This is a genomic window from Streptomyces sp. 35G-GA-8 (assembly GCF_023534745.1).
In the GTDB taxonomy this organism is placed as follows: Bacteria; Actinomycetota; Actinomycetes; order Streptomycetales; family Streptomycetaceae; genus Streptomyces.
In genome coordinates, this window is record NZ_JAMHJQ010000003.1 from 516,210 (window position 1) to 572,507 (window position 56,298).

The 56,298-nt window shown below is 70.8% G+C and carries 52 protein-coding genes, 1 tRNA gene and 1 pseudogene (2 of these 54 running past the window's edge); 17 read left to right on the plus strand and 37 right to left on the minus strand.

Annotated features, from left to right (window positions below; translation table 11 throughout):
• Positions 1-852 carry the 5' portion of a helix-turn-helix transcriptional regulator gene (locus tag M1203_RS08520; RefSeq protein WP_249948923.1) on the minus strand. 42 nt of this gene lie to the left of the window's left edge, so only the first 852 of its 894 coding nucleotides appear in the window; it begins with the start codon at positions 850-852; the stop codon falls past the left edge of the window.
• 124 nt (positions 853-976) lie between these two features.
• Here M1203_RS08520 and M1203_RS08525 point away from each other — a divergent pair, with 124 nt between their 5' ends.
• The 4 genes from M1203_RS08525 to M1203_RS08540 all read left to right on the plus strand — a co-directional run bounded on the left by M1203_RS08525 (position 977) and on the right by M1203_RS08540 (position 3,381).
• The gene (locus tag M1203_RS08525; protein ID WP_249948924.1) at positions 977-1,255 is read left to right on the plus strand and encodes a hypothetical protein; all 279 of its coding nucleotides are present in this window, start codon (positions 977-979) and stop codon (positions 1,253-1,255) included.
• Between the two features lie 47 nt (positions 1,256-1,302).
• On the plus strand, positions 1,303-2,049 hold the full coding sequence (locus M1203_RS08530) for a glucose 1-dehydrogenase (RefSeq protein WP_249948925.1): 747 nt from the start codon (positions 1,303-1,305) through the stop codon (positions 2,047-2,049).
• A gap of 87 nt (positions 2,050-2,136) precedes the next feature.
• A complete protein-coding gene (locus M1203_RS08535; protein WP_249948926.1) occupies positions 2,137-2,901 on the plus strand; it encodes an SDR family NAD(P)-dependent oxidoreductase in 765 nt (254 codons plus the stop codon).
• A gap of 114 nt (positions 2,902-3,015) precedes the next feature.
• Positions 3,016-3,381: an iron chaperone gene (locus M1203_RS08540; RefSeq protein WP_249948927.1), complete on the plus strand. Its 366-nt coding sequence runs from the start codon at positions 3,016-3,018 to the stop codon at positions 3,379-3,381.
• Here the strand turns inward: M1203_RS08540 and M1203_RS08545 are convergent.
• The 5 genes from M1203_RS08545 to M1203_RS08565 all read right to left on the minus strand — a co-directional run bounded on the left by M1203_RS08545 (position 3,350) and on the right by M1203_RS08565 (position 8,288).
• Positions 3,350-4,186 carry an ABC transporter ATP-binding protein gene (locus M1203_RS08545; protein WP_249948928.1) on the minus strand — a complete coding sequence of 279 codons (837 nt, stop codon included), beginning with the start codon at positions 4,184-4,186 and terminating at the stop codon, positions 3,350-3,352. The genes M1203_RS08540 and M1203_RS08545 overlap by 32 nt on opposite strands.
• Positions 4,183-5,235: an iron chelate uptake ABC transporter family permease subunit gene (locus M1203_RS08550; protein WP_249948929.1), complete on the minus strand. Its 1,053-nt coding sequence runs from the start codon at positions 5,233-5,235 to the stop codon at positions 4,183-4,185. Before M1203_RS08550 ends, M1203_RS08545 begins: the two co-directional genes overlap by 4 nt.
• Positions 5,232-6,275 carry an iron ABC transporter permease gene (locus M1203_RS08555; protein ID WP_249948930.1) on the minus strand — a complete coding sequence of 348 codons (1,044 nt, stop codon included), beginning with the start codon at positions 6,273-6,275 and terminating at the stop codon, positions 5,232-5,234. Before M1203_RS08555 ends, M1203_RS08550 begins: the two co-directional genes overlap by 4 nt.
• The gene (locus M1203_RS08560) at positions 6,272-7,303 is read right to left on the minus strand and encodes an iron-siderophore ABC transporter substrate-binding protein (protein ID WP_249948931.1); all 1,032 of its coding nucleotides are present in this window, start codon (positions 7,301-7,303) and stop codon (positions 6,272-6,274) included. Before M1203_RS08560 ends, M1203_RS08555 begins: the two co-directional genes overlap by 4 nt.
• Before the next feature lie 211 nt (positions 7,304-7,514).
• Complete coding sequence (locus M1203_RS08565) at positions 7,515-8,288, minus strand: AraC family transcriptional regulator (protein ID WP_249948932.1); 774 nt, start codon at positions 8,286-8,288, stop codon at positions 7,515-7,517.
• A 162-nt stretch (positions 8,289-8,450) separates the two neighbouring features.
• On the opposite strand from M1203_RS08565, the gene M1203_RS08570 reads away from it, so the two are divergent.
• From M1203_RS08570 to M1203_RS08580, 3 genes and pseudogenes are all read left to right on the plus strand, one after another.
• Positions 8,451-9,020 (plus strand): TetR/AcrR family transcriptional regulator, encoded by a 570-nt coding sequence (locus tag M1203_RS08570; protein ID WP_249948933.1) that lies wholly within the window; start codon positions 8,451-8,453, stop codon positions 9,018-9,020.
• A gap of 94 nt (positions 9,021-9,114) precedes the next feature.
• A complete protein-coding gene (locus M1203_RS08575; RefSeq protein ID WP_249948934.1) occupies positions 9,115-10,362 on the plus strand; it encodes a GDSL-type esterase/lipase family protein in 1,248 nt (415 codons plus the stop codon).
• Between the two features lie 92 nt (positions 10,363-10,454).
• Positions 10,455-10,541: pseudogene (locus tag M1203_RS08580) on the plus strand.
• Positions 10,542-10,637: 96 nt separating this feature from the next.
• On the opposite strand, the gene M1203_RS08585 reads toward M1203_RS08580, so the two are convergent.
• A complete protein-coding gene (locus M1203_RS08585; RefSeq protein WP_249948935.1) occupies positions 10,638-11,027 on the minus strand; it encodes a hypothetical protein in 390 nt (129 codons plus the stop codon).
• Between the two features lie 74 nt (positions 11,028-11,101).
• Here M1203_RS08585 and M1203_RS08590 point away from each other — a divergent pair, with 74 nt between their 5' ends.
• On the plus strand, positions 11,102-11,932 hold the full coding sequence (locus M1203_RS08590) for an AraC family transcriptional regulator (RefSeq protein ID WP_249948936.1): 831 nt from the start codon (positions 11,102-11,104) through the stop codon (positions 11,930-11,932).
• Between the two features lie 26 nt (positions 11,933-11,958).
• Here M1203_RS08590 and M1203_RS08595 read toward each other — a convergent pair whose 3' ends face one another.
• From M1203_RS08595 to M1203_RS08630, 8 genes are all read right to left on the minus strand, one after another.
• Positions 11,959-13,329: an FAD-binding oxidoreductase gene (locus M1203_RS08595; protein ID WP_249948937.1), complete on the minus strand. Its 1,371-nt coding sequence runs from the start codon at positions 13,327-13,329 to the stop codon at positions 11,959-11,961.
• Positions 13,326-13,868 carry a flavin reductase family protein gene (locus M1203_RS08600; protein ID WP_249948938.1) on the minus strand — a complete coding sequence of 181 codons (543 nt, stop codon included), beginning with the start codon at positions 13,866-13,868 and terminating at the stop codon, positions 13,326-13,328. Before M1203_RS08600 ends, M1203_RS08595 begins: the two co-directional genes overlap by 4 nt.
• 160 nt (positions 13,869-14,028) lie before the next feature.
• Positions 14,029-14,547, minus strand: a complete 519-nt coding sequence (locus tag M1203_RS08605; protein WP_249948939.1) for an SRPBCC family protein — start codon at positions 14,545-14,547, stop codon at positions 14,029-14,031.
• Positions 14,547-16,889 (minus strand): MMPL family transporter, encoded by a 2,343-nt coding sequence (locus M1203_RS08610; protein WP_249948940.1) that lies wholly within the window; start codon positions 16,887-16,889, stop codon positions 14,547-14,549. Before M1203_RS08610 ends, M1203_RS08605 begins: the two co-directional genes overlap by 1 nt.
• A gap of 140 nt (positions 16,890-17,029) precedes the next feature.
• On the minus strand, positions 17,030-18,049 hold the full coding sequence (locus tag M1203_RS08615) for a hypothetical protein (protein ID WP_249948941.1): 1,020 nt from the start codon (positions 18,047-18,049) through the stop codon (positions 17,030-17,032).
• Positions 18,050-18,147: 98 nt separating this feature from the next.
• Positions 18,148-19,584, minus strand: a complete 1,437-nt coding sequence (locus M1203_RS08620; protein WP_249948942.1) for a cytochrome P450 — start codon at positions 19,582-19,584, stop codon at positions 18,148-18,150.
• A gap of 17 nt (positions 19,585-19,601) precedes the next feature.
• Complete coding sequence (locus M1203_RS08625) at positions 19,602-20,282, minus strand: methyltransferase domain-containing protein (RefSeq protein WP_249948943.1); 681 nt, start codon at positions 20,280-20,282, stop codon at positions 19,602-19,604.
• 211 nt (positions 20,283-20,493) lie between these two features.
• Positions 20,494-20,592: transfer RNA gene (locus M1203_RS08630), tRNA-OTHER, on the minus strand.
• A 187-nt stretch (positions 20,593-20,779) separates the two neighbouring features.
• Between M1203_RS08630 and M1203_RS08635 the strand changes: the two genes are divergently transcribed.
• The gene (locus M1203_RS08635) at positions 20,780-21,529 is read left to right on the plus strand and encodes a GDSL-type esterase/lipase family protein (RefSeq protein ID WP_249948944.1); all 750 of its coding nucleotides are present in this window, start codon (positions 20,780-20,782) and stop codon (positions 21,527-21,529) included.
• Here the strand turns inward: M1203_RS08635 and M1203_RS08640 are convergent.
• From M1203_RS08640 to M1203_RS08670, 7 genes are all read right to left on the minus strand, one after another.
• Positions 21,516-22,772, minus strand: a complete 1,257-nt coding sequence (locus tag M1203_RS08640) for a beta-ketoacyl synthase (RefSeq protein WP_249948945.1) — start codon at positions 22,770-22,772, stop codon at positions 21,516-21,518. The two genes, M1203_RS08635 and M1203_RS08640, sit on opposite strands and share 14 nt — an antisense overlap.
• Positions 22,772-23,011: an acyl carrier protein gene (locus M1203_RS08645; protein ID WP_030349575.1), complete on the minus strand. Its 240-nt coding sequence runs from the start codon at positions 23,009-23,011 to the stop codon at positions 22,772-22,774. Before M1203_RS08645 ends, M1203_RS08640 begins: the two co-directional genes overlap by 1 nt.
• Positions 23,012-23,075: 64 nt before the next feature.
• Positions 23,076-23,591 (minus strand): hypothetical protein, encoded by a 516-nt coding sequence (locus M1203_RS08650; RefSeq protein ID WP_249948946.1) that lies wholly within the window; start codon positions 23,589-23,591, stop codon positions 23,076-23,078.
• Positions 23,591-24,106: a type II toxin-antitoxin system RatA family toxin gene (locus M1203_RS08655; RefSeq protein WP_249948947.1), complete on the minus strand. Its 516-nt coding sequence runs from the start codon at positions 24,104-24,106 to the stop codon at positions 23,591-23,593. Before M1203_RS08655 ends, M1203_RS08650 begins: the two co-directional genes overlap by 1 nt.
• A complete protein-coding gene (locus M1203_RS08660) occupies positions 24,099-25,439 on the minus strand; it encodes an aspartate aminotransferase family protein (RefSeq protein WP_249949079.1) in 1,341 nt (446 codons plus the stop codon). Before M1203_RS08660 ends, M1203_RS08655 begins: the two co-directional genes overlap by 8 nt.
• A gap of 21 nt (positions 25,440-25,460) precedes the next feature.
• A complete protein-coding gene (locus M1203_RS08665) occupies positions 25,461-26,600 on the minus strand; it encodes an acyl-CoA dehydrogenase family protein (protein WP_249948948.1) in 1,140 nt (379 codons plus the stop codon).
• A 105-nt stretch (positions 26,601-26,705) separates the two neighbouring features.
• Complete coding sequence (locus M1203_RS08670; protein ID WP_283958320.1) at positions 26,706-28,415, minus strand: aldehyde dehydrogenase family protein; 1,710 nt, start codon at positions 28,413-28,415, stop codon at positions 26,706-26,708.
• A 185-nt stretch (positions 28,416-28,600) separates the two neighbouring features.
• Between M1203_RS08670 and M1203_RS08675 the strand changes: the two genes are divergently transcribed.
• On the plus strand, positions 28,601-29,608 hold the full coding sequence (locus M1203_RS08675) for a bifunctional lysylphosphatidylglycerol flippase/synthetase MprF (RefSeq protein ID WP_249948950.1): 1,008 nt from the start codon (positions 28,601-28,603) through the stop codon (positions 29,606-29,608).
• Here M1203_RS08675 and M1203_RS08680 read toward each other — a convergent pair.
• Entirely contained in the window at positions 29,592-30,434 is an 843-nt protein-coding gene (locus tag M1203_RS08680) for an AfsR/SARP family transcriptional regulator (protein WP_249948951.1), read from the minus strand. The genes M1203_RS08675 and M1203_RS08680 overlap by 17 nt on opposite strands.
• A gap of 521 nt (positions 30,435-30,955) precedes the next feature.
• Here M1203_RS08680 and M1203_RS08685 point away from each other — a divergent pair.
• A complete protein-coding gene (locus M1203_RS08685) occupies positions 30,956-31,330 on the plus strand; it encodes a hypothetical protein (protein ID WP_249948952.1) in 375 nt (124 codons plus the stop codon).
• A 161-nt stretch (positions 31,331-31,491) separates the two neighbouring features.
• Positions 31,492-33,030, plus strand: coding sequence for a polyprenol phosphomannose-dependent alpha 1,6 mannosyltransferase MptB (mptB, locus tag M1203_RS08690; protein ID WP_249948953.1), 1,539 nt, complete (start codon positions 31,492-31,494; stop codon positions 33,028-33,030).
• Positions 33,031-33,055: 25 nt separating this feature from the next.
• On the opposite strand, the gene M1203_RS08695 is transcribed toward mptB, so the two are convergent.
• Positions 33,056-35,383, minus strand: a complete 2,328-nt coding sequence (locus M1203_RS08695) for an FUSC family protein (RefSeq protein ID WP_374402453.1) — start codon at positions 35,381-35,383, stop codon at positions 33,056-33,058.
• 178 nt (positions 35,384-35,561) lie between these two features.
• Entirely contained in the window at positions 35,562-36,848 is a 1,287-nt protein-coding gene (locus M1203_RS08700; RefSeq protein WP_249948954.1) for a geranylgeranyl reductase family protein, read from the minus strand.
• 215 nt (positions 36,849-37,063) lie between these two features.
• Here M1203_RS08700 and M1203_RS08705 point away from each other — a divergent pair, with 215 nt between their 5' ends.
• A complete protein-coding gene (locus M1203_RS08705) occupies positions 37,064-37,522 on the plus strand; it encodes a VOC family protein (RefSeq protein ID WP_249948955.1) in 459 nt (152 codons plus the stop codon).
• 84 nt (positions 37,523-37,606) lie between these two features.
• Here M1203_RS08705 and M1203_RS08710 read toward each other — a convergent pair whose 3' ends face one another.
• The 10 genes from M1203_RS08710 to M1203_RS08755 form a co-directional block, all read right to left on the minus strand.
• Positions 37,607-38,647, minus strand: a complete 1,041-nt coding sequence (locus M1203_RS08710) for a glycosyltransferase (protein ID WP_249948956.1) — start codon at positions 38,645-38,647, stop codon at positions 37,607-37,609.
• A 116-nt stretch (positions 38,648-38,763) separates the two neighbouring features.
• A complete protein-coding gene (locus M1203_RS08715) occupies positions 38,764-39,702 on the minus strand; it encodes a hypothetical protein (RefSeq protein WP_249948957.1) in 939 nt (312 codons plus the stop codon).
• Entirely contained in the window at positions 39,699-42,389 is a 2,691-nt protein-coding gene (locus M1203_RS08720; RefSeq protein WP_249948958.1) for a PEP/pyruvate-binding domain-containing protein, read from the minus strand. The genes M1203_RS08715 and M1203_RS08720 overlap by 4 nt, the downstream gene beginning before the upstream one ends.
• Positions 42,386-43,399 (minus strand): NAD-dependent epimerase/dehydratase family protein, encoded by a 1,014-nt coding sequence (locus M1203_RS08725; protein WP_249948959.1) that lies wholly within the window; start codon positions 43,397-43,399, stop codon positions 42,386-42,388. Before M1203_RS08725 ends, M1203_RS08720 begins: the two co-directional genes overlap by 4 nt.
• The gene (locus tag M1203_RS08730) at positions 43,396-44,043 is read right to left on the minus strand and encodes an isoprenylcysteine carboxylmethyltransferase family protein (RefSeq protein WP_249948960.1); all 648 of its coding nucleotides are present in this window, start codon (positions 44,041-44,043) and stop codon (positions 43,396-43,398) included. The genes M1203_RS08725 and M1203_RS08730 overlap by 4 nt, the downstream gene beginning before the upstream one ends.
• Entirely contained in the window at positions 44,040-44,969 is a 930-nt protein-coding gene (locus M1203_RS08735) for an AfsA-related hotdog domain-containing protein (protein WP_249948961.1), read from the minus strand. Before M1203_RS08735 ends, M1203_RS08730 begins: the two co-directional genes overlap by 4 nt.
• 112 nt (positions 44,970-45,081) lie before the next feature.
• A complete protein-coding gene (locus M1203_RS08740) occupies positions 45,082-46,308 on the minus strand; it encodes a cytochrome P450 (RefSeq protein WP_249948962.1) in 1,227 nt (408 codons plus the stop codon).
• Between the two features lie 263 nt (positions 46,309-46,571).
• Positions 46,572-47,882, minus strand: a complete 1,311-nt coding sequence (locus M1203_RS08745) for a HAMP domain-containing sensor histidine kinase (RefSeq protein ID WP_308404852.1) — start codon at positions 47,880-47,882, stop codon at positions 46,572-46,574.
• A gap of 2 nt (positions 47,883-47,884) precedes the next feature.
• Positions 47,885-48,655: a two-component system response regulator CseB gene (gene cseB, locus M1203_RS08750; RefSeq protein ID WP_249948963.1), complete on the minus strand. Its 771-nt coding sequence runs from the start codon at positions 48,653-48,655 to the stop codon at positions 47,885-47,887.
• Positions 48,652-48,972 carry a hypothetical protein gene (locus tag M1203_RS08755; RefSeq protein WP_249948964.1) on the minus strand — a complete coding sequence of 107 codons (321 nt, stop codon included), beginning with the start codon at positions 48,970-48,972 and terminating at the stop codon, positions 48,652-48,654. The genes cseB and M1203_RS08755 overlap by 4 nt, the downstream gene beginning before the upstream one ends.
• Positions 48,973-49,277: 305 nt before the next feature.
• On the opposite strand from M1203_RS08755, the gene M1203_RS08760 reads away from it, so the two are divergent.
• On the plus strand, positions 49,278-49,859 hold the full coding sequence (locus M1203_RS08760) for a superoxide dismutase family protein (RefSeq protein ID WP_249948965.1): 582 nt from the start codon (positions 49,278-49,280) through the stop codon (positions 49,857-49,859).
• 121 nt (positions 49,860-49,980) lie between these two features.
• On the opposite strand, the gene M1203_RS08765 is transcribed toward M1203_RS08760, so the two are convergent.
• Entirely contained in the window at positions 49,981-51,414 is a 1,434-nt protein-coding gene (locus tag M1203_RS08765; RefSeq protein ID WP_249948966.1) for a M20/M25/M40 family metallo-hydrolase, read from the minus strand.
• 202 nt (positions 51,415-51,616) lie between these two features.
• On the opposite strand from M1203_RS08765, the gene M1203_RS08770 reads away from it, so the two are divergent.
• Together M1203_RS08770 and M1203_RS08775 are read left to right on the plus strand one after the other, a co-directional pair.
• Positions 51,617-52,819 carry a cytochrome P450 gene (locus M1203_RS08770; RefSeq protein WP_249948967.1) on the plus strand — a complete coding sequence of 401 codons (1,203 nt, stop codon included), beginning with the start codon at positions 51,617-51,619 and terminating at the stop codon, positions 52,817-52,819.
• Between the two features lie 49 nt (positions 52,820-52,868).
• On the plus strand, positions 52,869-53,135 hold the full coding sequence (locus tag M1203_RS08775; RefSeq protein WP_249948968.1) for a hypothetical protein: 267 nt from the start codon (positions 52,869-52,871) through the stop codon (positions 53,133-53,135).
• Between the two features lie 26 nt (positions 53,136-53,161).
• Here M1203_RS08775 and M1203_RS08780 read toward each other — a convergent pair whose 3' ends face one another.
• A complete protein-coding gene (locus tag M1203_RS08780; RefSeq protein ID WP_249948969.1) occupies positions 53,162-54,559 on the minus strand; it encodes a cytochrome P450 in 1,398 nt (465 codons plus the stop codon).
• Between the two features lie 387 nt (positions 54,560-54,946).
• Between M1203_RS08780 and M1203_RS08785 the strand changes: the two genes are divergently transcribed.
• Positions 54,947-56,298, plus strand: partial view of a CHAT domain-containing protein gene (locus M1203_RS08785; RefSeq protein WP_249948970.1) — the beginning only. It continues 2,512 nt past the right edge of the window; 1,352 of the gene's 3,864 nt are visible here — the first part of the coding sequence; its start codon is at positions 54,947-54,949; its stop codon lies beyond the right edge, outside the window.

Sequence of the window (56,298 nt, forward strand, 5' to 3'; positions counted from 1 at the left end):
CCCGGCCGCCCACCGCAGGAGGAAGCCCAGAGCCTCGTGGGAGGGCGAGTCGGGCGGCGCGGTGTAGGCGACGAGGAACTGGTCGGGGTGGGTGTCGACGGTGAACTGCTGGACGTCCAGGGTGATGCTGCCGACGACCGGATGGACATAGGTCTTGGTGAGCTGTCGCGGCCCCCGTACCTGGTGGCCGGCCCACCAGGTACGGAAGTCCGGGTCCCGGACGCTCAGTTCGCCGACGAGGGCGGCCAGCGCGGGGTCGTGCGGGGTACGGCCGGCCTCCATCCTCAGGACGGCGACGCACTCGCGGGCGGCGCGGGGCCAGTCCGCGTACAGGGCCCGGAAGGGGGCGTCGAGGAAGGTCAGCCGGATCAGGTTGCGCTCGGCGGGCGGCAGTGCGCCGAAGTCGGTCAGGAGCGCCGTGGCCCCCTGGTTCCAGGCCAGTATGTCCATGCCGCGGTGGAGCACCATGGCGGGGACGTCGTGCATGGTCCCCAGCAACTGCCTGAGTCGGGGCGCGACCTCGGAGCGCCCCGACTGCCGCTCCGGAGCGGCGGGGGCGACATCGGCCAGGGTGAAGAGATAGTCGCGCTCGTCCGAAGCGAGGTCGAGCGCGTCGGCCAGGGCGCCCAGGACCGGACGCGAGACCCGGCGGGTACGCCCCTGCTCAAGGCGGACGATGTAGTCGACGCTGACATGTGCGAGCTGGGCCAGCTCCTCCCTGCGGAGACCCGGAACGCGCCGCAGTCGGCCGTCGTCCGGGAAACCCGCCCGCCGCGGATCGGATTCCGCGCGGCGGGCGCGCAGGAAGTCGCCCAGCTTGTTCTCGGCGGAGGAAGCTCCCTGGTCTGCCATGTCTCCAGTGTCGTCATGTTCGGGGCGGTGTGCCTGGTACTGGACGGCATAGGCAGCATCCGGGGGGAAGACCCGATCACCGCCGCCCTGCTCGCCTCGCGGGAGGAGGTGCTCTGCGCGCCGGATGTTACTCTCCGGAATCGTCCTGGTACTGCTCGGCGGTATCGCGATGGCCGTGCGCCGGCTGTCCAAGGATCCCGTACTCGACCGCGGGCACGGCTGTTTTCGGCGGATCGCCGACCGGATCGACCTGCCGGGCATCCTCGGCGTCGCCGTGTCGGTGAGCGCGCCGGTCCGCCCGACCCGGGCCGCGCCGTGGTTCCGTCCCCCCTCCCGTACCGCGCGCGGAAAGCGCTCGGCGTGCACTTTCCGCGCTGTCTTGCGTAGATGGACGCAGGCGTGAGCCCTGCGCCCCACCTTCCGTCAATCGGCTACGGGGAGAAGGAAAAAGTGAGCGAGCGCGTAGTGCTGGTCACGGGAGCGCTGGCGGGCATCGGACGGGCGACGGCGCTCGCCTTCGCCCGCGACGGTGCGTCCGTCCTCGTCTCCGGGCGGCGCGACGAAGAAGGTACGGCGCTGGCCGCCGAACTCCGGGAGTGGGGTGGCAGAGCCGAGTACATCCGGGCCGACGTCAGGGTCGAGGACGATGTCCGCTCCCTGGTCGAGGGGGCCGTCAAGACCTTCGGCAGGCTCGACGCGGCCGTCAACAACGCGGGCTACACCGGCAGCACGGGCCCTCTGGCCACCCAGACGGCCGAGGCGTACGACACCGTTTTCCACACCAACGTCCGGGGCTTGCTGTTCTGCCTGAAGCACGAGCTGCGCGTGATGATCGAGCAGGGCCACGGCAGCATCGTCAACCTCTCCTCCACCTTCGGCGAGCGGGGCGGCAAAGGCGCCGGTCTGTACGTGGCCAGCAAGCACGCGGTGAACGGGCTCACCCGGTCCGCGGCCCTTGAGGTCGCCGCCGAAGGCATCCGCGTCAACGCGGTCGCCCCCGGTCCCGTGGCCACCGGCGGCCTGGACACGTTCACCGGCGGGGAGGAGGCCAGCGCGGCCCTGGCCGCGAGTGTTCCGATGGGGCGCCTCGCCCATGTCGACGAGATCGCCGACGTCATCCTGTTCCTCACCTCCCACGCGGCCAGGTTCATCACGGGCCAGATCGTCGCCGTCAACGGTGGCAAGACGGCCCTGTGACGCACGCATGGACCTCGATCCGGTCGGACAATGGTCAATAGCGAACAAAAGGGATGTTCACGTCGAGGCGATACGGGAGGAGCGGTCATGAGCGAGCGTATGGAAGTCGACGCCCACCCTCAGGTCGCGCTGGTGACGGGAGCGACCTCCGGCATCGGCAAAGCGGTCGCGCTCAGGCTGGCGGAGGACGGCTTCAATGTCGTGCTGCACGGCCGTGACCAGGCGCGCGGGGCAGCGGCGGTCGAAGCGATCGAGAAGGCCGGCGCCGGCGCGCGGGCCGGCGGTCACGGTGGCCACGGGCGGTTCGTCGCGGCCGATCTGAGCGTCGCGGCCGATGTCGAGCGACTCGCCGCCGAGGCCGGCCGAGTCGATGTGCTGGTGAACAACGCCGGTTTCGGCTGGTTCGGCGCCACGGCGGACCTCCCCCCTGACACGTTCGACGCGCTGTTCGCGACCAATGTACGAGCCGCGTACTACCTGGTGGCGGCGGTGGCGCCCGGCATGGTGGAGCGCGGCAGCGGCAACATCATCAACCTCGGCAGCATGGCCGGGCAGATCGGACTGGACGGCAGCGCCGCCTACAGCGCGACGAAAGCCGCGCTCGCGGCACTCACCCGTGCGTGGGCAGTGGAATTCAGCCCCAGTGGCGTACGCGTCAACACCATCGCCCCCGGCCCGGTGGTGACGGCGGCGGTACCCGAGATCGTCGAGCGACTGGGCAGAACGACCCTGCTGAACCGGCCGGCGCAGGCCGACGAGATCGCCGACGTCATCGCCTTCCTGGTGTCCCCCGAGGCCGGCTACATCACCGGCGCCATGATCCCGGTGGACGGCGGGCGCGGCGCGGTCTAGGGCCGCGCCCCCCGCCCGGACCCCGTCCGACAGGTCCCCACGGGTTCCCGCCGCCGGGCCGCAAGCCAGGGGGCGGGGAGGCCGGGACGCGTCGGCTCGCCATAGGCTCACCGCATGGTGCGGAGCAGAGCGGAAGACGTCGACGGGTATCTGACCGAGGTGCCGGAGGAGCGCAGGGAGACCCTGGCCAGGCTGCGGCAGCTGTGCCGGGCCGAGCTCGGGGGGTTCGACGAGGTCATGGCGTACGGCATGCCCGCGTACGAGCGGGACGGCGCGGCCGAGATCGCCTTCGCCAGCCAGAAGCAGTACATCTCCTTCTACCTCATGCGCGGCGATGTCCGGGAGGCGTTCGAGGAGCGGTTGGCGGGACAGGACATGGGCAAGGGCTGTCTGCGCTTCCGTAAACCGGAGCAGGTCGACTTCGACCTGGTACGCGACCTGCTGAGGGCTACCGCGGCCGCCCCGGGCCGGATCTGCTGACCGGCGGCCCGGTGTGGTGCCGGCCGATCGGGAGCATCAGGGGGCTGCCCGAGACAGGGTCCTCGATGATGTGGCAGTCGAGACCGAACGCGACGCGGACGTTCTCCTCCGTCAGTACCTCGGCCGGGGAACCGGCCGCGTGGAGCCGTCCGTTCGCGAGGGCGATGAGATGGTCCGCGTAGCGGGCGGCGAGGTTGAGATCGTGCAGGACCATGACGATGGTGGTGCCGCGCGTGTGGTTCAGGTCGGTCAGCAGGTCGAGCACCTCGATCTGATGGCTCGCGTCGAGGAACGTGGTCGGCTCGTCGAGCAGCAGCAGGTCGGTCTGCTGCGCGAGGGCCATCGCGATCCACACGCGCTGGCGCTGGCCCCCGGACAGCTCGTCCACGGACCGGTCGGCGAGCGTCACCGTCCGCGTGGCTTCCAGCGCCGATGCCACGGCGTCGTCGTCCTTCTCGTTCCAGCGGGAGAAGACACCCTGGTGCGGATGGCGCCCCCGGCCGACGAGGTCGGCGACGGTGATGCCCTCGGGGGCGACCGGTGACTGCGGCAACAGCCCGAGAGTGCGCGCCAGTTCCTTCGCGGGCAGCCGGTGGACCTCTTTGCCGTCCAGTACGACGCGGCCCTCGCGGGGTGCGAGCAGACGGGACATCGAGCGCAGAAGCGTCGACTTTCCACAGGCGTTCGCGCCGACGATCGCCGTGATCCCGCCGGGCGGGACGACGAGGTCGAGGGATTCGATGACGGTGCGCTCGCCGTAGCCGAGGGTGAGGCGCTCCGCCGACAGCGAGTGGGTCGTGGTCACAGCGAGCCTCCGGCCCGGTTGGTACGGATGATCAGATAGATGAGATAGGGCGCGCCGAGAACGCCGGTGACCACGCCGACCGGATAGCGGGAGTCGAAGGCGAACTGGCCGGTGAAGTCGGCGGTGAGCACGAGGAGGGAGCCGACGAGTCCGGCGGGTATCAGCAGGGAACCGCCCGGCCCGGCGATCCTGGCCGCGAGGGGACCGGAGAGGAACGCCACGAACGCGATGGGCCCGGCAGCCGCCGTCGCGAAGGCGATCAGGCCGACGGCGGCGATGATCACCGTGACGCGGGTGCGTTCCACACGCACCCCGAGGGCGGAGGCGGTGTCGTCGCCGAGCCGCATCGCGGAGAGGTCGCGCGACTGTGACAGCAGTACGGGACAGAGCACGGCCAGGGCCGCGAGGGTGGGGACGGTTTGTTCCCACGTCGTCCCGTTGAGACTGCCGGTCAGCCAGCGTGTCGCCTCTTGGAGGTCCCACTCCGCGGCCTGGGACAGGACGTAGGAGATGACGCTGTCGAGCATCGCGGAGATCCCGATGCCGATCAGGATGAGCCGAGTCCCGACGACTCCGTCCCTGAATGCCAGGGCGTACACCAGCATCGCCACGGCGAGAGCGGCGACGATCGCGAGGGCCGACACCGCGGTCTCACCGAGCGACAGTGTGACGATCGCGATGGCCGCCGCGGCGCTCGCGCCGGAGCTGATACCGATGATGTCGGGGCTGGCGAGCGGGTTGCGGAGCATGGTCTGGAAGGTGACACCGGCCAGACCGAAGCTGAACCCCGCGGTCACGGCGAGGACCGCCCGCGGCAGCCGCAAGCGCCCGACGGTGAAGGACGCCCCGGGCACCTGCTCGCCGAGGATCACCCGGACCACGTCGCCGGGCGGGTAGAACGTCTGCCCGGCCATCAGGGTCACGGCGAACACGCCGACGACCAGGACGGCCAGCACCAGGACCACGCGGCGTCGCCGGGACACCCGGCGTCTCCGGCCCCGGGCGAGGTCGTCGCGGGTCGGCGGCCGGGTGAGGACATGGGCGCTCACAGGGCACGCACCTTCTGTCGGCGGACGATGTAGATGAAGAACGGGGCGCCGATCAGAGCCGTCACGATCCCCACGTCGATCTCCGCGGGGCGGGCCACCACCCGGCCGACCACATCGGCGGCGGTGAGCAGCGCAGCGCCCAGCAGCACCGAGTAAGGCAGCAGCCAGCGGTGGTCCACGCCGACCAGCAGACGACAGGTGTGCGGGACGACGAGACCGACGAATCCGATCGGCCCGGCCACCGCGGTCGACGCGCCGCACAGCACGACGGCGCCGAGTGCGGCCACGGCCCGTGCCACGGCGACGCGTTCGCCGAGTCCGGCCGCGAGCTCGTCGCCCAGCGCGAGCGAGTTCAGCGCGCGTGCCGACAGCAGGCAGATGGCGAAACCCACGACAAGGAAGGGCAGCACCTGCCCGATCCGGTCGAAGGACGCTCCGCCCACGCCGCCGATCTGCCAGAGCCTGAAGCTTCCGGCGATGTCGTTGCGAGGCAGGATGACGGCGCTGACGAGTGAGGCGAACGCGGCCGATGTGGCGGCGCCGGCGAGCGCGAGTTTGAGGGGCGTGGCACCCCCGCGCCCGATCGTCCCGACCGTGTACACGAACACGGCCGAGAGCGCGGCACCTCCCATCGCGACCCAGACATAGCCGGTCGGCGAGGTGAGCCCGAAGAACGCGACCCCCGTGACAACGGCGAGCGACGCCCCCATGTTCACCCCCAGGATGCCCGGGTCGGCGAGCGGGTTGCGGGTCACGCCCTGCATGACGCCGCCGGCCAGGCCGAGCGCCGCACCGATCACGGCCGCGAGCACCGTACGGGGTATCCGCTTGGTGGCAGCGGCCTGCTCCAGGGTCGCGTCCGCGCCCCCGAGCGCCGCCCGGACATCGGACCAGGCCACATCCCGTGAGCCCAGGGCGATGGAAGCCACCATGATCGCGGCCAGCGCCACAACCGCGGCAAGGAACCACAGCGTCCGGACGCGCGCCGGACGCCGCACCACGGCGGCGTCCGGCAGGCGTCGGGTGCCGGCCGTCGTCACTTGACCTTGTCCGCGGCCTCCGCGAGCGCCGCGACGTAGTCGTCGAGCACCCACGAGATCGACAGAGGTGTCGGGTTCGCCGCGGTTCCCAAGGGGGAGCTGCCGGGCAGGAGATATGTCGAGTCGCGCTCGACGGCGGGGATCTTCGACAGCAGGGGGTCCTTCTTGAGCGTCTTGATCAGATCGCCCTTCTCATCGCCGTAGCCGGTGATGATGTCGACGTCGTCGAACACGTCGATCTGTTCGGCGCTCTGCGTCAGGGCGAACTTGTCCGTGCCCTCGGAGGCTTTCGCGATGCTGCCCGGGATCTTCAGCCCGAGGTCCTCGAAGAAGAGCGTCCGTGTGTCGTGGGCCGTGTAGAAGCCGACCTTGCTGACGTCGTTGGGGTCGACATGCGTCATGAACATCGCCGACTTCCCCTTGAGCTGGGGGTACTTCGCGACGGTCTTCTTGATGTCCCCCTCAAGGTCGGTGATCAGTTTCTCGCCCTCGTCGGCGAGCCCGATCGCCTTGCTGTTCGTCCGGATGATCTCGCGCCACGGCGTCGCCCAGGCGGCGTCCGGATACGCCACCACGGGGGCGATGTCGCTCAATGTCTCGTAGTCCTGCTCGGTCAGGCCCGAGTAGGCGGCCAGGATCACATCCGGCTTCGTGTCGGCCACGGCCTCGAAGTCGATCCCGTCGGTCTCGTTGAACAGCACGGGCGTATCGGCGTGGAGTTCGTCGAGCCGCTTCTCGACCCAGGGCAGGACCCCGTCGCCGTCGTCATCGCCGAAGTTCGCCGCCGCCATGCCGACGGGTACGACGCCGAGCGCCAGCGGCACCTCGTGATTGGCCCAGTTCACCGTGGCGACGCGCTTCGGCTTCGACGGGATGGTCGTCGTGCCGAGGGCGTGCTCGACCGTCAGGGGGAACGCGCCCGAAGGGCTCTTCTCGTCCCCGTCCTCGGCGGCGGGCGGACCACCGCAGGCGGCGAGTCCCAGCAGGGTGGCCGCCACGGTGAGCAGGCGCAGGCGATGTGAACGCATCGATTCTTACTCCACTTCCGGATACCAGGGGTGCCGGTCCTCGCACGTCTGGGGCCCGGGATGCCGTCGTGGAGTGGTGCACCGTACGCAAGCCAGTTAGGTAAGGCTTGCCTTCGCACTCTAGAAGAGGTCGCCCTGTGTCGCAATCGACCATATGAGACACCTGTTGTAGCGATCGGGACACGCGCCCGGTGTCCCTGGCGCCGGACGCTCAGCGCGCCCGGAAGACTCCCGGGGTGAGCCCGGTCGTGCGCCGGAAGGCCGCGCCGAACGCGCTCGCCGACCGGTAGCCCACCTGCTCCGCGACGGCCTCGACGTCCCAGCCCCGGGTGAGCAGCGCGACCGCGTACTGTGCGCGTACGGCCGCCACCCAGCGCGCGAAGCTCATGCCCGTCTCGGCGTTGAACGCCCGGGTGATCGTGCGGGGACTCACGCCGAGCGCGGACGCCCAGTCCGTGAGCGTCCGCGGGTCACCCGGATCCTCGCGCACCGCCTCGGCGATCGGGCGCAGCAGGGCGGACGTGGGTACGTGCAGGAGCAGTTCGCGCGGCGACGGTGCGAGCACGTCGAGCACCAGCACCTCGGTCGCCGCCCGCGAGTGGTCGGGGAGGGCAGGATCACCGAGTCGTTCCAGCAGCAGCCGCAGGAGTGGAGTGATCTCGACGGCCACGGGTGTGTCGGAGATCGAGGAGATGGTGCCGGAGCCGAAGAAGCTCGCGCGGAACCAGGTGCCGGCGACCGCCGAGCCGGAGTGTGGTGTGCCCGCCGGCATCCACAACCCCAGCGTGGGGGTGACCGTCCAGGCCCGCGCGCCGACCACGGCCGTGGACGCGCCACGCTCGTTCCAGAGCAACTCGTGGAAGGGGTGGGAGTGTTCGTCCCAGACGGTGTCGTGTTCGACGACCTCGTCGTACCCCTGGATGACGAAGGCCGCCTCCACCGAGCCGGCCGCGAGGACCGGCAGCGATCTGGTCACCCTGGTCATGCGCGCACCTCGCCCGGACGGCGACGGACGGCACGGGGGATGAATCGCATTCCCTCACCCTAAACGGCGGTCGGATACGCGATGGCGCCCTAGTGGCCAATGCCATTTGCCTAGGAGTCCTAGGTAGATGCATAATCGATTCAGGCTCATGGAAGGATGGCCATGGTGAGAGCTGGGCTGACAGCGGAACGCCTCGCACAGGCGGGGGCGGAACTGGCCGACCAGGTCGGTTTCGAGAAAGTGACCGTTTCGGCGCTCGCCCGGCGGTTCGGTGTCAAGGACGCGAGTCTGTACTCGCACCTGAAGAACTCCCAGGACCTCAAGACCCGGATCGCTCTGCTGGCCCTGGCGGAACTCGCCGACCGGGTCGCCGCCGCACTGGCGGGACGGGCGGGCAAGGACGCTCTGGCGGCCTTCGCGAACGCCTACCGCGACTACGCCCGGGAGCATCCCGGCCGCTATGAAGCGGCGCGGCTCAGGCTCGACCCGGAGACGGCCGCCGCCAGCGCCGGCGGCAGGCACGCGCAGATGACGCGGGCGATCCTGCGCGGCTACGACCTGACGGAGCCGGACCAGACCCACGCGGTCCGGCTGCTGGGCAGTGTCTTCCACGGCTACGTCAGCCTGGAGACGGCCGGAGGCTTCAGCCACAGCGCCCCGGACTCGGAGGAATCCTGGTCACGGGTACTGGACGCGCTCGACGCCCTGCTCCGGAACTGGCCCGCACCATGAACCCGGCCGTCACGGCAACCACCGTCACGGCATCCACCGGCCGCGGACGCACTCCTCGGACACCCTTCGGACCATCGGATCAACAGGCGGAGAAATGACCACCGAACACAACGGGATCACCCCGTCCATCACCCCGTCCATCACCACGCCCATCACCGCGGACATCCTGCGCGGTGCCCTCGACCTGGAACACACCGCGCACGGCGTCCTGCCGCACCGGCTGCCCGCGCGGGCCCGCGCCCAGTACTCCGACGCACAGCTCGCCATGGTCGAGTCCCAGCCCTCCGGCGTCCGGCTGGCCTTCCGTACCGGCGCCACCGTCATAGAACTCGACGTGCTGCCCACCAAGCGGGTCTACGTGGGCGCCCCGCCCCGCCCCGACGGTGCCTACGACCTGCTGGTCGACGCACGCCCGGCCGGCCGGGCCAGTGTGACCGGCGGCAACACCCTGACCATCGACATGAGCACGGGGAGCGCCGAGCACCGGCCGGGCCCCGTCGGCACGCTCCGCTTCGCCGACCTGTCCGACGGCGTCAAGGACATCGAGATCTGGTTGCCGCACAACGAGACCACCGAACTCGTCGCCCTGCGCACCGACGCTCCGGTCGAGCCCGCACCGGACCGGGGCCGCAAGGTATGGCTGCACCACGGCAGTTCGATCAGCCACGGCTCCGACGCCGCGAGCCCCACCACCACATGGCCGGCGCTGGCCTCCTCCCTCGGCGGTGTGGAGCTGATCAATCTGGGTCTGGGCGGCAGCGCCCTGCTGGACCCGTTCACCGCCCGCGCCCTGCGGGACACCCCGGCCGACTTCATCAGCGTCAAGATCGGTATCAACCTGGTCAACGCCGACCTGATGCGCCTGCGCGCCTTCACACCCGCCGTCCACGGCTTCCTCGACACCATCCGAGAAGGCCACCCCACCGCACCGCTGCTGGTCGTCTCGGCCATCCTGTGCCCCATTCATGAGGACACCCCGGGACCCAGCGCGCCGGACTTCAGCGCCCTCAGCGAGGGGAAGCTCCGGTTCCGTGCCACGGGCGACCCCGAGGAACGGGCGGCCGGGAAGCTGACGCTCAAGGTCATCCGGGACGAACTGGCCCGCATCGTGGAGCAGCGGGCGGCCGAGGACCCGAACCTGCACTACCTGGACGGCCGTGACCTCTACGGCGAGGCCGACGCCGCCGAGTCGCCGCTGCCCGACCAGCTCCACCCGGACGCCGCCACCCACCACCTCATCGGTGAGCGCTTCGCCCGGCTGGTCTTCGCGTCCCCCGGACCCTTCGCGTCCCCCGGGCCGTTCGCGTCCCCCGGGCCGTTCGCGGACCGCGGCGGCGCATGAGGCATCTCAGGATCATGTCAGCGAAATCTCAGGCGGGTTCGGCAGAATCATCAGCACCGAAGGGAACGGGGGAGACCCCGCCCCGGAGGTGGGGAGAGGTACCCGAAGCGGCCCAACGGGGTTCTGGGGAAATCCGGACCGGGTGAAAGCCCTCGCAGGTTCGAATCCTGCCCTCTCCGCACAACGACGGCCCGGCCGCCGCCCGATGAGGGCGGCGGCCGGGCCGCTGGCATGGGGGAGGCGAGGCGCGGACGCGCACCTCGCCTCCCCCGCGTTCAGGCGTTCTTGCGCCAGACCAGGACGGCTGTCACCGCCAGCAGCGCGATCGCCGCGATATCGATCCGTGCCACGCGCATCGTCGCGTCGTTGAGCGCCGGCGTGGAGTACGCGAGCAGGAGGAACGACCCCATGCTGACGGCGCCGCCGACGAGGGCGGGCACCCGCATCGACGGGATGAACGCCGCGCAGAGCAGGGCGATTCCGACGAGTCCGAGCAACACCGCGCGATGCCGCAGAAGCACCGTCAGATCAGCGGAGTCGGGTCCGTCGATCGACACCCCGTAGGCCGTCGCTATCTGGGACGGCGCCAGTGCCACGACTCCGGGCAGGAGGTTCACCGCACCGACGACGACGAAGAGCGCGGTGGTGAGTCGGTCGGTCCACATGTGATGTCCGTTCAACAAGAGGAACAAGAGGAACAAGAGGAAGGAATGATCGGGGTGTTGGTTAGCATGCCCGCATGCGACCGGCGCTGCTTTCAGAAACGTGCCGTGACCAGGCCGCGTTGTGGTTGTGGCCGGGGCACGCGCTGTATGTCGGACCGTCCTTCGAGCTGGACGTCCACTCCGGTGCGGTGAGCTGTCTGGCGGTGGGTCTCGACGGGGAGTTCACGGTCCGGCTGGAGCACGGCCCGGCCCAGGTGGTCCGTACGGCACTGGTGGCGGCGCGCGTGCGGCACCGGATCGTGGCCGACGGGGGCCGGATGGCCTTCTGCTATCTGGACCCGGCGTCCGCGCGGGAGCGGGCGTGCCGCCGGCTGATGAGCGGTGGCGCCGAGCCGGCCCGGGACCACGAGCACGAGCGCGAACTGGCGTCGACGGCCGCGCTGCTGGACCGGGACGCGCCGCTGTCGGCCGTCCGGCAGTGGCTGGATCTCGCCGGCCGGGACGGCCTCTCCGGCCGCCGGGACCCACGCGTCCAGCGGGCGACCCGCCGGCTCGCCGAGAGGTCCGGACAGCGGCTGCCGGCGGCCGAACTCGCGGCGGAGGCGGGTCTGTCCGTCTCGGCCTTCCTTCGGCTGTTCCGGGCCGAGACGGGCACGACGTTCCGTCGGTACCGGATGTGGACGCGCATGGTGAGGGTGGCGACTCTGCTGGACACCTGGCCCGATCTGAGCACGGCGGCCGTCGAGTCGGGTTTCGCCAGTCCGTCGCATTTCAGCAGTGCGTTCCACGCGATGTTCGGCCTGCGGCCCAGCAGTCTGTTCTCCCCTCGCCTGACGATCACGGTCGCCGGATGGTCCGCCGACGGCATCGGGCAGCCGGACCGAGCACCGAGCGCCGTCGGGTAGACCCGCCCGGTGCGGGAGACCCGGCCTCATGGTGTGCGGCGGGCTTCCCGGTCCATGCTCCGGAGATAGGCCCGGAGAAGTCCTCTGGCCGGGCGCGCGGTGAGCGGGACCCGTGGGGCCCGGTCACGGTGCCAGGGGTAGTGGGCGGGGCCCCGGGACGCCGAGGGGTCCTCGACAAGGGACTCCGCGACATGGGATCCATGGGCCACCGACATGGCCAGACCATGACCGCAGCAGCCACCGATGTACCAGACGTCCGGGTGGCCGCCGACGCGGCCGACCACCGGCAGATCGTCGATGGTCATGCCTATCTGCCCCGACCAGCGGTGGCTGACCGGGACATCGGCGAGGCCCGGGTGCAGCCGGCGCAGCCGCTCCTCCAGCCAGGTCCAGGTGGCGGTGCGCAGCGCGGCGGCGCGGTCGGCACGCAGCCCCGGCAGATGGACGGCCCCGCCGCCGCCCACCACCAGGCGGCCGTCGTGGGTGAGACGGAAGTACGGCGCCAGGGACATGCTGTCGACGAGGGCCGTTCCGGTGCGGCCCCCCAGCGCTTCGTGGGCCTCGGGGCCCAGCGGGGCGGTGGCGATGGCGTGCACCTGAAGGGGCAGGACCGTGCCGACGGGCAGCCCGAGATGTCCTGCCGCCGCGTTGACGGCGAGAACGGCCTTGCGGGCCCGCAGCGTACCGCTGGGAAAGAGCAGTTCGGTGGGCGTGTCACCACTGCCGGGATGTATGCCGCGCAGGGGACTGTCGTCGTGGAACCGGACCCCCTTCGCGGCGCAGGCCGCCGCCAGCGCACCGCTCAGGGCGGCCGGATCGAGGGTGGCGGCGGAGCGGTGGAGCAGCCCCGCGTGGTACGGGACGTCCAGGCGCTCGCGGATGTCGGCGGCCGACAACACCGGGACATCCAGGCCGAGCTCCTGATACGCCCGCGCCTGCCGGGCGAGCGACGCCAGGCCGGACGCGGTACGGGTCGCCACGATCTGCTCGCCCGCGCGCATCCCGCACGGCGTGCCCAACTCCTCGGTCAGCGCGATCACTCGCTCGACCGCGGTGACGGACGCCAGATACATGCGCCGCGCCATCGAAGGGCCGTAGCGGCGGGCGGCCCGGTCGATGGCCGGACCGACCCGGGGCCCGAGGAGGCCGGTGCCCCGGCCGCTGGCCCCGGCCGCCGGATGCCGGGCGTCCACGACGACGACATCCAGCGAGGGATCGCGTTCCATCAGGTGGTAGGCGGTGGACAGGCCGGCCAGCCCGGCTCCGACCACGGCGACGTCGGCGGTGAGCCCGCCGGTCACCCGTGCGGCGGGTGCGCGGCCGGTGGCCCGGCCGGGGGAGTCTCCGGGGGAGGTGTCGGGTGCCCAGCAGGGCTCCTCCCGTACCGGGGCCGTCATCGCTTCCCCCCTTCCGCCAGGGTGTGGAAGGCGCGGTCGTGCCAGATCAGGGGCCGCCCGCCGGCCGTGTGCAGGGCGGCCACCCGCCCGACGACGAGGCAGTGGTCGCCGTACGCGCGTACCTCCTCGGTCCGGCAGACCGACCAGGCGAAGGTGTCGGCGAGCACAGGTGCGCCGAGCACCTCCTCGTACGATTCGGCGGCGAACCGCTCGGCGGGGGTGGCGGTGGAGAACAGCCGTGCCCGGCCGCTCTGTTCCTCGTGCAGCAGATGCACCGCGAAGGCGGAACCGGGCCTGATCGCGGCGAGCGTACGCGAGGTGTGGGACAGGCAGACGAGCAGCAGCGGAGGGTCGGCCGAGAGAGAGGTGACCGTCGAGACGGTCGTTCCCACCGGCCCGTCGTCCGAGGGCGCCGTGACCACGGCGATACCGGAGGCGAGGCCGGCGTAGAAGTCCAGGCAGAGTTGGGCGGCGGGAACGGACGTCTGATCCACTTCCGGCCCGCCGGTACGCGCACCGGCTATGACGGGCTGCATCATGGGGCTCCTTCCTGTCCGGTTTCTTGTCTTCTGTTCCGGCGACCCGGAGGCGGGAGGGCATGGCGAAGCCGACAGCCCGCGGAACCGCGCCCCACAGGTGGGCGGCGCTACTTCGCAACAGGGCCTCTGCGCGGCAGGACCTTGTGCGCCGGGAGGGGCACTAGGTCCTGTCCGACTCCAGGGCGTCCCGCAGCGCGACGAGCGTGGTGCGCATGGTGGCCCGGTTGCGGGCTCTGCGGCGTACGACACCGGTCACCAGCGGGGTGACGGCCGTGAGCAGCATGCCAAACGGGCCGGAGCGGCGGTCCCGCCACTCCTCCCGCACCTCGCATCCTTCGGGCAACGGCGTGAAGCGGTACGTCCAGCCCGCCACCGCGATACCGAGGAAGCTCACATGGAAGGCGAAGGCACGGCCGGGATCGGCCTGGACCACCCGGCACAGAGTGGGCCACGGCAGCCAGCGGGCGCGGTTGCGCCCGATGAAGCGCATGCCCGTCCTGGCCGGGCCGCCCCGTCCGATGATCCACGCGCCACGGCACTCCGGGCTCCACTCACCCATCCGCGCCACATCGCTGACCGCCGCGTAGGCGGTCTCCGGCGGTACGCGGATGACGATGCTCTCGGATATCCGTGAGGGGGAGTCGGACTCCGGTGGTATCGAGGCGGTCTGGTCGGTCACTACGGGGCCGTCCCTTTCATGCTGACCGTACTTTCGGCTTGTACGGGTACGGGTGTGTCGTCGGTGGTGCCCTGACCGGCGAAGGCGGGCCCCGGGGTGTGCGAACGGCCCGGCAGCCACCAGTTCCAGCGGCTCATCAGCCGCATGGACGCCGGGACGATCAGGAGCCGGATGACGGTCGCGTCGAGCGCGATCGCCAGGGCCATGCCCAGGCCCAGCTGCTGCATCGGCAGGATGCCGGTGAACGCGAACGCCGCGAAGACCGCGACCATGAGGACCGCCGCGCCGGAGATCAGCGGCATCGTGGCGGACATGCCTCGCGCCACGCTGCCGATGTCGTCCCCGGTGGCGAGGTAGTCCTCGCGGACCCGGCTGAGCAGGAAGACCTCGTAGTCCGTGCTGAGGCTGAACAGCAGGGTGACCAGCAGTACGGGGACGAAGTTGGTGAGATGGCCGTCCACGTCGAAGCCGAACAGCCCGCTTCCCAGCCCGTCCTGGAAGACCAGGACCAGCACCCCGTAGGTGGCGCCCACGGAGAGCAGGTTCATGGCGATGGCCTTGAGCGGCAGGAACAGGGAGCGGAAGGTGAGAAGCAGCAGCAGATAGATGACGGCGAGCATGGTCGCGATGACCGGCATCAGCCCGTCCTCGATCACCTTGTTCGCGTCGACGCCCTCGGCGGTCTCCCCGCCGACGTTCACCCGCCAGCCTCCGCCGCCCGCCGTGAGGCCGGCGGCCTCGGCGCGTACGGACGCGAGCAGGTCCCGCACCGCGTCGGAGGAGGCGGTGTCGTCGCCCACCACCTCGATGAGCGCGGTCCTGCCGTCCCGGGACACGAAGTGCCCCACCGTGCCACGGGCGTCGGCGGGCAGCCGGTCCAGCGATTCCAGGACCGCGAACGGCCGGTCCCGGCCGGCCTGGCGGAGCGTGCCGATCGCCGAGTCGGTCCGTACCACCCCGGGCAGTCCGGCGACGCTGTCGTGGAACCGCAGCAGCTGTGCCACGTCCGCGTCGGAGCGCCGCTGGAGCGGTTCGTCCGACTCGACGACCACCTGGATCGGGGCGGCGCTGCCCACCCCGAACTCGTCCCTGGCCGCGTCGTACCCCTGGCGCACCGCCGCTTCCGCCGGTACGACCCGGGCGTCCGGGGTGAAGGTGTCCAGGCGCACGGCGGGGACGGCGAGCGCGGTCAGTGCCGCGACACCGACGACCAGGAACAGCACGGGGCGGCGCATGACCGCGTGGGTCACGGCGACCCAGCCACCACCGGACCGGGCGCCGCCCGCCTCGCGGCGGCCGATCCGGCCCCACTCGATCCGGGACCCCAGCAGATGCAGCAGTACGGGCAGCAGCAGCACACTGGTGAGAACGGAGAAGGCGACCACCACCACGACGCCGAGAGCCATCGACTGGATGACGCTCAGATCCACCAGGAAGAGGGTGGACATGGCGGCCACGATCGTGATGCCGGAGGCCACGACGGTCTCGCCCGACGTTCGCAGCGTCCGCGCGAGCGCGCGCTCGCGGTCCTCCCGGGAGAGCGGTCCGCCACCGGGAGGCAGCTCACTCTTGAAACGCATGATCATGAAGAGCGAATAGTCCACGCCCACGCCGAGACCGAGCATCGTGGCGGCGTTCTGCACGAACACCGAAAGCTCGGTCCGCCGGGCGACGAGCGCGAGCACCGCGAGGGCGAAGACCACCGAGGTGACCCCGACCAGCAGGGCGGCGAGCGCGGCGGCCACGCTGCGGAAGAGCAGCAGCAGGACCAGGAGGATCAGGGGCAGGGTGACCAACTCGGCGATGATCAGCCCGCGTTCGCTCAGATGGTTCACCTCGCCCCACAGCGCGGCCTGGCTCACCAGGGACACCCGCAGCCCCCGCGGCTCGTACTCCTGGCCGATCCTGTCCTGGATGTCGGGCAGCAGGCGGCGGGCGGTGCCGTCGTCCAGCTCGGAGCCGACACGGACCAGCGCGGTACGGTCGTCCTCGCCGAGGAAGGCGGCGCGCGCCCGGTCGCCGGTGAGCGTGGTGTATCCGTAGCCGCCCGTGGCCTTGAGGGCGTCGTCCCGGAGGACGGCCTCGGCGGCGTCCCGTACCCGCGTCTCGAACGCCGGATCGCCGGCCCGGTACCGGGTGTCCTTGATCACCAGGGTCAGGGAGGTGGCGCCGCGCCCGTCGAATCCGTCGGTCAGCCGCTCGGCGGCGACGGCGGAGCCCGACCCAGGCACATACCACCCGCCGCCGCTGAGCAGACCGGGCAGCGGAGCGGCCTGCCAGCCGGCGACCACCAACAGCAGCAGCCACAGGACGGCGAGCGGCCCCCGGTGACGACTGGTCACGCGGGACAGCCGCGTCGGTAACCGGGACCCGCCACGCCCGGCGGACGCCGCCGGGCCGGCCGGCCCGCCCGACACCGCGCCCGAAGACCCGTGGAGAGACTCCTCCACAGGTCCCTCGCGGGTCGGGTCGTGACGGTCTCTCATGCGCGGATCGCGATTCCGTGTTCGCGGTCGTCCGTCAGAATCTCCATCAGCGCGCGGTTGCTCGTGGTGAGACGCTGGCGCTTGCCGGTCGCCTTGTTGACCATCTCCAGCTCGCACCTGCCGATCTTGGTGTTCAGGCAGTGCTTGATGCCACCGGGAGGGTTGTAGTAATTGAGCCCGACGAAATCCTCGGGCGCCGCGGTGAAGCGGCCCCGGATGGCGACGGTCTCGTCGGAGCTGGTGAAGTCCCAGTAGAAATAGCCGAAGTCGGCCTTGGCCTTGAGCGCCTGCCGGGGCGCGGACAAGGAGTACTCGCGCTCCTCGTGGCGGAGCACCAGGAAAGTGATCTTGGGCGTCTTCACCGGGCCCACCAGCTTCGTACGGCCGGTGACGATCTCCAGGAAGCTGTCCGGGTGCTCGTCGAACCCGGCCACCTGACCGAAGGCGTAGTGATCGGTGTGCCGGCTGCCCCAGTTGTGGTTCTGGCTGCCGGTCCAGCCGTCGACATCGATCGTCTCGCCATCGACCGTCAGCTTGCCGCTGTAGGTCGACAGAGGGACCCCGACCAGGCTCTTGGCCTTGGGGAAACTTCCGGTGTACATGCCCGGCGGCAGCAGGAGCAGCGGCGGTTCGGAGCCCTCGTACGTCAGGTCCCAGCCGATATGACCGTTGGTACCGGCCGCCTCGCCCTTCAGGGCGCCCGTCTCCAGGACCCGGTCATGCACCCGGGCGCTGAACGAGTCGGGGCTGAAGTGGCACTCGGAGATCGGGTACTCCTCCTTGGCCACCACATGGCGTCCGGTCGTCCCGTCGAAGTAGATGGCCCACAGTTCACCGATGGCGGCCTGGGGCATGCCGGCGGGACTGAAGATCGTGTACCGGATCCAGAAGGCCCGGGGCTCCGTCGGGTGGTTGCCCCGCTGGTAGAAGCTCTCGTAGTGGCCGGCCTCCTGGCCCGGACGGTACTGCGTCCAGTTCAGGCGCTCCGCGTCCGCTGTGCTGGGGTCCAAGTTCATCGGGTCCGTCTTCCCATCCGATACCGGTACGTGTTGTGCGCTGTGCTGTGCTGTGACGCGCCGTGCTCGTGGTGGCGCCCGGCGCCGGTGCGCCACCCCTACGGAGCGCCGGACGCTCCCGTGCGCGCGTGCGCGGTCATCGACATCCCGTAGCGCGGCCGCAGGGTGATCGACGCCTGGTTGACCACCCGGTGCGAGGGCACATGCCGGAACTCGTACCGCCGTACCAGGGCGGCGAGCAGCAGATGTGCCTCCATCAGGGCGAAGTGCTTGCCTATGCAGAGATGCGGACCCGCGCCGAAGGGCATGTGCGCGAAGCGGTGCCGGCCCTTCTTGCCCTCGGCGGAGAAGCGGTCCGGATCGAAGCGCTCCGGATCGGTCCAGTGCCGCTCATGGCGGTGGATGTTGTAGAGATTGACCAGCAGCCGTGAGCCGGCCGGCACGCTGTGGCCCCCCAGCACGGTGTCCTTGAGCACCAGCCTGGGGACGATCGGCGCGGACGGGTACAGCCGCAGCGCCTCCTCGAAGACCTGGAGCGCGTACGGCATGGCCGCCAGGTCGTCCATGGTGGGCATACGGTCGCCGAGGACCTCGTCCACCTCGTCCTGTACCCGGCGCATCGCCTGGCGGTTGCCGGAGAGCAGATAGAAGGCCCAGGTGAGGGTGATCGCGGTGGTCTCGTGCCCGGCGCCGAAGGTGGTGATGACCTCGTCGCGCACCTCGCGGTCGCTCATGCCCTCGCCGGTGTCGGCGTCCCGTACGTCCAGCATCATGTCGAGCAGATCGGGCGGCCCGTCGCCCCGGGAGACACCGTCGGCGGCCGCCTTGCGGCGCTCCGCGATGATCCCGTACGTCATCTCGTCGATCCCCTTCATCACCTCCTGGAAGCGGCGGTTGCGCGGTGTGGGCCACTCGGTCGGCGGGCTGAAGGGGTTCTGCAGACGGTCGAAGGCGTAGTTGATGGCGACGTCGACGGCCTCCGGGCTGATGCCGTCCCTGGTCTGCTCGACATCGGTGCTGAACATGCACCGGCTGACGATGTCGAGCGTGACCCGCATCATCTCCTCGTGCACATCGACCACATCGCCGCTGCGATACGTCGCGGCCATATGGGTGACCTGATTCGCGGTCGACTCGGACATCGAGTCAAACATGCGCGCGATCGCCTGTTTGGTGTAAATGGGCTGCATCATGCGCCTGTTGCGCATCCAGCTCTCATGATCGTCGCTGGTGAGCAGCCCCTCACCGAGGATCAGCCGGAGCGGGTTGTCCGGGCCGAGCTTGCCGTAGGTCGCGCTGTCGGTAAGGACCTCACCGGCCAGCTCGGGGCTGGAGACGCCATGGACGACGACAGGACCGAGGCGGTAGCGGACCAGATCGCCGTGGTCGCGCCAGCCCTGGTGCATGGCGTCCAGGATGTCCTTGCGGAAGTCCAGCACGCTGCCCAGCACGGGCAGCCCGCGCGCCTCGGGCGCCGAGGGGGCCGACGCCCCGGACGGGGACGGTGCGGTGGCGGGTGAGCGTGTTGCCGTCATTCGAGGGTCCCTCCCCTTCACTTCCGGGCCAGGGCGCAGACCCAGCCGAACGAGCGGGTCGGCTCCGCGACATACCGGGCCTCCCGGAAACCGGCCTTGCCCAGCATCTCCGTCAGATCGGCCCCCGAGAGGATGCGCAGGCCCTCGCGCTCCGACCGCTCGGTGAACCGCCGCCCGAGGTAACGCTGTTTCGCCGTGGGCTTCTCGGCGGCCTCCCGGCTCATCTCCAGGGTGATCGACACCTGGCCGCCGGGCTTGAGAACCCGGTACGCCTCGCTGAGTCCACGCATCGGGTCGGGCCAGAAGTAGAACGTCTCGATGGCGCTGACCTGGTCGAAGGACGCGTCGTCGTACGGCAGCGCGCCCGCGTCGCCCTGCTTGAGCTCCACCCGTCCCGCCGCGACGCCGTCGACATTGCGCAGCACCGACTGACGGACCATCTCCGCGGAGTAGTCCACTCCGGCGACGAAGCCCTGACTCGCGTGCTCCGACAGCAGCTTGACGGCCATTCCGCCGCCACAGCCGATGTCCAGCACACGCTGGGAGCGCCGTACTTCCATGTGCTCGATCGCCCACACGGTGAGCGTACGGTGTTGCTTCGCCATCACATGGCCGATCAGCCGACCGGCGCGCCCGTTCGGCTGCCGGAAGTTGTCCTCCACCAACTCCAGCGGCCTCTTCAGCAGTTTGTCGATCATCCGGACTTCCCTTCGCGGATCGCAACGTCTCGGGTGGTGCCACGGAATGGGCCGCCGGCCCCGGAGGGCGGGCCCGGCAACTTCCGGGAATGGATACGCGGGCCATGGCGCGTACAGGGAGCGGCACGCCGGTGTCCCGTCTGCCCGACGGCCCTGGGCACGGCCCCCTCACCCACGGGGACGGCGCCGCGGCACGGCATCGGACGGTCGGCGGAGAGGGCAGGATTCGAACCTGCGAGGGCCCATGCCTGTCCGGCGACCCGATCCGGGTTGCCCCGGAACCCCGTTGGACCACTTCGGGTACCTCTCCCGGCCTCGGAGGCGTGATGGCCGCCGCTCCGGCTGTTCCCGCTGTTCCACCGATGCTGCCGCAGCTTCCTGAGATCACGCTGAGATCTTCCTGAGACCGCTCGTCGCGCCCCGGACGTGGGCAAATCCATGGAGTGGACCGGAATCGAAGCGGGCAGCAAGGAAGGGTTCAGACGGAGGGGAACACCATGAGCGACACGACCGGCCGGCGAATATCCCTTGTCCGGGAGGGGACGGACCCCCGGTGCCTGCGGCCCGGCGAGGCCGGAAGACTCCTCACCGGGGCTCCTTGGCGCCGCCTGGTGGTGCTGGGCGACATCGCGGTGGAGCGGGCCGCGGAGCAGGTCGAGGGGTACGGACCGAGGCCCTGGTACGACAGGGTCGCGACCGCCCTCGGCGATGCCGCCGAGGGCTTCGCGTACCTCAACCTCCTCGGCCGGCGGGAACTGCGCGCCGCGCAGGTGCGCTCCGGGCAGCTCCCGGCCGCGCTCGCCTTCCGGGGCGACCTCGCGCTGGTCTGCTGCGGCACCGCGTACACGACGGACGAGACGCCGGCCATGAACGGACTGACCGCCGAACTGGTGAGGATCGTCACACCGTTGCGCGACGCCGGGTACGACGTGGCGCTGCTCGGCTCCTACCAGCTGGCCGGCTGGCCCGGACTGCCGGCCGGCCGCCGGGAGCAGGTGGCCGAACAGCAGAAACGGGTGTCCGAACAGGCCAGGGCCGTCGCCCTGCGCCATGGCACGCTCTACATCGACCTCGCCTCCCACTTCTCCGACACCGAGGTGGCGGCCGTGTGGAGCCGCGACCGGGCGCGGCCGAACAGCCTCGGCCACGCGGTCGCGGCCGCCGCCGTGGTGCGTGCCCTCGGCGCCCGGACGGCCGCCGCCGTGCCCACGGCCGGTGCCGACCACGGACCGGTCAGGCCCTGGTGAACAGCAGTACGGCATTCTGACCGCCGAATCCGAAGGAGTTGCTGACGGCCACCTCTGCGCGCACATCGCGCCCGGCCTTGAACACCATGTCCAGTTCCAGTTCCGGGTCCAGGCTCTCCAGATTGGCGGTCGGCGGGATATGCCCCTCCTGGAGGGTCAGCGCCGTCACCACCGCCTCGATGGCCCCGGCGGCGGCCAGGGAGTGGCCCACCACACCCTTGACGGAGGTGACGGCGGGCCTCTCCCCGAGCACCCGGCGGATCATGCGGGCCTCGGTGGCGTCGTTGAGCAGCGTCGCCGTGCCGTGCGCGTTGACATGGTCCACCTCGCCGGGGCCGACCCCGGCGTCGCGCAGCGCGGCGCGCACGGCGAGTTCGGCGCCCGCGCCGTCCGGATCGGGAGCCGTCGCGTGGTGCGCGTCGGCGGCGGCGCCGTACCCGCTGACCATGGCCCGGACGGTGGCTCCGCGCGCCCTGGCGTCCTCGGCGCGCTCCAGGACGAGTACGGCCGCGCCCTCGGCCGGCACGAAGCCGTCCCGGTCGGCGTCGAAGGGACGGGAGGTGGCGGACAGTTCGTCGCGCCGGCCGGCCAGGGCCCGCATCTGGCCGAACCCCGTGATCAGCGAGGGGACCAGGGGCGCCTCGGTGCCCCCGGTGATCACCACGTCACAGGCTCCGGAGCGCAGCAGTTCGCGCGCCATGCCCACCGCCGTGGTCCCGGAGGCGCAGGCCGTCGCCGTGACCAGACTGGGTCCCCGGGCGCCGAACATCATGGACACGTATCCCGCGCACATGTTGGGCGACAGCATGGGGACGAGCAGCGGGGAGACCTTGCGCGGCCCGCGTTCCAGCAGCACCTTGTGCTGTTTCTCCCAGGTGGCGGCGCCGCCGATGCCGTTGCCGAGGATGACACCGACCCTGGTGGCGTCCCAGGAGTCCCTGTCGAGACCGGAGTCGGTGACCGCCTCGTGGGCGGCGACCAGCGCGAGCTGGCTGCTGCGGTCAAGCCGCCAGGCCTCTTTGCGTTCGATGAGCCCGCTGGGGTCGAAATCGGTGACGGCGCACGCGAAGTCGGTGGGGATGCCGGCGAGCGCCGGTACGTCGGTCGCCGCCGTACCGGCCCCGGCGCGGATCCGCTCCCAGCTCCGCTCGACGCCGACCCCGGCGGCGGTGACCATGCCGACTCCGGTGATCGCGGCGTCGAACGGCGCCGGTGCCGGGCCGGTCGTCGGTGGGCGGCCCATCAGACGGTGGCCAGTTTGCCCGAGATGAGCTCGGCGGCCTGGCCGACGGTCGACTCGGGGCCCAGGTCGCTGTCTTCGAGCGGTACGTCGAACTCCTCCTGGGCGGCGACGGACAGCTCCACGAGCGCGAGGGAGTCGAGTTCGAGGGCGCTGAGCGTGCTGGTCGGTTCGATGCTCTCGGGGTCCAGGCCGAAGGTGCTGGTCAGCAGTTCCAGCAGGCGCTGGTAGATGTCTTCCATGAGGGGTTCCCTTCCGGAGCGTGAGCGTTCGTGGGTGGGCCGGCGTCCGGCGCCGACGGGCGCGTCAACCGCCCTGCGGCTGCCGGGAGGCGGTGGCCACACCGGCGGCACCGCCGGCCGGTCCGGGGCGCGCCGCCGCCGCGGCGTCGAACTGGTCGGTGAAGCGGGCGTAGGCGGGATGGGCCACCGGTTCGAAGTCCAGCGCGAAGGGCTTGAGGAAATTGCCGAACAGCGCGCGGTCGCCGAACAGATGGATGGGGATGACCAGCAGCGCCCATTCGGGGCCCCACAGCCAGATCCACGCGAGCACCACCAGCGTCTGCGTGACCAGACTGTGCATGACGTTGTAGAGCACGTAGTACGCCCGGTGAATCCGCTTGGTCGCGCTGCGGTGGTAGGCGATCGCCCCCGGTATGTAGCCGATGAGGTCGATATACGCGAACAGCCCGATCGCGGGGAGCCATCTGACCTCGTCGAGATGGGTGAAGAAGAAGGCCGCGGCGATCACCAGGCCGAGCCCGTACTCCAGCCGGATCAGCCGGTAGGTGGTCCGCGTCTCGAAGAGGTTCTTGCCGTCCATCAGTGGGATCCCGACGCGGCGGCGACCGGCGCGGCCGTCACCTCGGCGACGGCGCGGGCGACCGCCTCGTCGCCGACCACCGAGGCGTTGCCCGCGAAGAGGCTGATGACGACGCGGGCGATGGTCTCCTTGAAGACCCGCTCCGCGACCGGGTCGAGAATCCCCGCGAGGCTGGGGATACCGAAGTCGAACTCGGCGCTGAAGTCGACCACGCAGTCGTCGCCGTCCGCGACGAGCCGCCAGACACCGGCGAACTCCGCGAAGTCACCGTCGGTCTGCTCGAAGGCGATGGTCAGGGCGTCCCGGTCGAACCGGTCCGCCTCGGTCCAGCACAGGATGCCGTTACGGAAGTAGACCTCCCAGTCGCTGACTTCCTCCGTACCGGACTCCCGACGGGATGTCACCGAGCGGATGACCTCGGTGAACTCGGAGTACCGGCTGAACGCGCTGACCTGGTCGAAAGCCGCCTCCGCGGCGACGCCATGAACGCGGACCTTCACCTGCACGCTACGCATGGATCTTGTCACCTTCCGCTGTGGGTGCGTACCGGGCGCCCTGCGCGCGGCACGCGCGGTCGACCGCCTCGTAGAAGAAGTCCAGGTCGCTTCTGGTCAGGACCGCCGGCGGGGTGAAGCGCAGGACCAGATGGGAGTTGAGGGAGTGGTTGGCGATGACGCCGTTCATGATCAGCTCGATCAGCAGATCGCCCGCGGGGCCGGGAGCGGCGAACTCGATTCCCAGCAGCAGCCCCTGGCCCCGCACCTCACGCACGGCGTCGCCGTAGTGCGAGCGGACGATACGTGCCAGCTCCGGGAGGATCTCGGCGCCGAGCTCGCGGGAGCGGGTCACGAGATCGTCCTCGTGCATCGCCGCAAGCGCCCCGCGTACGGCGGCCATCGCCAGCGGTGCCCCGGAGAACGTGGAGGTGTGCAGATACGGGTCCCGGTCGAAGGCCCTGAACGCCTCACGGGTGGCGACGACGGCCGACACCGGTACGACGCCCCCGCTGAGCCCCTTGCCGACGAGCAGCACATCGGGGGCGATGTCCTCCCGGTCGGCGCCCCACCAGGAGCCCAGCCGCCCCAGACCGGTCTGGATCTCGTCCAGGACGAGGAAGGCCCCGTACCGGTCGCACAATTCCCGCACCGCGCGCAGATAGCCCGCGGGCGGCAGCACCACCCCGGCCTCGCCCTGCACCGGCTCGACGAACACACACGCCTCGCCGGGGACCGTCGCCAGCAGGGATTCGAGTGCGGCGGCGTCGCCGTACGGCACATGGCTGGTCTCCGGCAGCAGCGGCCGGAACGGGTCCTGGAAGACGCTCTTGCCGGTGAGGCTGAGCGCGCCCATGGTCTTGCCGTGATAGCCGTTCTCCATGGCGATCAGCCGGTGGTGGCCCCGGGTACGGGCCAGCTTGATGGCCGTCTCGGCCGCCTCCGCCCCCGAACCGGCGAAGTGCACCCGCTCAAGTCCTCGCGGCGCCACCGACACCAGGGCGTCGGCGGCCAGCGCGACCTGCGGTTCGAGGAAGAGCCGCGTGGCCACGGGGTGCGTGGCCAGCTGCTCGGCGACATGCCGGATGACGGTGGGATGCCGGGCGCCCATCAGGAAGACGCCGTATCCACCGCAGTTCAGGAAGCGTTCGCCCGTCGAGGTGGTGACCCAGGCACCTTCCGAGGCCACCTCGATGTGCCCGCCGAACAGCTCGCCGAGGGTCGCCCGGCCCTTGCTGAGCCGGGCCCGGTACAGCCTGCCCAGCTCCTCACGCCCCAGGGCGGGCGCGGTGGCGGGGGTGTCCGGCTGCGCGGCCGGGGGCACGCCCGGTGGCCGAGTGGACGCCGATGTCATGGATGTCATGGATCTCCCTCATCAGGTCAGGCGCAGCGGGTGGCCCGCGACGTGGTCGAGGTACGGACCGGTGAAGCTCGACCGCGACGGCGGGTGGAACGACAGACCATGGGCGGCGCCGGCCAGGTAGGCCACGTCGGAGGAGGACATGAAGGCCGTGCCGCCGAGCAGTTCGACGGCCTGGTTCAGCGCGTCCCCCAGCGCGTCCTGGGCGGCGTAGCGGGCGACGAGCGTGCGGGCCAGCGCCGCGTTGCCGGTCTCGCCGTCCCTGATCATCCGGGCGGTGCCCTCCAGCAGCAGGGCGGCCGTCTCCAGTCGTGTGAGCACCCGGGCGCGGTCGGAGTCGCTGCCCCGGCCCCCGTCGACGACCCGCTCGACCAGTCCGCTGACGATGCCGAGATAGCAGGCGGAGATGAGCAGTTCGAACCAGATCAGGCCGACGGTCTGGAGATCGTCCAGATTCCCGGCGTCGCCCCGCGGATCGGTGCGCATCAGCAGCTGCTCGTCGACCAGGACGTCCGTGAGCCGCACCTCGTCGCTCTCCGCGCCCGCGAGCGTCCGGCTTCCCCAGAAGGGATGGACACTGACCCCCTCGGTCTCCCGGGGAATCAGCAGCACGGCCATCCGCGACTCATCGCTGTCGGTCGGCAGCGCCACGCTGGCGGTGAGCAGGTCCATCGAGTGCGACAGACTGCACGGCTTCTTGGAGCCGTTGATCACATAGCCGCCGTCCGCCTTCGACGCCGACATCATCGGCGAGAGGATGCCCCGGCCGGGCCGGCCCTCCGCGAAGCCCGAGGCGACCAGCAGCCGCTGTTCCGCGATCCCTTCGAGCAGCGCCCATTCCATGCCGCTGCTCTGGATGGAGTCGGCCAGGGTGAACAGGGTCGCGACCGAGAAGTGGTGCATCGTGGTGGCGATCGCCAGGGACGGCGCCCGGGAGGCCAGGGCCCGGACCACGGCGAGTGCCTGGAGCGGATCGGCGCCCGCCCCGCCATAGGTCTTGGGGATGACCAGACCCGGGCCGCCGGCCGCGCGGAACTGGTCGAGCGCGGGGTTCTTCGGTGCTTCCAGCTCCTCCAGCGGGGTGCCGGAGAGCTGATCGAGCAGGCCGGGCAGGAACGCTTCGCACGTCTCGCGTGCGGCTTCCAACGAGCGCATGGATCCCCCTCTGTTCTGTCGTTCGTTCTGACGTTCTGGCGTTCTGTCGTTCGGGTGTGATGGCGTTCCGGTGTGGTGGCGCGGCGCGGTGGTTTCGCGGTGCGGTCAGCTGTTGGCGGCGGCCTGGAGGGCCTTCCAGGCGCCGAACACCGCTTCGGAGGGACGCGCGCCGGCGGCGACGCTCACGCCCTGGATATGGGAGGTGCGCAGGATCGGGTAGTTGGCCTCGCCGAACACGCCCCCGGTGAGCCCCGTCCCGCCGTGGGTCGGCAGATAGGGCAGGAACCCGATGTGGGAGTCGTTCACCTTGAGCAGCCCGCCCTGGGTGATCCGGGTCACGATCCGGTCGACCACCTCGGGGTCCCGTGCCCACGCCGAGTTCCGCAGCCCGTAGGCGTTGCTGTTGACGAAGTCGATGAACCGGTCCAGCAGGACATCGTCGGGGGCGGGCTCGGCCACGATCACCGGCAGCAGCGGGAAGAACGTCTCCTCGCGGACCGCCTGGACCTCCCGGGCCTCCTCAAGCCCTCGCACCAGCACCACCGTGGGTTCGAGGAAGATCCCGGCCGTGTCGCGGGTCCCGTCCTCCTGGATCGCGTGCCCGCCGCAGACCAGCTCCGCGCCCCGGTCGAGTGCGTCGCGCAGACACGAGAAGAACTTCTCGTTGCGCAGCACCGGAGTGAGCAGGACGCCCTCCTCCGACGAGCGGCCGGGCCGGATCCGCGCGGCTTTCTCGGCCAGCAGGGCGACCAGTTCGTCGCGGGCGTCCGGGTGGACCACCACTTGGTTGGGGATCATGCAGAGCTGGCCCGAGCCGTAGAAGCTCTCCGTGATGGCCTCGGCCGCCAGGTCCAGGTCGGCGTCCTTCCACACCAGCACCACGTCGTTGCCGGCCAGTTCGAGGATCGGCTTCTTGCCCGCCGCGATGCAGCGCTCCTGGAAGCGCATCCCGTTCTCGCTGCTGCCGAAGTACATGATGTCGTCGACGAGCGGGCTCTCCAGCCAGGCGTCCAGCATCGGAGCCGGGTCCCCGCACACCACGCCGAGGGTGCCCGGGGGAGCACCCAGCTCCGCCAGCACCGGCGCCACCACCTCCTGCAGTACGTACATGACGCCCAGCGGGGCGCTGCGCGGCGCTCGTACGACGAGGGAGTTGCCGGCCATGATCGCGGTCACGCCGAGCAGCGCGCTGGAGAGCGGGGCGTTCTGCGGGGGATTGAGGCAGACGACACCGTCGGGGCGGCGGCGCACCGAGATCGTCCGCTCGCCGTGCCGGTACTCCTGGAGCATCTGGCTCCGGTAGAAGCCCAGCGACTCGGGCCCGAAGACCTCAAGCGCCCCTGACACCTGCCAGCGGGCCAGCGCCAGCGGGTGTCCCTCCTGGACGAGGACCTCGGTGATCCGCTCGGCCTGCTCGGCCAGCCTGCGGTACAGCAGGGTGCCGAACTGTTCGATCCGGGTCTCCGGGGGGAACGCCGCCCAGGGCGCGGCGGCCGCGGCCGCCGCTTCGAGCGCCAGATCCGTGGTCTGGCGGTCCGCCCTCGCCACCCGGCCGACGATGGTGGCCGGCAGATTCTCGGCGGAGATGCGGCCGCTCTCCAGCTTTCGCTTCATGGTGAGCGTGGAAAAGGCGTCGTCGAGCAGGGCGTCCGAGTCGACCACGTATACCCAGGTCCCGCTCGGAACGGCCTTTCCGTCGATGAGGGAAAGGTAGGTGGGGATTTCCGGAAGAGGTGCTCCGGAATCTTCTTTTCCTGACGCCGAAGGCGTCGCGATATCGCTGCTCACGCAGCCCCTCCGCTCTCCACTTCCCATCGGTGGATGGGAATGTTCGCAGTTCCAAGTGGCGGCTATCACCCTCACAGAGCGCCCTGAAAATCCACGGAGACGGCGCTGAGACGGCGCTGAGACGGCCGTTTCAGGGAAATGGAAGAGAGTGTGAGGAGCATGTCCACGGGCACCCGGCCCGGTAACTCGACGCCTCAGGCAACGGGAGTGAGATGACCACGCGCAGCGGAGAGGTATCCGACGAAGAAGTACTCGAAGTCCTGGAAAGGCTCCGCAAGGACGGCGACAACCCCAGCGCCTTCCTCGCGTTGAACTCCGGTAACGCGTACTTCACCGATCCGGCGACGGACGGAGTCGTCGCCTATCGCGAGGCGGGCTCGTATCTGATCCAGTTCGGAGGCGTCCACGCCCCGCCGGAACAACGGGAGGAGCTGCTGCGGGCCTTCCTCGCGCACGCGCGCCGGCGGCGCCGCAAGGTCGTCGCCGTACAGGTCCTCACGTCGGACGTCGAGCTCTACGTCCGATGCGGTTTCACGGTCAATCAGGTGGGCTCGTCGTACTCGGTGCACCTGCCCGACTTCGCCCTGCGCGGAACGCGCTTCATGAAACTCCGCAACAAAATCTCCCGGGCGCGGCGCAGTGGGCTGGAGGTGACGGAGGTCTCCCACGAGGAGTGCGCGGCGGAAATCGCCGGTATCGACGGCGCCTGGCTGCGGAGCAAGGGTCGTCATGTCAAGGAGATCGAGTTCCTCGTCGGCGAGTTGGGCGGGCCCGTGCAGCACGCGCGCCGGTTGATGCTCGGCCGGCTCGACGGGGTGCCCATCGCGTATATCTCGTACTCGCCCGCGTACGGCTCGCGTCCCGGGTGGTTGCACGATCTGAGCCGCCGGCTCCCGGACGCGCCTCCCGGTGTGATGGAGGCGATCAACCTCACCGCGCTGGAGACGTTCCGTCAGGAGGGCGCGGAATGGCTGCACTTCGGCTTCACGCCGTTCACCGGACTGTCCGCGGAGCACGATCCGGCGGAGGCGAGCGGGGCCACGCGCAAGATCATGCGGCTGCTGGCCGACCACGGTGACAAGGTCTATCCCGCGGCCAGCCAGCTCGCCTACAAGGAGAAGTGGGGCCCCCAACTGGTGCTTCCCGAGTATCTGGCGTTCCACGGGCGGGCGAGGCTGGGTGCCATCTGGCAGATCCTGCGGGTCACGAAATCGGTATGACCTCTTCCCCGGCCCCTGATATGGACAGATGGGAGGACTGCCGGAGGATGTCCTGGAACCTGTCTCTCAGTCCGTGTCCTGGCTGAAGTCCCAGATGCTGCGACAGGTACTCGCGGGTGCGATGGTACGTGTTGAGGGCGTCGGCCTGCCGTCCTGACAGATACAGCGCCGTGATGAGCTGCTCACAGAAGCGCTCGTGGAGCGGGTACTTGGCGTGCAATTGTTCCAGCCCGGGGATGACGGCCCGGGGGTGGTCCAGTCGGAGCCGGATGTCGAAAAGCCTTTCGTATGCTCCCAGTCTGACCTCTTCCAACTGGGTGTAGGCCACTTGACAGATCATTCCGTGCCCGGCGTCGATCAGCGCCGGGCCGCGCCATAGGGAAACCGCCTCGGTCAGCAGATCGACGGCCTCCTGGGGATCGCGTGCGCATGCCGCGTCGGCGCGGGAGACCAGATGGAGGAGCCGGGAGGCGTCGACGTTCTCCTCGGTCAATTCGAGGACGTATCCGGTCGGCGATGTCTGGATGACATTGCGCAGAGCCGCCTTCCCACCGTGTGCGACCAGTACCCGGCGCAACCGGGCGATATGGCCGTGCAGTGAATTCTCGGCGCTGTTCGGTGGCTCTTCGCCCCACAACTCGTCGATGAGTTCACTGCGTGAGACGGAGCGGCCCACCGATAACGAGAGGGCTGCCAGTATTGAGCGTAACTTCTCTCCCGGTATCCGGACCTGAACCCCGTCATCGATTACTTCCAGCGGTCCCAGAAGATTGATCTGCAATTGTCGCCCGTTGCCTTTCTCATGCGACCGGGGGAGCGGGCGCATGGAACGCCTCCCCCCGGGGCCAAACCTACGTACCTAGCGATAGTGACGCCTTACTCGTAGGTAAGAGGGTGCGGCACGACACGTCAGATGCGTCAGACATGAAACTTGGCTCGTTCTCGTCGTTCCATGCCAGGTATCACGCCAGCGCGCGACGAGTGTGCGCCACGGGGCAATAAAGCGTTCTCTCGCGACGATGGAAAGATACCGAAAGGTCGGCCGGGCGTCGTCGATGGCCGAACCTGACGGTCCGCTTGGGGCGGGCACCTCCGAACTGGCACTGCTCCAGCGGGCTTCGTGCCGAGGTGGCCCTGAGTCGCCTGAAACGGCCGGTGTTGGTGAGGCGACTTTGTTCGGATCTTTGCCATACACATGCCGAGTCGAGTGGTATCAGGAGGCCGTCGTTTTCCGGTCGGGGCCCCCGGGGCAACGGAGAGGGAAGGGCGCGGCCCCTGGAACACCCGTTCGTCGAAAGCGAGTTGGGGGTTTCCGGCGGGGGTGACGGCTGGTTTATGATCTTGGTCATGACTTTGGGAACCCCCGAGAAGAGCCTGTCCCGCAAGCAGCGGCTCCAGGAGAAGCAGCGGCGCCAGTTGGCGGTCGTCGACACCATCGACAAGGCCGAGGCGAAGCTGCGGAAGGCCGAATCGGAGCTGGCCGAGGCCGTGGCCGAAGCGGTCGAGGTCTTCGGGAGCGAGCGGGGCGCCTCCGAGGAACTCGGACTGTCGGTCGAGGCGATCCGCGGTTTCCTCAGCCTCGTGGAAGGCGGCGCGAACGGTGCGGACGAAACCGACGCGGCCGGGGAGACCGTGGAGGCCGCCCCGGCGGCGAGCCCCGCGAGGGCCAAGTCGGAGGCCAAGGCCGAGGGCACACCGGAGCGGGAACCCGTGGCGGTGTAGCCCCGGGCGCCACCGGGCCGGACATATCCGCAGGCGCTGCCGTAGAGGCCGCAGAGGCCGTAGAGGTCGTAGCGGTCAACGGGAAAGCGGGCACAGCCGGTCGGTCGCGGACGGTCTCCCCGGCACATGGCCCACGGACCGGTTCGGTAGGTTGGCTGGTCATGTGGGCATTGAACGCCGGTGGATACCGGCGGCTGGGCGCGGCAGGCTCCGTCGCGGTCGCGGCCGGCGGCTGGGCCGCCGGTACGCTGCCGGCCCGTGATCCGTGGGGGCTCTGGGTGCCCCATGGTTCGGCGGTGACCGTGACCGGCGCCGTCCTGGCCTACGTCGGCCTGACGCTGCTGGTCGTCGCCTGGTGGCGGTACGGCAGAACCGGCGCCTCCCCACGCCATACGCTCGTCACCCTTGTCTGGTGGGCGACCCCGCTCGCGCTGACGCCGCCGCTCTACAGCGCCGACGTGTACAGCTACATCGCCCAGGGCGCGATGGTCCTCGAAGGACACGACGTCTACAGCGCGGGGCCGTCCATTCTCGACCCCGCGGGACTCGGCGGCGACGCCGCCGCGAGCGTCGGAGGGAACTGGACCGAGGCCCCCGCGCCGTACGGTCCGTTCTTCCTGATCCTCGCGCGCGGCGTGACCTGGGCGACGGGCGGGACCATCGTCCCCGCCGTGCTGGGGATGCGCCTCATCGCCGTGGCCGCGCTGGTGCTGATCGTGTGGGCTCTGCGCCGGCTCGCGCGGGAGCGCGGCACGAGCGAGAGCGGCGCGCTGTGGCTCGGGGCGCTCAATCCGCTGCTGCTCATGCATGTGGTCGGCGGCATGCACAACGACGGGCTGATGATCGGTCTCATGCTGGCAGGCGTGGTGCTCGCCATGCGCGGCGGATGGATCGCGGGGGGCGCGCTCATAGGACTCGCCATGATGGTCAAGTCCCCCGCGGGGATGGCGCTGCTGTTCATCGGCGTGTACGTGGGCCGGGCGGCGACCGGCCCCCTCGTACGGCGGGTGGCGAAGGGGCTGGCGCCCGGCCTGGTCGCGGTGGCGGTCGCTCTCGTGGCGTCGCTGCTCGGCGGCACCGGCTTCGGCTGGCTCCGGACCCAGAGCGTCGCGGGCACCATTCATACCGCGCTGTCGGCCACCAGCGATCTCGGTCTCGGCCTCGGTGAACTCCTCCACCTCCTCGTGGGTACCGACCCGGACCCGGTCAAGGCCGCCGTGCGGAACCTGGGGCTGGGGGTGGCGCTCGTACTGATCGCCCGCCTGGCCTGGCGGACTGTACGTGGCCGCCCGGACCAGGCTGATGGCCCGGTTCCCGCCCGGTCAGCGGACTTTGCCCGTACCCCGGGGCCGGACCCTGCCGCGCGACCCGCTGCTCCTCCGCATCCGGCCCACGCCCTGGGGCTGGCCCTGCTGGCACTGGTCGCGCTCTCTCCGATGGTGCAGCCGTGGTATCTGCTCTGGGGCATGACGGTGATCGCCGCCACCGCGCCGTACGGCCGCACGGGCACGGTGCTGACCGTGCTGTCGGCCGCGCTCGTGTACGAGACCCATCCCTCCGGGGCCACCCCGTGGTACGGATTCGTCCTGGCGGGCATCGCGTGTGTGATCGGCACCCTGCTCGTCCGCCGCGAACGGAACGCGCCGGGCGAGGCCCCGGCACCCGCTCACGAGCCGGCTGTCGCCACGCACCGCACGTAGGACACCCGGCCGTCGCCGCCGAGCGTCAGTCGCGCGTGGCCTTGCGCTCCGCGCGGCCGGCGACCCGGGCACCAAGGGGGCGCGCGAGACCCACCACACCCTCGTCGAGGCGTTGCAGATGGCGCAGTACGCGGGCGGTCACCGTGTCCGAGGGCGGCGCGCCCGAGGCGTCGGTCCTGAGCATGGAGGCGATGCTCGCGCCGGACTCGACCTCGCCCGCGCCCTCGGCCTTCGCGTCCTTGACGTGCGCGGCGAGCACGTCGATGTTGTGGGCGATGCGCCGGCCCGCCCGCCCCAGCCGCGGGTCGGCCGTGACCCTTCTGCTGTGCGGTACCAACTCGGCGGTCGCCGCCAGGGAACGCGCGTGGTAGGCGCAGGTCTCCAGCAGTGCCACCAGATAGCGGACGGTCCGGCGCCGGACGCGCAGCGGCGAGATCGGGTGCGTCAACGGCTCGGTGGAGTCGCGCAGATCGTCCAGCGCGGTGTCCAGATCCCGCGCCATGGTCAGCAGATCGGCCGCGGGGCCGCCGCTGAGCTGTGCCACCGCCGCCGACACGACCTCGCCCAGCCGGTCCAGGACCGTGCCCAGCAGTTCGTCGGTGCGCCGGTCGGTGTGCACCGGCAGCACCAGTACGGCCGCGATGATGCCGCAGGCGGCGCCGAGCGCGGTCTCCTCGATGCGCAGGACCAGCACGGCGAAGCTGTACTTGTTCAGCAGCGTGTAGAGCAGTCCCAGCATCGCCGTGACGAAGAAGGACATGAGCGCGTACGACAGCGGCGCGGTGAAGAACATGGCGAAGATGAAGACGAGGACGAGCGTGAACGCGAGCCAGGTGTGATCGCCGACCAGCCCCGCCAGCAGAACACCGGCGACCACCCCGAGGACCGTACCGAGCAGCCTCCGGTAGCCCTTGACCAGGATCTCGCCCGTGGACGCCGTGTTGAGGAAGACCACCCAGCAGGTCAGCACCGCCCAGTACCAGCGCTGCGACGAAAGGAACTCACCGCCGACGATGGCCAGGACCGACCCCACGGAAACCTGGAACGCGGCCCGGGTGGTGGGGCGCCGGAGGCCGGTGCGGACCTTCCCCTCGGGCTGCCCGGACTCCTCGGGTTCCTCACGCCTCTCCGACGCTTCGGGTTTCTCGGGCTTTTCCGGATGGGCGAGCGAGACATCCTCGGCGTCGAACTCCTCGCGTGAACGCGTCGTCGCCGGTGAGTCGCCGGACTCGTCCTGCGGCCCGTCCAGCGCGAGCCGCAGGCCCAGCACGGCGCGGGCCATCTCACCGATCCCGCGGAAAACGTCCTGGACGGCGTCCGAGGCACGAGGCAGTCGCTCCTCGTCGCGGTAGCCGAGCAGCCGGTTGCGTACGTGCGCCAACGCCGTACCGCGGTCGTCGGATCCCGACCTGGCCACCAGCAGGTGCAGCGCGTTCAGGTCCCGGCGCAGTGTCCCGATCGCGTCGCCGTCGGGGGACCTCACCAGGTTCTCCGTGGCCGGCACGGGCGCGTTCGGCAGATGCAGGGTGAGGGTGTCCGCGCGCTCGGCGCCGCGGGCGTTCAGCAGCAGTACGCCCAGCCGCTCCGCCGCGATCTCGGCGTCCGCGACCCTTCGTTGCAGCAGCGCCGCCGTGGCGGCGTCGCGCGTGCCCTCCTCCAGCCGGCCCTGGATCATCAGAGCCGCCTCGTGCAATCGGGCGGTGCGCCGCCGCAGATCGTCGACGACCTTGTCCAACTGCTCGGGGGCGGCGTCCAGCAGTTCGATCTGACTGGTCACGACCTGGGCCAGCCGCGCCCGGAAGGCGTCGCGCAACCGCTTCAGTACACGCTGGGGCGTTTCCGGTACGACGGCGAACCGTACGATCGCGCTGCACACGGAAGCGATGGCCAAGGTCTTCCACAGCACGGGCAGATCGGCCGGTTCGGCGCCCACGAACAGGGCGACGAAGTACATCTGAAAGCCGATCAGGCCCAGGGCGGTCCCGCGCTCGCCGAATCTACGGCTGTAGGCGGCGGCGAAGATCAGGGCGACGAAGAGCGCGTCACCCGCGATGATCCGGGCGCTGAGCAGCGCTCCCAGGGACATCGCGGCGAGCGCGACCGGCAGGCCGAGCGCGAGCGTGACCGCCTGGCCGCGTACCTGCTTCTCCTTGATCGCGAAGGTGGAGACCATCGCCGTCATGGCGCCCGCGACCAGGTACGTGACGCCGGTGCCGAGCAGGGCGAGGACGAGGAGACTGAGCGCGACCGCCGCGACCGTCCGCAGCCCCGCCATCAGCCGCAGCAGCCCCGGGTCGGACGCCGCGAGACGATCCCAGGTGCCGGCCCCGGCTCGCCGTGCTCGTGCCCTCACGCTGCCGGACTCTCCTGTTCGCCCGCCACGGGTTCCGCTCGCCACTCAGGAACTCAGGACCTGTTCGCTTCGTCCTTGTCCGCTTCGTCCCTGTCCGCGCCTCAGCATCGCACGCCCAGCCACGCCGGACGCGGTCGGCCGGAACCCGCGGCACCGGTGTCGCGGGCGGCCGTCGCTCTCAGCGGCGACGTACGGCCGGTGCCGGGACGAGGCGGACGACGGTGTTGAGCAGATGGTCGATCGCGTCCCGCGAGGGGGTGTCGGTGAGGTTGGCGAGCAGCCGGGCCAGGGTCTTGAGCAGAAACGGCGAGCCCATGACGTAGCGGTTCAGGATCGGCTGGAAGCCCGACCGGCTGAAGACGACATCGGCGGCGGCATTGCCGAGACGGTAGTAGCGCCCCCAGCGGCGGTTCATCTCCACGGGGTAGTTGAGAAGTGCCTGCTCACGCCTGGGCCCCTGGGGAAGGGCCAGGGCGAGCGCCGCCCTCTCGGCGGCGACCTCGCCGGCTTCCATGGCCTGGGCGATGCCCTCACCGTTCCAGGGGCTGATCATGCCTCCCGAGTCACCGACCAGCAGCAGCCCGCGCGTGTACAGCGGATGACGGTTGAAACCCAGCGGCAGAGCGGCGCTTCTGACGGGGCCTTCGGCGTTCTCCTCACGCAGCCCCCACGCGTGCGGGGTCCGGGCGAGCCAATGGTCCAGCGCGGTCCGCAGATCCGCGTTTCCGTGGCGCCGGTGAGGCAGCGCGCCGAGACCGACATTGACCCGGCCGTCCCCCATGGGGAAGATCCAGCCGTAGCCGGGCAGGTAGTGATCGGTCCCCGGGTAGCGAAGATCGGCCCACAGCTCCAGATACTCGTCCTGGGAGCGATCCGGGCTGCGGTAGTAACGGCGGGCGGCCGTCGCGATCTGCCGCTTCGGATCGCGTTGCAGGCCCAGGGCGAGGGCGAGGCGGGCGGAGGCGCCGTCGGCGGCGATGACGATCGGTGCGCGGTAGACCGCGGGCTCGTCGGCTCGGGCCGTATCCGCCGGTCCCGCCGCCGCGGTGACGCCCGTGACCCGGCCGGCGCGATCGGTCACCGGGCTCGTCACCTTCACGCCCTCGCGCAGCCGGGCACCCGCGGCGACCGCGCGACGGGCCAGGATGTCGTCGAAGTCGTGCCGGCTGCGCGAGAGACCGAAGTCCGGATAGCTCCCCAGGGCGGGCCAGTCGATATGGACCCGGTGCTCCCCGGCCACCCATCGCATCCCGCGTGAGCGCATCCATCCCGGAGCCTTGATGTCGATGCCCATCCGGACGAGCTGGTGCACCGCGCGAGGGGTCAGGCCGTCGCCGCACACCTTCTCCCGGGGAAAGCGGGTCTTCTCCAACAGCAGGACATCGACGCCCGCCGTGGCCAGATGGTAGGCGGCCGACGAGCCCGCCGGCCCGGCCCCCACCACGATCACGTCGGCTTCGTCCATCGGGAACCCCTTCCTGGACAACCGGTGCCGCACCGAAGAGGGCAGCCCTGCACGTCATCATCTGTCAGGAGGAGCCGATGCGGAACCTGGCCTCTGACCGGGGAGCGCCCGGCGACGCGGGACGAAACGGACGCCGAGTTGCCCGGGTACCGCGGTGCCAGCAGGGTGGAGACGACTGCCCCGACTCCCCGAGGGCCGAAACGAGGGCGACACCCATGGCGAAGCGAGAGGATCTGCCGGCCCCTGAGCAAGGGCTGGTGCTGACCCACTTCCTGACCGTTCGGGACGTTCATGTCTCCAGCCGCTTCTACGCGGACATCCTCGGCGGCGAGGTGGTGCTCGCGGAGAACCCGGGCATCGTGAAGATCGCCAACGGCTGGATCATCATGAACCCCGGTGGCGGGCCGACCCCGGACAAACCCGAGGTCGTCCTCACCGCGCCCGAGCCCGGTGACCCCGTCTCGTCGTTCCTCAATGTGCGGGTCGCCGATCTGGCGGCGTTCTACGAGCGGGCCACCGCCAAGGGCGCGCGATTCCTGACCGAACCGATCGACCGCAAGGCCGAGCTGCGCTGCTATCTGCGCGATCCCGACGGCTATCTGGTGGAGGTGGGGCAGGCGACCGGCATGCTGCACGGCGTCTTCGCCGACCGCTCGCCCGCCGACAGCGGCTGAGCGCTCACGCCGCCGGTCGGCGGAGGGGACTCAGGTCCTGTCCGGCGGGGCTTCGGACAGGACCTGGGGGCCGACGGTATGTGGTCAACTCGCCCTGTGCGCGGCCTCCATGGCCGCTACCTGCGACACGAAGAACGGCCGGTACTCCTCCGACCAGGCCAGGAAATGCGTCGCACGCGCCGGGCCGCCCGGCAGGGTCCGTGCCGCGTCGACCGCCTCCAGCAGCGCGTCCGTGGTCGTCTTCCGGTGGTAGCGCTCCAGCAGCCACTGGCGCCCTTCGGCGCGTACCCCGTCCTCGGGCCGCCGGACGAGTTCCAGGGCACGGTCGGCCAGCAGGCCCGTACGCAGATCCGGTACGCGCCAGGCCGAGGGCGCCTCGAAGAGCTCCTCACCGCCGCCCAGCGGATATCCGGCGACAAGACAACCGCTCGCCAGCGCCTCGGCGACGGGCAGACCGAACCCCTCCCCCTCCGGTGAGCCGAGCGCGACGAAGACCGACGTGTCGGCGAGGACGGCGGCGACCTGTTCGTGGCTCAGTCCCCGGATCGGCCGCAGCTCGACACCCTCGCGGCGCGGATCGTTGCGCAGCAGCCGCTCAAGCAGCAGGGACTCGGCGGGCCGGTTGCGCGGCATCCACGCGATGCTCGCCACCCGCCGCGCGGCGGGCCGGAACAGCTCGCCGTCGATGGGGTTCGGGATCAGCAGGGGCGTCGGCAGATACGGGTGCGCGCGGCCGAGGATGTCGACGCTCTCCCGGGAGATCGTCCAGATGCCGGGGTCGGGGGTGAAGCCCGGATACCGGTCGACGGCGCCGCTGGTGACGAAGGTGAGGAAGTGCCCCTGGTTGAAGACGACCTTGCGGGCACCCGGCGCCGGGTCATGGCCCGGCAGGACCGAGATCTCCGGGACGACCAGGAGGTCGTCGGCCGTCAGATCGATCTCCATGCCCGAGAGGGTCGGTACACCGCCGTCGTCGAACCACGCGTACCGGAACCCCGGCGTCGGCGACCACCGATAGGCAGCCACCCCGGCCTCCGCGAGCAGCTTCACATGCGCCGACAGGATGCGCGCGCCGCCCAGCGGGATGGGGTACTCGAAGTCGGCGTAGATCACACGTCCGTTCATGACTCACCACACATTTCAGGAGAAGGAAGAGAAGAGAGAGAAAGGGCTGAAGGGGCCGAAGAGGCAGAAGGTGCGAAACCGTCTCCAGGAAGCGGCGCCCAGGGGCCCGCACCACCTCAGCCGAACCAGGCCGGCGCCCCGCCCATCAGCGCCGGCTGTACCGCGCCCGCCGCGAGAAAGGCCAGATAGGCCGCGAACGCCGGGCCCCCGGCGGTACGCCGCGCCTCCCCGTGCCCACGGAAGCCGAGGACGCCGCGGAGCACGAGCGCGAGCGGCACCACCAGGACGGCCAGCGCGGCGGGCCGCACCTCCGCGGCGTCCGGCCCCAGGACCACCGCCACGCGCAGCGCACAGGCGGCGAGCATCAGCGCCACCGCCGCGCCCAGGCTCCACGCGGCCCCCCGCGCCGTCGAGTACAGCTTCTCGCCGGGCAGGGCGAACCGCGCCCGTACCGTCTTGCGCGCGATCTCCCAGTGGAGATAGGCCAGTACGAAGGAGAGCACCACGAGCGCGGTCGGCAGGGCGGGCGTCCCGGCGTCGCCGGGCCGGGGCAGCAGCGCCACATAGCAGACCAGTCCGGTCTTGAGCTGGATGGTGATGACGATGTTTCCCCAGACGCTCTCGCGGAAGCGCTCGGAGACCCGCTCCAGCAGAAGCAGGAACAGGCTGTACGCCATGATCAGCACCGCACCCACGACCGCCGCCGCACCCACGACCGCGCTCAGCGCCACGGCGGCCACCGCCGACCCCGCCAGATAGACCCGTACGGCCGCGACCCCCGTCTCGCCGGTCACGAGCGGGCGTTCCGGGTTGAACTCCCGGTCGTAGTCCAGGTCCTTGACCTCGTCGACCGCCCGCATGAAGAACAGGATCACGAACACGGCCAGCGCGCCGCACACCTGCTCCGCCAGGCCAGGACCCACCGCCGCGCCCGGCGGACGCAGCGGGGCGAGCGCCCCCAGGATGCCCGCGGGCCACAGCACCACGTACGCCAGATAGCGGGGGGCCGGGAAGCGTCCGATGAAGAACCGCCAGAACGCGCGCGCCGGATTCATCGCGGGGCCTCGTCCAGGATCACGACGCTGCCGGTGCCCCCGTCGACCTCGATCAGGCTTCCGTCGGGGATCCGCCGGGTCGCGTCCGGCACACCCACGATCGTCGGTATGCCGAACTTCCTGCCCGTGATGGCGGTGTGCGACAGCAGGCTGCCGCGTTCGACGACGATCCCCTTCGAGGCGAGCATGAGATACAGCCAGCCCGGGTCCGTCTCGCGGGCGATGAGGATGCTGTCGGCCGGGAAGTCCCCGTCCAGGCCGGGGTTCGACAGGACCCGCGCGTATCCGCGGACCTTTCCCGGGCACGAGCCGAGCCCGCGCAGCGCGTGACCCCGCTCCGTATCGGCGGGCGACACCTCCAGCTCCCGCGGTACGGACAGGGCCACCACATCGCCGGTGGCGAACTCCCGCGACGGCCGCAGCGCGCGGGACTTCGCCAGATCGCGCCGCCTGATCGCGACCAGCCCCGCCAGATCACGGGTGGAGCCGGTCCCGTCCACGAAACCGAAGAGTTCGTCGAGGTCGAGGAAGAAGACGTCCTCGGGGTCGCCGAGCACCTCGCGGCGGTGCAGCTCCACGCCGAGGGCGCGGATGACCTGCTTGCTGTAGCCGAACAGCTCGCTGCGCATGTACCGGCCCACCTCCCGGTAGTACAGGGTGGTGCGCAGCCGGTCGAACAGACCCAGCAGGACGGCCCGCCGCAGCCTGGCACGCGGCAGTTTGCCGCGCAGCAGCTCCTCGCCGGCCAGCCGCGTGGCCCGTTCGACCTCCTCCATGTCCGCGACGGTCAGATCGCTCGCGGCGTACTGCTGGACGAGCCGGATCAGCTCCCAGGGGGTGTCGCGGAGGTTGGCCTTCTCCAGCTTCAGTTCCGCGATGCCGCGGTCGCCGTACCGCTCGATGTGCCGGCGCACCTCCTCGGTGAAGTCCCGGGGGAGTTTCCCGGCCTCCAAGCGGTCCCAGATCGGCCTCGGCTGCCCGCCGAGGAACAGATCGTGGAGTCCGGCGTCGGCGCGTACCAGTTCGGCAAGTCGCACCGCGCTCAGCGCGATCTCCGCGCCCTTGAGCTGCCGGCCGCCGCACAGCAGCTGGCTGAAGAGGGTCTCCTGCTCATCGACGCCCCAGCGGTCCATGGCCAGCTCGACGGCTTTGTGGAACAGCACCATGAACTGGTAATTGACCAGCGTGATGCCCCACAGCCGACCGGCGGTGCGCCAGGTGCGCCGGTAGTCGGCGACGAGTTTCAGCGGGTGCTCGCTCGCGGTCGTACCGGTCCGCACCTCCCGCAGCAGCGCGCTCCACCGCTCCTGGAAGTCCTTGAAGTCGCGCGGCAGGGTGCGGTAGCCGCGTACCACCCGGCCCCAGCCGGTGACCAGCCGGACCGCCCGGCGTCCGCGCGCCCCGAGACCCGTGGGCCTCTCGGACTCGTGGTGGTAGAAGGTGTCGAGCTCGGCGACGAGACGTTCCCAGTCGCGCCTGACGCCCTCGAACATCGGCACGGCGGACAGCATGGTGATGAAGGAGTTGATGCTGTGGTAGATGCGGTTGTCGAGAAAACCGAGCAGCCGGGTCATCGTCTCGTGCAGATCGTGCAGCTCGCTCTCGGGGACCCCGCTGCGGCGCAGATAGTCGTAATTGAGCAGCCAGTAGAAGCGCCGGGCCACCGAGTACGTCATCGGGGTCGTCGTGTCCGGGAAGCTCTCGGACACATTCGCGCTGCTCCAGACGCGGTGCCGGTCGGCCTCGATGGTGACGGGCCGGGACTGCACCACATGCACGAGGCCGTCCGCGGTGATCGTCGCCTCGATGTCCTGCGGCTCACCGAAGACCTTCTCGATGTCGCGGCCGAGCGCGGCCAGCGACCTCGCCTCCTCGTCGTTCAGAACGGGGACGTCGACGCGCTCGCTCGACACGGCGGTCTCGACGGTGCCATGGCCCCGCTCGGCGTCGAGCGTGACCATCGTCGTCTTGCGGGCCACGACGCTCTCGACACTCCCGGTGCGCGCGTGCACGAAGTAGTGGTCGACCGGGGCCTTCTCCTGGACGACGCCCTCGCCGATGCCCCAGCTCGCGCTGATGACCGTGTCGCGCGCGTAGCTGGTGGGATCGCAGGTGAACAGAACGAGGGAGCGCTCCCCGAAGACCATCCGCTGGACGCCGACCGCGACCGAGAGCCCGGAGAACGGCAGACGCTGACGGTGCCGGTAGAGCAGGCCCTCCGGACTGAACGCCGACGCCCAGCACGCGAGCACCGCCTCCCCGACGCCGGACGGCGGGACATAGAGAAAGCTGTCACTCATGCCCGCGAACGGGTTTCGCGCCGAGTCCTCGCCCTGGCCCCCGGCGCCGATGACGGAGGCGCGCACCGCCAGCAGCGGACCGTCGGGGAAGTCGGCGGCCAGCCGCTCTTCGAGGGCCCGCGCCACCTCCGGACCCAGTCCTGCCCCGGCGATGACCTCACGGATCCGGGCGCTGGTGGCACACACCCGCTCCCAGTCGTCCAGGTCGGTGTCCCGCACCAGCGCGTCGATGGTGTCCGCGACCGGCGCCACCGCACGGTGGAAGGCCGCACCGGTGAGGCAGAACAGCCCGGGGACCCGGACACCCCTGTCATGGAGGGTCTTCAGCCGGGCGAACTTCCAGCCGACGGCGTCGGGGGACATGGCGTCGCCAAGTGTCTCGATCATGAGGTTTCCTGTTCGGGTTCGTACGCCCGGTAGGAGCGCACCACCGTTTCCGGTGATTTCGCGGTGAGGGCGGTTCCGATCTCGCTCTCCAGGAGGCCGACATCGGCCCAGTGCGAGAGGGTGACCAGATCCAGCCGTTCGCCGAGCCGGGACGCCCCGTGCCCCGGCAGGACGGAACACAGGGCACGCGCCGGAGCGGCGGGCAGCCAGCGGAGCGGGGCCGGGCCGGGCGGCGGCGCCAGCAGGTCGAACAGGTCCTGGAGGGCCACGGGCCTGCGGTAGCCGACGTTCACCGCCGTACGCACGGGTGTGCCGCGTGCGGCACGTTCCATCACCCGGCGGGCGAGCTGCGCGATCACCGAGCCGTAGTCCTCGACATCGATCACGCTGAAGTGGGTCCGGTCCGCGCGCACCCGCAGGGGCAGCTTCCTGAGCCTGCTGATGCCGGGCAGGAACGCGAGGTCGTCCCGGCCGGTGATGAACCGGGGCCGCAGCAGATACGCCGTTCCCCCGCCGCGCCGCATGCTCTCGGCGACCGCGCGCTCGGCGCCCAGCCGGGCGCGGCCCAGCGCCGTGGACGGCCGGACGGGCGCCGTCTCGTCCACCCTGATCTGCGCGCCCCTGCCGTAGACGGACATGGAGCTGCCGAGCAGCACGCCCTTCAGCGAGTCGGGGGCCGCGCCGAGCAGGGCGCGGGTGCCCGCCACATTCACGGCATGCAGCACCTCCCGGTCGCGGCTCCGGTTCTCGCCGGCGAGATGGACCAGGACATCGGTGCCCGGCGGCGGGAAACCGACGGGCAGCCGCCCCGGGAGCTCGCCCTGTACGTAGGTGACGAACGGGAGCGGGCGCCGTGGCGGCCGTCGCACCAGCGCGGTGACCGGCCAGGGCGACGACATCCCCGACAGATGCCGCAGAAAGGCGCCGCCCACATACCCGGTGGCCCCGGTCAGCGCGATCCTCGGCAGCCGGTCCGCGCCCCGCGCCCCCGTCCCCAGGGCCCCCGTCACCACAGGAACGGCACCAGCCGTTTGCGGCCCGCCATGAAGTCGCGATAGCCGGCGACGGTCGACATCACCTTCTCCTCGACGGAGATCCTGCGCACGACCGCGGGAACGAACAGCAGCAGCAACAGCGCGACGCTGAGCGGATTGAGGAAGTACCCCACCAGCCCGACATGGGCGAGGAGCATCCCCGCGTACGCCGGATGTCTGAGCAGCCGGTACGGGCCCGAGGTGGCGACCCGGTGGTCGGCGTCCTTCCGTACCCGGTGCGAGTAGAACGCGCCGAGCGTACGGATCGAGACGAGCCGCAGCGCGATCCCGGCCAGCAGGAGCAGCAGCGGGCCGGCCGCCAGCAGCGGCGTCCCGTCCGGCAGCGGACCGTAGAGAGCGGCCAGGACCGTCGCGAATCGCGACAGACCGTAAAGGATCTCCGTACCGTGGTCGTCCTCGGTGTCCCTCATCCGCGCCGTACGGAAGGTGATCCGCGCCTCCAGCAGGACCCAGCAGAGATAGACGCCGATCATCACCGCGGGCAGGGGGAAGGCGGGGCTCGCGCTGTCGGAGGCGGCCCGGACGAGAGCGCCGGCCCCGGCCAGGAATCCGGTGACGAAGAAGAGGGCGGGGAACTTCTCGGTGATCCACCGCCTCATCGCGCGGCCTCCCCGGTGCGCGCCGGACCGTTGCGGGACGAGCCGTTGTGGGACGAGCCGTTGTGGGACGGGCCGTTTCGGGAGGGGCCGTTCCGCGCCTCGCGCATCCGCCGGTAGGCGGCCGGCGGGACGGCGCGCGCCTCCAGGCGCATATGGCCGACCTGTGCCCCGCGCACCAGGACGTCGATGTCGATCCCGCCCCGGGCGCGGCCCTTCAACGGGCTGATACGACAGACCAGTTCGGGAGCGGCGGGCCAGGTGCGGGTGTCGGAGAGGGTCAGACGGATCGCCATCAGGATGTACTGCCAGTCCGTGGGTATGTCCCACGCGGTGTGCGAGGTGGCGGTGGCGGTCTGCCGGATCGCCTCCACCAGCACGGTCGCGGGATGCACATCCGGCCAGCGGTGGGCGGGCGGCCCGAGCATGACGGTGGTGTAAGCGTGCTCGCCGGTCCGGGTGAGCGGCCCGATGAGGACATTGTCCTCGGACCGCTTGTGGACCAGCTCCGCCGGCGCCCGGGCCGGGCGTCCCTCCCGCCGGGGATCCTCCGCGAAGAGTTCGCGCCGTGCAGCCGGCTCCAGCCGCAGCGAGCCCGAGCAGACGCTCGTGCCGTCCTGGCGCACGTCCACCGTGAGCGCGCGCCCACCGGGCACACCCTCCGCGAGATGGACGAAGGCGTCGGAACCCCGCTCGCACAGCCCGTTGAACGCCAGGTCGAGGGCCCGGACCCGAAGCGGCTCCGCGGCGCCCCGGCCGCTCCGCGCGGCCAGGTCCTCCGCCTGACGCAGGGCGGTGTCGACGACCAGCATGCCCGGTATGTGGTCGAGGGGGTGGTCGAAGAAGAAGGTGTGGCCGTCGTCCGTGCTGATCTTGCTGATCCGGCCGGGGGCCGTGTCGCGGGCCGGGTTCACCGTATGGGTACTCATGGAGTGCTCCGGGGTGCTCGGGATGCCTGGGGCGCCCGGGGCGCCTGGGGCGCCCGGGGCGCCTGGGGCGCTCGGGTCGCTCGGGACAGAGACGGGAAGAAGCGGGCGGGGCTCATGCGGTCCAGCGCACCGGCAGCCGGCGCACACCGCGGACGAGCATCCCCGGCAGGTACACGAGGGGTTCCGAGGTGTCGAGCCGCAGACCGGGGCAGCGCTCCAGCAGGGCCCGGACCGCGACACGGGCCTCCAGCCGGGCGAGCGGGGCGCCCAGGCAGTAGTGGATGCCATGGCCGAAGGTGAGATGTCCGCGCGCGGTGCGGGTGATGTCGAAGCGATCGGCGTCCTCGAAGCGTTCGCCGTCGCGCCCGGCCGAGGCGAGCGACACGAGGACCGGATCGCCCTTCTCGAAACGGGCGCCGCAGAAGTCCATGTCCTCGGTGGCGAACCGGTACGTCGAGTTCTCCACCGGACTGTCGTAGCGCAGCGTCTCCTCGACCGCGTTGCCGGCGAGGGAGAGGTCGGCCCGCAACAGCGCGAGCTGGTCGGGGTGGCGCAACAGCGCGAGCACCGTGTTCGAGATGAGCCCGACGGTGGTCTCGTGCCCGGCCGCGAGCAGCAGGAAGGCCATGCCGACGAGTTCGTCCGGGCTGAGCCTGTCGCCTTCCTCGTCGGTCGTACGCAGAAGGGCGCTCAGCAGGTCGTCGCCCGGTTCGGCCCTCTTGTGCCCGACGAGGCCGGTGAGATAGGCGGTCACCGCCTGTACGGCCTCGACGGTCGCCTCGGGAGAGGTGGGGGCCACGATCTCGTTGGACCACTCCTTGAACGACCGCCGGTCCAGGTCCGGTACGCCGAGCAGCTCGCAGATCACCGACATGGAGAGCGGGAAGGAGAGTGCGGCGACGAGATCGGCCCGCCCGTCCGGGTCCGCGGTCATCGAGTCGAGGAGATCCGCGGTCAGTTCATGGACCCGGGGGGCCAGCGCCTCGATCCGTCGCGAGGTGAACTCACGGGTCACCAGGGCGCGCAGGCGCGTGTGTTTGGGCGGATCGCTCTCGATCATGTTCTCGTTGATCGGCAGGGCGTCGGCCGGCCAGACCCCCGAGGAGCGCCAGTCCTTGCTGAAGCGCGCGTCGGCGAGGAGAAGGCGGCCCTCCTCATGGCGGACGACCAGCCACCACTCCCGCTCCTGGCCGGGCAGGCGGATCCGGTGCACCGGTCCTTTCGCGCGCAACTCCTCGTACACGGGATAGGGGTTCTCGACGAATCGCGCGCCGTACGCGGCGAGGTCGACCACGGTCTCGTCGAGGGCGGTCTCTTCTCGCGTGGTGTTCGCGTTCACTGCGGCAGTCCTTCCCTGGAACGTCGTCAGTTCAGGTGCGCTCCACGGCCCTTGGCCCGGGGCCATGGCTCATGGGCATGGCCCATGGGTGTGGCTCATGAGGGAACCTCCGCCGATTGACACCGGCGCCCGGTCCTGGCCTGTGGAGTGGGTTCATCCTGGGCGGCGCATGTGTCCGTCCCGGGCCGGGCGGGAGGTCGGGACGGGCTCGGCTGTGCGGCCACGGCGCGTCGGCCGTTCGTCCGTACGGTGTCGACGCAGTGTCAGTCCGGTATCTTCTCCGCCGCCGGACCGCGCGGCAGCCGTACGACGACCACGGCGCCCCCGCCGTCGGGGGCGTTGCCGAATGTCAGCGTGGCGCCGACGACCTGCGCCTGTCCGAGCGCGATGGTCAGCCCGAGACCGTGCCCCGTACCGCGTTCACGCGCGCCCGTACGGAACCGCTGAGGGCCGTCGTCGAGCAGCCCGGCGGGGAAGCCGGGGCCGTTGTCGCGCACGGAGACCGTCGGTACACCGGTGTCGGTGTCCACGCCCACCATGACCGTCACCGGCGGCCGGCCGTGCCGGTGCGCGTTGACGACGAGGTTGGCGACGATACGCTCCAGCCTGCGGGGATCGGTCCACGCCCGTACGTCCGCCGGGCCCGCCGCCCCACGGACCAGCACCGTGGCCGGGACCGCGACCCGCTCCACGGTCTCTTCGAGCAGCTCCACCAGGGCGCAGTGCCGCGGGTCCGCCCGCTCCGCGCCCGCGTCGAGCCGGGAGATCTCCAGCAGATCCTCCACCAGCGCGCACAGCGTGCGTACGCGGTCCCGTACGTAACGCTCCGCCTCACCGTCCGGGAGGAGTTCGGCGGCGGTGACCAGACCCATCAGTGGCGTGCGCAGCTCATGGGCGACATCGGCGGTGAAGCGCTGCTCGCCGCGCAGCCGCGCCTGGAGCGAGGCCGCCATCGAGTCGACCGCGCCGGAGATCTCGGCTATCTCGTCGAAGGGGCGGGGCCGCGCCGCTATCCGGGCGTCCAGATCACCGGCCGCTATCCGCCGCGCGATGCCCGCGGCCGTGCGCAGTCTGCGGCTCATTCCCCGGGCCACCAGACAGACGGGCGGCAGTACGACCACCGTCGTCAGCAGGCCCGCCCGCAGAATGCTCTTGTTGAACGCCTCCAGATCGCCCAGCGTGGTGCTCAACGCGAGCCGCACCGAAAGGATCCGGGGGCCGGCGGGCCGCGCCGCCCACATCGCGGGACCGTCGGGTCCGTCCGCGTACTGCGTACCGTGCCGGCCCTGACCCACCAGCGACCGCAGCTCGCCGGGCACCCCGGCCGCGTCCAGCTCGGCGCCCGTACCGCTGACCAGTCCCGTACGCGCGTAGGACACCGAGGCCCGTTCCAGTGTGAGCATGGCGACCGAGCGCGACTGCTCCAACTCGAAGGCGCGCGACGCCCGGTGGACCAGCACCATCAGGACGACCACGGCCAGACAGGTCGCCGCGGCCACCAGCCCCGCGATGCGCCACTGCAAGGAACGCGGCGGGAATCCGGGGGTCAGGGGGGTCGGCCGATGTTCGGGCACGGTCAGCGTCGCAACTTGTATCCGAAGCCGCGTACGGTCTCTATCCGCTCGGCGTCGATCTTGGCGCGCAGCCGCTTCACATGCAGATCGACCACCCGGGCGTCACCGTCCCAGGCGTGGTCCCACACCTTCCTCAGCAGCGTCCGACGCTCCAGTACGACACCGGGCGACGCGGCGAAGACCAGCAGCAGCCGCAGCTCCGTAGGGGTCAGTGCCACCACCTCGCCCGCGCGCCGTACCTCCATGCCGTAGGTGTCGATGGTCAGGTCGCCGAAGGCGAGGACGCCCCCGCCGTCCGGCGTCCCGGCACGCGCCGTCCCGTCGTCCTCCCGCACCTCCCGCACCTCACGCGTGGGCTCCTCGCGCACGGACGCGAAGGAGGCACGGCGCAGCAGCGACCGTATGCGCGCGACGAGCACCGCGGTCTCGCACGGCTTGACCACATAGTCGTCCGCGCCCGCCTCCAGACCGGAGATCATGTCCAGGTCGTCGCCGCGCGCCGTCACCATGAGGATCGGCGCGAGGCTGAACTCCCTTATCCTCCGGCACAGTCCGATGCCGTCGAGCTCCGGCAGCATGACGTCGAGCAGCAGCAGATCCGGTTGCGCGCTCCGGAAGAGCTCAAGGCCGGTGAGGCCGTCGGCCGCCGTGGAGACCGTGAAGCCGTAGCGCTGGAGCGCGATCCGGACGGTGTCGCGGATCACCGCGTCGTCCTCCACGAACAGGATGTGCGGTTCGGCCGGCTCGTCGAGGAGGGCACGCGCGGTGGTCATGGCAGGGTCCTCGCTGTTCCGGCACGGGACGGCAGGCCGTCGATGAAGGTACGGGGGAGAGCGGGCAGAGCGATACGGCCGAAGGAGGCGGCCGGCAGGCTCCCGGGGGCGTGACGCAGGGAGAGGACGAGATCGGCGGGTGGTGAGCACGGCGCCGGCGCGGCCGGCGCGGGATCCCCCGACGAGGTCTCGTCCGACCCCCGCGGAGCCATGTCCGCCGGTGGTGGCAGGTCCGCCGCCGCACCGGCGTCCCGTACCCCCGTGTCGGACGCGTATCCGGTCAGTGCCACCCCCAGCACGATCGCCGCGGCGGCCATGATTCCGACGGCGCGGCCCCGCTCCGTCCCATGCCACAGCGGCCGGCGACGGCCGCCTCCAAGGCGACGCCGCGCCGCGCCCGGACGGAGGAGCACGAGGTATGGGGAGCGCATTGAGCGGAGCCTAGCGGTCGGCCGATACCGGGGCCCTGCGCGCGAATAGCACGATTCGGATTAGGGGAAGACACAGTCATTCGACTCTGTGTCAGCCGCCGGCCGGCCTCAATTCGTTCGGATTTCCGCACATCCTCCGCCCGCTCTTCTCCGTTGACAGGGCGATCAGATCCGTTCGAAGGAGGCCGCTCGTGACGTTCCGCTCCAAGGCTTCGGCTTCAGCTGTTCTCGCCGTCACCGCGTTGCTCGCGATGCCGCCCACGGTGGCGTCGGCGGGGGACGGCTCCGTCACGGTGGCGGCGCAGGGCCGGTTCCTGCCGCCGTCCCCGTACTTCCCGCCGGACGGGGTGACCTACGACCGGACGAAGGTGCCCCCGGGCGCGGGCGCCGTCGTGGTCGAGCGCACCGGTGCCAGGACCACCGGGGTCGAACTCGCCGTGTACGGGCTGCTCCCGAACCGCGTGTACGGGGCGCATGTGCACACCAAGCCCTGTGGCCGCGCCCCGGAGGACGCGGGACCGCACTACCAGAACATCAAGGACCCGCACCAGCCCTCCACCGACCCCGCCTACGCGAACGCCGTCAACGAGGTCTGGCTGGACATCACCACGAACGTGCTGGGGCGGGCCGTCGCCGAGTCCACGCACGACTGGCGCTTCCGGCGGGGCGAGGCGCGTTCCGTGGTGATCCATGACCACGGGACGATGACGGATCCGGGCGAGGCCGGGACCGCGGGGGCCCGGCTCGCCTGCCTCACCGTGCCCTTTGCCTGAGGCGTGGGCGGGGGCGAGGGCGGGAGCGAGGGCGGCGTGATGCCCGTACGCGTGGCCCCGGGGCCGGGGGATCGTGCCCCGGGGCCTCGTCCTGTTGTCGGGTTCGACGCAGGGGATCCCGTCAGCGCTGCGGTACGGGGAAGGCCACCGGGCTCCGGTAACCGGCCCGGTTCACCCCGCGGACGCCGAAGAAGACATTGTCCTTGGACAGGTCCACGGTGTGGCTCGTCCCGTTACCGGCCCTGATCACATGGGTCCACTCCGGGTCGGTGGTCTCGCGCCACACCACCTCGTACCCGGTCAGATCGGGTGCGGTAACGGGCGCCCACACCAGCTCGGTGGAGTTGGTCAGCGAGCTGGTGACGATCTTCACCCCGCTCGGCGCGGCCGGGGCCTGGGCGAGCGTCCACAGCACCGCGGCGTTGACGCGCGCCACGCGGGCGATATAGCCGAAGTCGCAGAACTCGGGCAGATCGCCGTACTGCGTGCCGTCCTCGACCCGGACGTCCTGGTGCTGATGCGCGAAGTCCTCGGCCGGCTCGGTGAACCGGGCCGCGCTGTAGCCGCGTTCGAGGAAGGGGATGTGGTCACCACCGCGCAGATAGCGGTCCCGGCGGTAGACCACCCGGACGTCCATGCCCGTGGCGTCGTTGCTCGCCACGTCCCGGACGAAGCGCGCGAGCTGGCGGGTCCCCGAGTCGTTCTCACCGCCGACCGAGCGGCGGGTGGCGGCCTCCTGCGGGGTCTCGGAGCTGGGCACACCTTCGGCGAACAGCCGCACGGTGTACGGGTCCCGGCTGCCGTCGTCGGCCCGGGAGCTGCCGACGATGTCATTGGTGAACATGGCCCGGACGTCGGTGCCCGCCGTCTTGAGCCAGTCCGCCAGATGCGTGGCCCCGTACAGCCCCTGCTCCTCACCGGCCACGGCGGCGAACACGATGGTCGCGGCGGGCCGCCGTTTCGCCATCACACGGGCCAGCTCCAGCGCCACGGCAACCCCGGAGGCGTCGTCATCGGCGCCCGGCGCGTCGCTCACCGCGTCCATGACATCGGAGGCACGCGAGTCGTAGTGGCCGGAGACGACATGGACACGATCGGGGTCGACCGAACCGCGCAGCGTCGCGAGGACGTTGGTGATCCGGGTCTCCACCGGGATCCGTGAGGCGGGTTCCTGCATATACGACTGGAGCTCCACGGTCATCCGGCCGCCGGAAGCCTCGGCGTACTTCTTCAGCTCGGCGTGGATCCAGTCCCGGGCGGCGCCGATCCCGCGCTCGGGATCGTCCTGGGAGGACAGGGTGTGCCGCGTCCCGAACGCGGCGAGCTTGCGCACGGTCGCCTCGATCCGGTCACGGTCGATCTCCTTGAGCAGTTCCCGCAACTCCCGGCCGGGGGCCTGCGCGGTGGCGGGCCGGTCTCCGGATCCCCGCTCGGTGGACGCGCTCGCGGGGGCCGCCGACGCCGTCGACGCCAGTGCGGGAACTCCCACCACGGCGGTCGCGACGGTGGCGGAAAGGGCGGTTCTTCGAGGTATCCCGGTGGGGTGCTGCGACATGGCGAGTCCCTTCCATGGCTACATGAATGATCCGGCGCTCCATGGTCATGGACAGGCCAATCGGGCACAAGGTGGTCAACCTGTACGCGCGGTGTCCATTACGTGCCACTCCGACAGTGTCCGCGGCAAACCTGTCGTTGGCCCCGCCCGTCGCCGCGGAACCGTGCTGGTCTTCGTCCCCGCCGCCGGATACCTTCCTGGAATGCCTGACTTCGCCCCCCGGTCGAGCGCGTTCCTCGCCGACCCCTACCCCGCTTACGCCGAGCTGCGTGCCCGCGGCCGGGTGCACTACTACGAGCCGAGCGACCAATGGCTCGTCCCGCACCACGCGGATGTGTCGGCGCTGCTCCGGGACCGGCGGCTCGGCCGTTCCTACGGACACCGGTTCAGCCACGAGGAGTTCGGGAAGACCGCGCCGCCGCCCGGCCGTGAGCCGTTCCACGAGCTGAACGACCACGGCATGCTGGAGCTGGAGCCACCGGACCACACCCGGATCCGGCGCCTGGTGTCGAAGGCGTTCACCCCGCGTACGGTCGACCGGCTGGGGCCATATGTGCGGCGGCTCGCCGGGGAGCTGGTGGAGCGGCTCGTGGAGCGCGGCGGGGGCGACCTGCTGGAGGCCGTGGCGGAACCGCTGCCGGTCGCCGTCATCGCCGAGATGCTGGGCGTCCCGGAGACGGACCGGCCGCTGCTGCGGCCGTGGTCGGCGGCGATCGTCGGCATGTACGAGCTGAACCCGTCGGAGGAGACCGCCCGCCGCGCGGTCGTCGCGTCCCAGGAGTTCTCCGCGTATCTGCGCGACCTCATCTCCGTACGGCGCGAGAAGCCGGGAGAGGACCTGATCTCCGGGCTCATCGCGGCCCACGACCACGGCGAGAAGCTGACCGAGGCCGAGATGGTCGCCACCTGCGCGCTGCTGCTGAACGCCGGGCACGAGGCGACCGTCAACGCCACCGTCAACGGGTGGTACGCGCTGTTCCGGCACCCCGGACAGCTCGCCGCCCTGCGCGCGGACAGGACCCTCCTGCCCACCGCCGTCGAGGAGCTGCTGCGCTACGACACACCGCTCCAGCTCTTCGAGCGCTGGGTGCTCGATCCGGTCGAGATCGGTGGTACCACCGTGCCGCGCGGGGCCGAGGTCGCCCTGCTCTTCGGCTCGGCCAACCGCGACCCGGCGGTCTTCGCCGATCCGGACGGCCTGGATCTGGCCCGTCGGGACAACCCGCACATATCATTCAGCGCGGGCATCCACTACTGCATCGGCGCGCCACTGGCCCGTATCGAACTGGCCGCGTCCATGGCCGCGGTGCTGGAGCTGGCCCCCGGACTGCGGCCGGCCGCCGAGCCCGTACGCAAGCCGAACTTCGTGATCCGGGGACTGGAAGGGCTGCCGGTCGCGGTCTGAGGGACGGCGCGGCCATGCAATGTCAGTGGTGGGTGGGACGCTGGCTGACATGGACGAACTGATACGGCGGCGGGTGTACGGCGCCGACCACGAGGACCCGGACCCGGGGCCCAGGCCCGGCCATGTCTACCGTGAGCTGGTCGCAGGACCGCTGGACGGCCTGCTCCTCGATGTCACCGGCTGGACGGCCGGACAGCTGCGCGAAGGCGCCGCGCTGGCCACCGAGATCGGCGCGTACGGATCCGGGGGCCACGCGCTGTACGGCCCAGGGCCCGCGGACCCGTGGCTGTGGGACTGGCGGGGCGACACCCCCTGACTCGGCCACCCACAGCCGGACACGCCTTAGAACGAGTACGGATCAACCTTCCCGGTGACCGTGCCGGCGAGCAGCCGTCGCAGCGTGGAGGCCTCGGCCGGCCGCTCCTCGCCCGGGGCCCGTTCGTCGGCCGCCGACCGGTCGGGGGCGGGAATCACGTAGTCGGCCCTCAGCTCGTATCTGATGGGCAGGGAGCGCAGGCCCCGTACGAACGGTGAGGAGCGCCAGGGGAGTTGGTCCGCCGGTACGGCCAGTTCCAGCAGCGCGAAGTGCTCGAACAGGCACTCAAGGGCCAGCGTGGTGATCGTGGTCGCCAGCTCACGCGCCGGGCACTGCCGCGGCCCCGCTCCCCAGGAGAGATGCGCGCGCGTGCTCGTCGCCCGGTCCGGGGACGTACCGGCCGCCGAGCGCAGGTCCGCGTGCGTGGCCGCGGTGGCGATCCATACCGGCTCGCCCGCCCGGATGACATACCCGCCCAGCCGCTGGTCTTTGAGCGGGAACCGCGGCATGAAGTTGGCCAACGGGGGCTTCCGCAGGACGACATGATTGACGGTCTCGCGGATCATGCCCGCCGACAGGCTCGCGCGTGCGCGGCCGTCGCCGGTGATGATCTCGACGACGGCGTTCGCGATGAGGATGCCCGCGTGGTCGGAGATCATCCCCATGAGCATGGTGAGTTCGTGGGCCAGCTCCGAGGACGTCAGCTGAGGATGTGCGGCCAGCATGTAGGAGGGGAAGTCCTCGCCCGGCCGGCGCCGCTTCTCCTCGGCGAGTGCGCCCATGGCGGTGTGTACGCGCTCGGAGGCCACGGCCGAGTCGGGTCCGGCGTCCAGGATCCGCCAGATGTCCATGAGGGTCCGCTCGCCGTGGGATCCCGAGGCGCCCAGCAGCTCGCCGGCCACCATGAGCGGCAGCGGACGGGAGAACCGCGCGGCCAGATCCGCCGTACCCGACCTGCCCTCCTGGGCGAGGAGCACGACGAGTTCGTTCGCGGTTCTGCGGATGTTGTCCTTGAGCCGGCGGGTCTGCGGATGCCCCGGGTCCTGGAAGGGTTTCAGCGCCGCGTCCCACGCCGTCCGGTATCGGGAGTGGTCGGCCCCACCGCGCGCCATCGTGTTGCCGGCCTCCAGCGCGGGAGCGACCGGCCAGTCGGCCGGGACGCGGCCCTCGTTGCGGGCGCGCCAGTGCTGGATGCCCTTGGGCCACATCGCGTCGTTCTGGAGTATGTGCAGCGCCTCCTGGTATCCCAGCACCAGCCAGACGGGTACACCGAGCAGATCCACTGGAGCGACCGCCCCGTGCCGGCTCCGTAACCGTTCGTGCACGGCCTCCGGGTGGTCCTGATACTCACGTCCGAGCAGAGGCTCCGTCGTCAGTGACTCCAGAGTGATGTACGGGGAGTAGCCCCCGCTGCCTCGTTCCACGCCGGTCTCTTCCACTCTTCCCTCGGTGCGGCTCACCGCACCGGGGGTCGACCGGCGGCGCGGCGAACTGCGCAGCGTTCAACAAGCAGGTACGCGAGTCCGGTTGGGTGTGATCACCACCGGCCGCCCAGTCGCCCTCCACGGTGCTCCGGCGGGGCCTCCTTGCCAAGCCCGGCAACATCAAAGGCTTGGACAACAAATTCACCGGAGAAGGCGGGCCCTTCGAGCGGTCGCCTTCGGGTCGCCTTCCGGTTGTCTTCCGGGCGGTCGCCTCCGTACGGCCTCCCCGCACCGCACAGTGGCGGTATGGCCGCCCCGGCACGGGCAACGGCGTTACGGTGAAGAGTTACTGACGGCACGTCAGCGACGACTGCGGGGGGAATCGCGATGACGGAGATCCACAGGCTGGACCCGGTCGAGCGGGCGCGGCAACTCGCCGACTGGGGGATCGCGCTGGCCGATCGCTTCCTGCGGCTGGGAGACCGTATGACCGGTCCCGATCCCCTCGCGCCCGACCGGGTACGGGAGGCGGTCGGTCAACTGGCCGTGGAGGAAGCGCGGGACGTGCTGCTGGAGGCGGACCGGGAACTGCCCCTCGACGATCCGCGTCGCCTCCGTCTGGATGTCCGGCTCGGCAGCGTGCTGATGATCCGCCATGTCCGGTTCGGGGGCGAGGACGAGGAACGGCGGATCGCGCTGACGGTGTTCCGGCGCGTCCTCAACACCGCCCGGCCGGGGAGCTGGGACCAGGACTACGCCCGGCTGTGGCTCGGCTGGATGCTCTTCTTCCCCGCACTGCCACGGCAGTTGAGACTCGGCGCCCCCGTCGACTTCGAGTCGGCCAGGCGATGGATGCAGGCTCCGCCGAGCGATCCCGAGGAGCGGGCGCGACTTGTCGCCCATCTCGACGAGTCGATCGGCCATCTCCAGTACAGCAGCGCCTGCCCGCGGTGGCCGGAACCCGTCCATGGCTCGCTGAAGCTCATGCTCGGGATGGTGCCGATCCTGCGCATGGTGCTCGGAGGGCCCTTCGACCCCCTGTCGATGATGCGTTCGCTGCCCCTGTTCCAGCAGGGGGTGGGGCTGATGCCCAAGGGCGCCGTGAACCGGACCGAGTTCCAGTCCTTCGCGCGACTGGCCGCCCTGGAGGTGTCCCGTCACACCGACGGCACGCCCGGAGAGACCGGCCCGGCGCTGGAGGAGGCCATCGACACCCTTCCCCCGGGACACCTCCTGCGGGACGCTCTGCTCGGCGAATTGGCGCAGGAGTATCTGGACCGTGCGTCGGACTCGGGCACCGACGAGGATCTGGCGGCCGCGTCCGCCGTCCTGGCCAGGGCGAGGGCGGAGATCACCGCCGGCAGCCCGTGGTACGACTCCGTGCTGGATCTGCTCGGCTCACGGCAGTTCCTGGAGGCGCTGCGGCACCGCTCCCCGGAGCTGGTGGACGAGTCGGTCGTGGCCGGGGTGCGCGCGCTGCTGCGCTGGCGCCCCGACGGCGCGCCCGCTCCCCGGGGCGCCTCGCCGAACGGTCTGTCGGAGGCGCTGGCTGCCGCGGACAAGATGCTGGAGCGTACGGCCGGGCTCGCCCCTGACGACTCCCACCCCGGCGTCGCCCATCTCCAGGTGGGCGGTTCGCTGATGCTCCGGGCCGTGATCTCCGGAGAGACGGAGGACAGCCGGCGCGCCCTGGCGCATCTGCGGAGGGCCACCGAACTGATCCCGGCGGAGCACGCCGT

What these genes read in the sequence shown, in the direction of transcription:
- M1203_RS08525 (WP_249948924.1), top strand. Translation starts at nt 977, where the DNA reads ATGTTACTCTCCGGAATCGTCCTGGTACTGCTCGGCGGTATCGCGATG.
- M1203_RS08535 (WP_249948926.1), top strand. Translation starts at nt 2,137, where the DNA reads ATGAGCGAGCGTATGGAAGTCGACGCCCACCCTCAGGTCGCGCTGGTG.
- M1203_RS08540 (WP_249948927.1), top strand. Translation starts at nt 3,016, where the DNA reads ATGGTGCGGAGCAGAGCGGAAGACGTCGACGGGTATCTGACCGAGGTG.
- M1203_RS08560 (WP_249948931.1), bottom strand. Translation starts at nt 7,303, where the DNA reads ATGCGTTCACATCGCCTGCGCCTGCTCACCGTGGCGGCCACCCTGCTG.
- M1203_RS08565 (WP_249948932.1), bottom strand. Translation starts at nt 8,288, where the DNA reads ATGACCAGGGTGACCAGATCGCTGCCGGTCCTCGCGGCCGGCTCGGTG.
- M1203_RS08570 (WP_249948933.1), top strand. Translation starts at nt 8,451, where the DNA reads ATGGTGAGAGCTGGGCTGACAGCGGAACGCCTCGCACAGGCGGGGGCG.
- M1203_RS08575 (WP_249948934.1), top strand. Translation starts at nt 9,115, where the DNA reads ATGACCACCGAACACAACGGGATCACCCCGTCCATCACCCCGTCCATC.
- M1203_RS08585 (WP_249948935.1), bottom strand. Translation starts at nt 11,027, where the DNA reads ATGTGGACCGACCGACTCACCACCGCGCTCTTCGTCGTCGTCGGTGCG.
- M1203_RS08590 (WP_249948936.1), top strand. Translation starts at nt 11,102, where the DNA reads ATGCGACCGGCGCTGCTTTCAGAAACGTGCCGTGACCAGGCCGCGTTG.
- M1203_RS08595 (WP_249948937.1), bottom strand. Translation starts at nt 13,329, where the DNA reads ATGACGGCCCCGGTACGGGAGGAGCCCTGCTGGGCACCCGACACCTCC.
- M1203_RS08600 (WP_249948938.1), bottom strand. Translation starts at nt 13,868, where the DNA reads ATGATGCAGCCCGTCATAGCCGGTGCGCGTACCGGCGGGCCGGAAGTG.
- M1203_RS08615 (WP_249948941.1), bottom strand. Translation starts at nt 18,049, where the DNA reads ATGAACTTGGACCCCAGCACAGCGGACGCGGAGCGCCTGAACTGGACG.
- M1203_RS08620 (WP_249948942.1), bottom strand. Translation starts at nt 19,584, where the DNA reads ATGACGGCAACACGCTCACCCGCCACCGCACCGTCCCCGTCCGGGGCG.
- M1203_RS08625 (WP_249948943.1), bottom strand. Translation starts at nt 20,282, where the DNA reads ATGATCGACAAACTGCTGAAGAGGCCGCTGGAGTTGGTGGAGGACAAC.
- M1203_RS08635 (WP_249948944.1), top strand. Translation starts at nt 20,780, where the DNA reads ATGAGCGACACGACCGGCCGGCGAATATCCCTTGTCCGGGAGGGGACG.
- M1203_RS08640 (WP_249948945.1), bottom strand. Translation starts at nt 22,772, where the DNA reads ATGGGCCGCCCACCGACGACCGGCCCGGCACCGGCGCCGTTCGACGCC.
- M1203_RS08645 (WP_030349575.1), bottom strand. Translation starts at nt 23,011, where the DNA reads ATGGAAGACATCTACCAGCGCCTGCTGGAACTGCTGACCAGCACCTTC.
- M1203_RS08650 (WP_249948946.1), bottom strand. Translation starts at nt 23,591, where the DNA reads ATGGACGGCAAGAACCTCTTCGAGACGCGGACCACCTACCGGCTGATC.
- M1203_RS08655 (WP_249948947.1), bottom strand. Translation starts at nt 24,106, where the DNA reads ATGCGTAGCGTGCAGGTGAAGGTCCGCGTTCATGGCGTCGCCGCGGAG.
- M1203_RS08660 (WP_249949079.1), bottom strand. Translation starts at nt 25,439, where the DNA reads ATGACATCGGCGTCCACTCGGCCACCGGGCGTGCCCCCGGCCGCGCAG.
- M1203_RS08665 (WP_249948948.1), bottom strand. Translation starts at nt 26,600, where the DNA reads ATGCGCTCGTTGGAAGCCGCACGCGAGACGTGCGAAGCGTTCCTGCCC.
- M1203_RS08670 (WP_283958320.1), bottom strand. Translation starts at nt 28,415, where the DNA reads ATGGGAAGTGGAGAGCGGAGGGGCTGCGTGAGCAGCGATATCGCGACG.
- M1203_RS08675 (WP_249948950.1), top strand. Translation starts at nt 28,601, where the DNA reads ATGACCACGCGCAGCGGAGAGGTATCCGACGAAGAAGTACTCGAAGTC.
- M1203_RS08680 (WP_249948951.1), bottom strand. Translation starts at nt 30,434, where the DNA reads ATGCGCCCGCTCCCCCGGTCGCATGAGAAAGGCAACGGGCGACAATTG.
- M1203_RS08685 (WP_249948952.1), top strand. Translation starts at nt 30,956, where the DNA reads ATGACTTTGGGAACCCCCGAGAAGAGCCTGTCCCGCAAGCAGCGGCTC.
- mptB (WP_249948953.1), top strand. Translation starts at nt 31,492, where the DNA reads ATGTGGGCATTGAACGCCGGTGGATACCGGCGGCTGGGCGCGGCAGGC.
- M1203_RS08700 (WP_249948954.1), bottom strand. Translation starts at nt 36,848, where the DNA reads ATGGACGAAGCCGACGTGATCGTGGTGGGGGCCGGGCCGGCGGGCTCG.
- M1203_RS08705 (WP_249948955.1), top strand. Translation starts at nt 37,064, where the DNA reads ATGGCGAAGCGAGAGGATCTGCCGGCCCCTGAGCAAGGGCTGGTGCTG.
- M1203_RS08710 (WP_249948956.1), bottom strand. Translation starts at nt 38,647, where the DNA reads ATGAACGGACGTGTGATCTACGCCGACTTCGAGTACCCCATCCCGCTG.
- M1203_RS08715 (WP_249948957.1), bottom strand. Translation starts at nt 39,702, where the DNA reads ATGAATCCGGCGCGCGCGTTCTGGCGGTTCTTCATCGGACGCTTCCCG.
- M1203_RS08720 (WP_249948958.1), bottom strand. Translation starts at nt 42,389, where the DNA reads ATGATCGAGACACTTGGCGACGCCATGTCCCCCGACGCCGTCGGCTGG.
- M1203_RS08730 (WP_249948960.1), bottom strand. Translation starts at nt 44,043, where the DNA reads ATGAGGCGGTGGATCACCGAGAAGTTCCCCGCCCTCTTCTTCGTCACC.
- M1203_RS08735 (WP_249948961.1), bottom strand. Translation starts at nt 44,969, where the DNA reads ATGAGTACCCATACGGTGAACCCGGCCCGCGACACGGCCCCCGGCCGG.
- cseB (WP_249948963.1), bottom strand. Translation starts at nt 48,655, where the DNA reads ATGACCACCGCGCGTGCCCTCCTCGACGAGCCGGCCGAACCGCACATC.
- M1203_RS08755 (WP_249948964.1), bottom strand. Translation starts at nt 48,972, where the DNA reads ATGGCCGCCGCGGCGATCGTGCTGGGGGTGGCACTGACCGGATACGCG.
- M1203_RS08765 (WP_249948966.1), bottom strand. Translation starts at nt 51,414, where the DNA reads ATGTCGCAGCACCCCACCGGGATACCTCGAAGAACCGCCCTTTCCGCC.
- M1203_RS08770 (WP_249948967.1), top strand. Translation starts at nt 51,617, where the DNA reads ATGCCTGACTTCGCCCCCCGGTCGAGCGCGTTCCTCGCCGACCCCTAC.
- M1203_RS08775 (WP_249948968.1), top strand. Translation starts at nt 52,869, where the DNA reads ATGGACGAACTGATACGGCGGCGGGTGTACGGCGCCGACCACGAGGAC.